The sequence below is a fragment of the Ruegeria profundi genome, from assembly GCF_001507545.1.
In the GTDB taxonomy this organism is placed as follows: domain Bacteria; phylum Pseudomonadota; class Alphaproteobacteria; order Rhodobacterales; family Rhodobacteraceae; genus Ruegeria; species Ruegeria profundi.
This window is the reverse complement of record NZ_LQBP01000010.1, coordinates 57,077-114,747: the sequence shown is the minus strand read 5'-3', so window position 1 is coordinate 114,747 and position 57,671 is coordinate 57,077. Positions and strand designations below refer to the sequence as shown.

The following is a 57,671-nucleotide window of genomic DNA, read 5'->3' as shown; positions in this document are numbered from 1 at the left end:
CAGGGCGATGTGATAGATGGTGAGTTTACGGAGGTAAGGTCGCGCCAGGAACCTTCGAAGCCGTCGAAATGGGTAGAGGGCCCGCACCGGCATTGAGGTGCCGCGCCCAACTTGCTAAGCAGTGGCAAATTACATTTTTGGAGTAGATCCATGGCCGAAGAAAAAGCTGCGGAAAACACTGCAGCCCAAGCTGCCCCCCAGGTTCAGATGCGCGTTCTGGGACAATTCATCCGCGATATGTCCTTTGAAAACGTTATGGCACAAAAGGGTGTGTCCGGTGACGTACAGCCCGAGATTGCGGTTCAGGTCAACCTCGACGCAAAAAAACGATCGGCTGAACATCAGTACGAAGTCGCGATCAAGCTGAACCTCAAGTCGAAAGCCAAGGGATTGGAGGATATCCTCTTTCTTTGCGAAATCGACTATTGCGGTTTGTTCCACGTAGAAGGTGTTGCCGAAGACCAACTCCACCCGTTCCTTCTGATCGAATGCCCCCGCATGTTGTTCCCGTTCCTGCGCCGCATAGTCAGCGACATCACTCGTGACGGTGGCTACCCGCCGGTAAACCTGGACAATATCGATTTTGTTGCGCTGTATCGCAACGAGTTGATGCGCCGTCAGGCCGAAGCACAAAAAACCGAAGCCTGAATGGTTTGACCCGCGTCGCGGAAAGCCTCAGGCGCGGGTCCACAAGGCGTTTTCGCCCAGTTTCTGAACAAAAGCGTCGTGCGCGGCACGTTCTTCTTCGGTGATTTTTGACGCCAAAGGGGTCGGGCGAGGTGTCGGGCGCCATTCCTCTTGACTGCCGGAAATGGACGAAACGGTGGTGGACAGCCCAAAATCCGGTTGTCGTCCGCCGATCAGTTCCAGATACACCTCGGCCAGAATTTCCGAGTCAAGCAGCGCCCCGTGCAGCACCCGGTTCGAATTGTCGATACTGAACCGCCGGCACAATGCATCAAGTGAAGCTGGCGACCCTGGAAATCGTTTGCGCGCAATTGCCAATGTGTCCAGCGCCTGATCCATCGGGATTAGCGGTAGACCCATCCATCTAAGCTCAGCGTTCAGGAACTTCATGTCGAAGGACGCGTTATGGATCACCAGCTTGGCATCACCGACGAAGTCACGGAATCCCTGCCCAACTTTCGCAAAAACTGGCTTATCTTTCAGCGTGACCTCACCTTTTTCCGGCGGGCGCGGATTCTCCAACAGGTCAGGTCCAATGCCGTGCACACCAAACGCCTCTTCGGGCATTGAGCGTTCGGGATTTATGTAGACGTGGTATGTTTCACCCGTCGCCACATGGTTCCAAAGCTCAACCGCGCCGATTTCTACAATCCGGTCACCACTTTCGGGATCGAACCCTGTTGTTTCGGTATCAAGTACGATCTCACGCATCTGCAATTTCCGCCCGTATCTGCCTGACGATATCCTGCACCTGTGCGCGAGCATGGTCCAGTGTATCGGTCACAATCACATAGTCCGCCCGCGCGCATTTTTCATCGTTCGGCATTTGCTTGGCGCGAATCTGTTCGAACTGCGCCTCGGTCATCGTTCCGCGTGCCATAACGCGGCGTTTTTGTTCGTCGGCAGGAATTGAAACACAGGCCACCGCGTCCATCGCCGCGTCTCCGCCCGTTTCAAAGAGAAGGGGAATGTCGAAAACCAATATATCTGCGGCTGCTTGCCTGCGGAAAGCGGCCCGGTCCATGGCCACAAGCGGGTGAACGATGGCCTCAATCGTTTTCAATGCGTCGGGGTTCCGTTCGATAATTCCTTTCAAGGCATCACGGTTTACAGCGCCATCTATAATTGCCTCCGGAAACGCGGCCCTCATGGGCTCAACAGCCGCTCCTCCCATTGAATAGAGCCTGTGTACAGCCGCATCCGCATCCCACAGCGCGCAACCTTCATCTACGAACATCTGGGCTGTTGTGCTTTTGCCCATACCGATCGAACCAGTTAGGCCAAGCGCAAAACTCATCCCAAAACCGCCGCGCGCAGGTCATCCGTCACCTCAGGTCGAGTGCCGAACCAGCGTTCGAAACCGGGTACGGCTTGATACAGCAGCATACCCAACCCGTCGACGGTGGTGCAGCCAGCGTCTTCTGCTGTTTGGAGCAGTTTTGTTTTCAAAGGAGCGTAAACCAAGTCTGTCACAACGGCACCCGGTTGCAGCCCGTCCAAAGGCACCCGAAGTTCCGGCTGCCCTTGCATCCCCAAAGAGGTCGTGTTCACCACCAGCTCGGCCTCTTCAATGACATTGCCGGCCTGAATCCAGTCAACAACAGTTATGCGGTCGCCAAATTCTTCTTTCAGCTGATCAGCTCTGGCCTGGGTACGGTTGGTCAGCATGATCTTAGGCACGCCAGCTTCAAGCAAGCCCTGCAATACCGCGCGCGATGCACCACCAGCCCCAAACACCACCGCAGGGCCATCTGAGGGTGACCAATCCGGCGCACCATCGCGAAGATTCTGCATAAAACCATAGCCGTCGGTATTGTCGGCATAGATCTTGCCGTCTTCCCCAAAAAACAAGGTATTTGCAGCACCGATCAGCTTGGCGCGCTTGGAGACGAAATCCGCCAGGCGCAAAGCCGTCTCTTTATGAGGGACGGTGACATTCGCCCCGACAAACCCAGCTTTTGGCAGGGACCGAAGCACCACACCCAAGTCATCAGGTGCGACATCCATGGGGACATAGTGCCCGGCCAGCCCATATTTCTTAAGCCAGTGCCCATGGAGCTGCGGCGATTTCGAATGCGCAATCGGGTGCCCAATCACCCCGGCCAACGGAATTCTGTGCTGCGTCATTGATCAATCACCCCTTTAACACTCAAATAATTAAGCAGTTCCAATAGGGGCATACCCAAGACATTAAAATAGTCGCCGTCAATGGTTGCGAACAACCGGACGCCTTCCTCTTCCAGTTTGTACCCCCCCACGGCATGCTGGATACTGTCCCAGTTGCGATCAATATAGCCGCGCAGATATGCGTCTGAACTCATCCGCATGCGCAAACGTACCTGCCCCACATGACGCCAAAGCGGCTGACCATCCTGATATATAACTGCGGCCGACAACAGCATATGCCATTTGCCGCGCATCGCCTTAAGCTGAGCCAGCGCGTCTTCGGGCGTTGCCGGTTTCGACAATAACTGTCCTTCGAAATCAAGGACTTGATCACAGCCCAGAACCATCGCTCCGGGGGTTTTTTCGCTGATCTTGCGCGCTTTCATTTCGGCCAATGCATCGGCGATATCGCGGGGCGGTGCCTTTTCCGCCAATAGCGCTCGTTTCACAGTCTCTTCGTCCACGCGTGCAACCTGAACAGAGAACGGCACGCCTGCATTCTCCAGCAGCTTTGCGCGAATAGATGAGCCCGAGGCCAGAATGAAGGGGACAAACATGTGGAAAACCCCGTGTGCAAGTCGTTGAAGCTTCTTGAACGGTTTGTATGGTTTTCAGATTGACACGCAACCCCGGGAATTTCGCGCAAAACTTCCCTGAGTCGCCCGAACGCTGTCCATCTGGGACAAGGATAAGTTTCAAGGCTTGGATTATCGTGTAGTCCCGACTTACCCAAAGAGTTATCCTCAAATCAATACTCATAGAGTGATTTTAACCGATTGTTTTATATGGCTATTTTTTTGAACCCACAGAATCAGCCAGGGAAAACTGAAATCTGTCCACGTGTGGAAAACATATGTGTAAAAAAATAATCCACGGATTTTGTTCAGCCTACAAAACCATCTTCCTTTTTCTTTTCTTATTTTTTGATTAGGGAAAGTTTCCAACAACGGCCGGAGCCGGAATGACTGATCTGCTTTTCACATTTTACCCGTGGGTGAAGGCGTTACACATCATGGCTGTCATCGCCTGGATGGCAGGCTTGTTCTACTTACCCCGGCTGTTTGTTTATCACGTCGAAAAAGCACAGGCCGTCGACGGCGCAGAAACCATTTTCTTTGAAATGGAAGAAAAACTGCTGCGCGTGATCATGAGCCCTGCAATGATCGTTGCCTGGGTTTGCGGGGTGATCATGGTCGTGACACCGGGAATCGTGGGATGGGATTTTGCATGGCCCTGGGTCAAAGGCGCAGCCGTGATTGCGATGACATGGTTTCATCACTGGCTGATCGCGCGGCGCAAGGACTTCTTAGAGGGGCGAAATAAGCTCACTGGGCGGCAGTATCGCATGATGAACGAGGTCCCGACCGTTTTGATGGTTTTCATCGTTCTGGCGGTCATTCTGAAGTTCTAAGCACTTTTCGTTTTAAGCAAGAGAAAAGGATCAAAACGTGTGTTCGACTGAAGGGAGAGGCTGCGTGTTTCGATTCAAGGCAAACGTAAAAGTGCTCTGACAGTCTGTTTGACTCCGATGCCTGTCGCGCATATGTAGGGACCAACACGCCCGTCCGGGCGGCGTATTTTCCGTTCTAAAATTCCACTTCGTGCCGCGCTGTCTGCGGTGAAGGTATGTATCATGACAACTGAAGCCCTGAATCTGGCCGATCTGAAGGCCAAAAGCCCCAAAGACCTTTTGGCTATGGCCGAAGAGCTGGAGATCGAAAACGCCTCGACCATGCGTAAAGGCGAGATGATGTTCCAGATCCTGCGTGAACGCGCGGATGATGGATGGACCGTTGGCGGCGATGGCGTTTTGGAAGTGCTGCAGGATGGCTTCGGCTTTCTGCGCTCGCCCGAGGCGAACTATCTGCCGGGACCCGACGACATTTATGTTTCGCCGGATATGATTCGTCAGCATTCGCTGCGTACCGGCGACACGGTAGAAGGGGACATCAAAGCCCCGGATGAGAACGAACGCTATTTCGCACTGACCAAAGTCACCAAGATCAACTTTGAAGAGCCTGAAAAAGCCAAGCACAAAATCCTGTTCGACAACCTGACGCCTCTGTACCCGGATCAGCGTCTGAAGATGGAGATCGAGGATCCAACCATCAAAGACAAATCGGCCCGTGTGATCGATCTGGTTTCGCCGATTGGTAAAGGCCAGCGGTCTTTGATCGTGGCGCCGCCGCGGACCGGTAAAACCGTGATCCTGCAAAACATCGCGCATTCCATCGAACAGAACCACCCCGAGTGCTATTTGATCGTCCTGCTGATCGACGAACGCCCGGAAGAGGTGACGGACATGCAGCGTTCGGTGAAGGGTGAAGTTGTCTCCTCGACTTTCGACGAACCAGCAACGCGCCACGTCGCAGTATCTGAAATGGTGATCGAAAAAGCCAAGCGTTTGGTCGAACATAAACGAGATGTTGTTATTCTTCTCGATTCTATCACAAGACTTGGTAGGGCTTTTAACACCGTGGTGCCATCCTCGGGTAAAGTTCTGACCGGTGGTGTGGACGCAAACGCACTGCAACGGCCCAAACGGTTCTTTGGTGCTGCGCGGAACATCGAAGAGGGCGGTTCGCTGACCATTATCGCCACCGCGCTGATCGATACCGGCAGCCGGATGGACGAAGTGATCTTCGAAGAATTCAAAGGAACCGGTAACTCGGAAATCGTACTGGACCGCAAGATCGCGGACAAGCGCGTGTTCCCGGCGATCGACATCCTCAAATCCGGCACCCGGAAAGAGGATCTGCTGGTCGACAAGGGCGATCTGGCCAAGACCTTCGTCTTGCGCCGTATCCTTAATCCGATGGGCACCACCGATGCAATCGAGTTCCTGCTGTCCAAGTTGAAACAGACCAAGACAAACGGAGAGTTCTTCGATTCGATGAACACCTGATAAAGGTCTTAACTGACGCGAGGCCTTCGAATGGATACGATATTCGCCTTGGCCAGCGCACAAGGCAAAGCAGGGGTGGCGGTGATCCGCCTCTCTGGCCCTTTGGCGCATTCTGCTGCGGCTAATCTGACCGGAAGCCCGCTACCGCCCCGCGGTATGCGGGTTAGGTCTTTGCATGCAAGTGACGGGTCACGCCTTGATGACGGGTTGGTTTTAACCTTCCAAGGTCCGGCGAGTTTTACTGGTGAGGACGTGGCCGAGCTTCAAATCCATGGCAGCACGGCTACGGTCAATGCGGTGATGCGCTGCCTATCGGATATAAACGGATTGCGTTTGGCTGAACCGGGTGAGTTTACCCGCCGCGCGCTTGAGAACGGCAAGATGGACTTGACGCAGGTCGAAGGTCTTGCTGACCTCATCGACTCTGAAACCGAGGCGCAGCGAAAACAAGCTCAGACCATACTGGCCGGCGAACTGGGCGGTTTGGCTGAACGCTGGCGCCGTGATCTGATTCGCGCCGCATCGTTACTGGAGGCGGTGATTGATTTTGCCGACGAAGAAGTGCCAACGGATGTGTCTCCGGAGGTCCGCACACTGGTGTCTGGCGTAATGCACGACCTTCAACGTGAGGCAGAAGGTGTAAAGATTGCCGAGCGCATCCGGACCGGTTTTGAAGTTGCTATTGTAGGGCTTCCAAATGCGGGCAAGTCGACCTTGCTGAACGCCCTGGCCGGGCGAGAGGCAGCGATTACGTCAGAGTATGCGGGCACGACGCGCGACGTCATCGAAGTGCGTATGGATCTGAGTGGGTTACCTGTTACGCTTTTGGATACAGCCGGACTGCGCGAAACCGAAGATCATGTCGAAAACCTTGGGATCAAGCTTGCTCGGAAAAGAGCGGAAGCTGCAGACTTGAGGGTGTTTCTAACCGAAAACCCGGCCGAACTTGGTGTCGCGATGATAGAAGGTGATATCCAAGTTTTACCAAAATCTGATCTTCGAGAAGATGACGAAGGGGGAATTTCCGGGAAAACGGGTCAAGGGATCGATCAGCTTATTTCCCACATATCGCGTACTTTGTCTGCTAAATCTACTAGCCATGGTATAGCCACCCGAGAGCGTCATAGGGTAGCGCTAAATGATGCAAACTCAGCATTGGCTGATGCTATGACTGTTCTGGAATCAGGACCGGATTTGTATGATATCGCAGCGGAGGAATTGCGAACTGCAATTCGCGCGCTGGAAGCACTGGTTGGAAGAATTGGCGTTGAAGACCTGTTGGATGAGATATTCGCCAGTTTTTGCCTTGGTAAATAGGGAGTGTTTCACGTGAAACATTCGAAGTTCGATGTTGTAGTTATTGGCGCTGGCCATGCTGGCACCGAAGCGGCGCATGCCGCTGCGCGAATGGGTGTCGAAACAGCCTTGGTTACACTGTCTGCTCAAGATATCGGTGTCATGTCCTGCAACCCCGCTGTCGGAGGGCTTGGCAAAGGACACTTGGTGCGCGAGATTGATGCTTTGGACGGTGTCATGGGTCGCGTTGCCGATCAGGCAGGCATTCAATTTCGTCTATTAAACAGACGCAAAGGACCTGCGGTACAGGGGCCAAGAACTCAGGCGGATCGGGCTTTGTACCGCGCTGCTATGCAAAAGGAAACGAGAGCGCAAGCGCATTTATCAATTGTTGTTGGTGAGGTCGTAGATTTCCTGCTGGACGGCCCCAGGGTGACTGGCATCAGATTGGCAGATGAGTCAGAAGTTCACGCCAAAGCCGTTATTCTGACGTCTGGTACATTCCTGCGCGGGGTAATTCATATCGGGGATGTCTCGCGCCCGGGGGGGCGTATGGGTGATCGACCGTCAGTAAAACTTGCTGAAAGGCTGGACAGCTTTGCGCTTCCACTCGGGCGATTAAAAACAGGCACACCACCGAGGCTGGATGGACGTACGATTGATTGGTCAGATCTTGAACGACAGGATGGCGATGAAGTCCCAACGTTATTCTCGTTCTTATCAAAGTCGGTCGTTGCGCCGCAGATATCGTGTGGGATCACACATACGAACGCTCGCACGCATGAAATAATCGAGAAAAACCTATCGCGATCAGCTATGTACGGTGGGCACATTGATGGGGTTGGACCCAGATATTGCCCGTCGATCGAAGATAAAATTGTCCGTTTCGCAGAAAAGGACTCCCACCAGATCTTTCTGGAGCCGGAGGGTGTCAATGATCATACTATTTATCCCAACGGTATTTCGACGTCGTTACCTCAAGACGTACAGGTTGAATATGTCCATTCAATAAAAGGGCTTGAGAAAGCGGAGATATTGCAACCCGGTTATGCGATAGAATATGACTATGTCGATCCAAGGGTTCTCTCATCCTCGTTGTCTTTGCCCGAGGTGCCGGGACTGTATCTGGCTGGCCAAATCAACGGAACAACAGGATATGAAGAAGCAGCAGCGCAAGGTCTGGTCGCAGGCCTGAACGCTGCGCAATACGTCTTGGAGAGAGACCCCATCCATTTCACCCGCGCGGACAGCTACATTGGTGTGATGATTGACGATTTGACAACACGTGGTGTAGCAGAACCTTACCGAATGTTCACGTCACGCGCGGAGTTCCGGTTGTCACTACGCGCAGACAACGCGGATCAACGGTTAACTCCAATAGGTGTGGATCTAGGATGTGTCGGACAGGCGCGTTTGGAGAGTTTCAGTAAAAAAATGGATAGGCTGACGGCAGTTAAATCAAAACTGACTGACCGAACGTTCACCCCGAAAGACGTACGCGCGGTTGGAATTAACATCAATCAAGATGGAAACCGTCGTGACGCAATGGCCCTGCTGGCATTTCCCGATGTTCATTTCGGGGACATAGTCCCCCTTGTACCTGATCTAGAAAGTACTGAAGAAGATATCCGACATCAGGTTGAGAGGGATGCCCTGTACGCAAACTACATTGCGCGACAGAACAAAGATGTTGAAGCTATGAAACGAGATGAGTCTTACGAGATACCAAGAGATTTTGATTATTCTGCTCTTGACGGTCTTTCATCTGAGATCAAGCAAAAGCTGACGGATGCGAAACCCGTGAATATCGCGCAGGCGGGCCGGGTTGAGGGCGTGACACCCGCCGCTTTGACTTTGTTGTTGGCGAAACTTCGACGTGCGCAGAGGGTTCGAAAGGCATGAGCGATAAGATTTTCGACGGTTTGGATGTTTCACGTGAAACATTTGAGCGCCTCGAAACCTATGTACGATTGGTGCAGCACTGGAATCCTAAAATTAACTTGGTCTCGCGAAATAGTTTAACAAGCATTTGGGAGCGTCATATCCTTGATTCTGTGCAAGTTTACCGATTGGCGGCTCAGTTCGAAACCTGGGTGGATATTGGCAGCGGAGGTGGGTTCCCCGGAATGGTTTGCGCAATTATGGCCATCGAAGACGCACCAGGGGCTCAATTCACACTTATAGAAAGTGATCAGCGCAAAGCTGCGTTTCTGCGAAGTGTCGCACGGGAATGCGGGGTAAAATGTGCCGTGATTTCGAAGAGAATTGAAATAGTTGACCCAATGAGTGCTGATATACTATCAGCTCGGGCTTTGTCTGATCTTGGCAGGTTATTGTCCTTTTGCGACAGACATTTAGGAAAAAGCGGAACCGCGCTGTTGCCGAAAGGCGCAAGCTGGAAAAAAGAGGTAGAAGACGCGCGCAAAGAATGGAAATTCACTTATGAGCCAATTACAAGTTTAACAGAGCCCCAAGCAGTTATCCTAAGGATCAAAGGAGTATCGCGTGGTTGATCTGTCTCGTCCCTCAGGGCCTAGGATTATCGCGGTTGCCAATCAAAAGGGCGGGGTGGGAAAAACAACGACAGCAATCAACCTTGCCGCCGGCTTAGCCGAAGCTGGGTGTCGCGTACTGGTGGTTGATCTGGATCCGCAGGGCAATGCCTCAACCGGCCTTGGGGTTGAGGACCGAGACTGGACAACTTACGATCTTTTGCTGGATGACGCGCCACTTGAGGCGGTGATTCAGGAGACGGAAATAGATGGCCTGCTAGTCATACCGGCCACAGTTGATCTGAGTTCAGCCGACATCGAACTGATTTCGAATGAAAAGCGCAGCTACTTGCTCCATGATGCCTTGCGGCAAACACCAATTGACAAGTTCAACCTGGATTTTGTTCTGATCGACTGTCCGCCGTCACTCAATCTACTGACCGTGAACGCAATGGTTGCGGCGCATTCCGTGTTGGTACCACTGCAAAGTGAGTTCTTTGCACTGGAGGGTTTGTCTCAACTCATGCTGACGATCCGAGAGGTCCGTCAAACTGCAAACCCAGAGCTGAGAATCGAAGGTATTGTGTTGACGATGTATGACAACCGCAACAACTTGTCTCGCCAGGTCGAAAAGGATGCGCGTGACAATTTGGGCGAGATGGTGTTTAAAACCAAGATACCCAGGAATGTCAGAGTCAGCGAGGCTCCATCTTTCGCTTTGCCGGTACTTCAATATGATTCGGGATCGTTGGGTGCTATGGCGTACAGGCATCTGGCGCGCGAAATTATTCAAAAGAACAAGAATGTCGCCGCCTAAGCGGCAGTGAGGAGGGGTAAGTGGCTGCCAAAAAAACAAAACCCAGGGGTTTGGGTCGGGGCCTGTCCGCTTTGATGGCCGATGTAACACAAGAAACCGCAGGGTTGGCGCCAAATGAACCGCGCCGACCGGACATGAACGTTCCAATTGAAAAACTGCACGCAAATCCCAACCAGCCGCGCCGAACATTTTCAGCAGAACGATTGGATGAGCTTGCGGCTTCGATCAAGGAAAAGGGTATCATTCAGCCTCTGATCGTCCGCGAGGTCAGCGCGGGTGACTATGAAATTGTCGCTGGCGAAAGGCGTTGGCGTGCGGCCCAGATGGCCCAATTGCATGATATTCCGGTTATCGTGCGTGACTTCGATGATACTGAAGTATTGGAAGTCGCGATTATCGAGAATATCCAGCGCGCTGACCTGAATGCCGTTGAAGAGGCGGCTGGCTATAAACAGCTTATGGATCGCTTTGGCCATACGCAAGAAAAGCTGGCCGAAGCACTGGGAAAAAGCCGCAGTCACATTGCCAATCTTCTGCGCCTGCTGTCACTGCCGCAGGATGTGCAGACCTTGGTGATACAAGGTAAACTTTCTGCGGGTCATGCACGGGCACTGATTACTGCGGAAAACCCATCAGAATTGGCAAAAATTGTCGTACGGGACGAACTGTCGGTGCGCGCAACCGAAGCGCTGGTAAAGAAACAGCAAGCAGGTCCGGAAAAAACTGCGCCGAGGTCCAGAAACTTGGATGCGGGTAAGGATGCGGATACGCGCGCACTGGAAAAAGATCTTTCAGCCATTCTTGCGATGAAAGTAACGATTAATCACAAGGCGGGATCAGAAACTGGGCAGGTGGTTCTAACATATGAAAACCTGGATCAGTTGGATGATCTGTGCGCCAAACTCAGCCGCTAGGACGCGTCCAGATAAAGGCCATTACGGCGCCCAACACGACGGCCTGAATAACAAGAACAAAGACTGGCAAGGATAGCAGAATCGACAGTCCGAATACGGCGGCGATCGAGAAGGTGGCCGCCTTTTTTGCGCGTGGCCTTATGGCGCCAGCGGTCTGCCAGTCCTGGATCAGTGGGCCGAAGGTCTGATGAGTTATTAGCCAATTGTGTAAACGGGAAGACGAGCGCGCAAACAAAAACGCTGCCAAAAGCAGAAAAGGCACCGTTGGCAAAAGGGGAACGATAATACCGACCATCGCAAACGCTACGCAGATCAACCCTAAAGCGGCCCAAAGGTATTGCATCAGCTATCCCAACAATTCCCGGATCACCGCATTTAAGACAGCGCGACCGTTTTTGGTTGCAACCAATCGACGATCAATCTGCTCAATCATTCCAAGTTCAATCAAATCAGACAGTTTGTTCTGTGGTAAAGAATACCCGGCTAACTTACTAAATCGATCCATATATAGACCTTCTGTAGTCCTCAGACACATCATAAGGTATTCGTTCGCCTGATCTTGCCGTGAAAGCGTCGATCGTAGTTTCTCTCCGCTGCCGTTCTCAACGGCAGTCAGCCAGGCGTTTGGCGACAAATAGGTTTCGGTGGCAAGCTTTTCACCGTTTACCGTGATCCGCCCATGTGCTCCGGGACCAACGCCGACATAATCACCATAGTTCCAGTAGATCAGATTATGTTGTGACTCGGCACCGGGCCGCGCGTGGTTAGAAACCTCATAGGCAGGGAGGCCATGTGCCTCGCAGACGTCTTGAGTGACTAGATACATGTCGGCGGCGCTGTCATCCTCTGGCAGGCCGCGAAGTTTTCCGACCGTGTAGCGATCACCAAAGGCAGTGCCTTCCTCAATTGTCAGCTGGTAGAGCGATAGGTGATCAACGGCCATTGACAGGGCTTCGTTCAGCTCAGCGCGCCACATCTCCGGGGTTTGGTGTTGGCGTGCATAGATAAGGTCAAAACTGACCCGATCGAAGCAAGCGCGCGCGATGTCGAATGCAGCGCGCGCCTCAGCGACGGTGTGGATACGCCCCAGACGGCGCAGGTCGTCATCGTTCAACGCCTGTACGCCCATCGAGATACGGTTCACGCCAGCGTCGTGATAGGCCGCGAAACGTCCAGCCTCGACCGAACTTGGGTTGGCCTCCAGCGTGATTTCCATGTCGTTGGCGGGATGCCACAGGGCACGGGCCTGATCAATCACCGCACCAACAGTGTCGGGATCCATCAAAGATGGCGTACCGCCACCAAAGAATATCGTATTCAACACGCGGTCGGGGGTTTCAGCAGCAGAGCGCTTCAGCTCCCTCAGATAAGATTTAAGCCATTGTTTTTGATTGATATTTTTTGAAACATGACTGTTGAAGTCGCAATAGGGGCATTTGGCCTCGCAAAAGGGCCAATGTACATACAGGCCAAAGCCCCCGTTGCGCCAATCATCCGCCAAAGCAGCCTTTCACGAACATCTCCACCGCGCGGCCACGATGGCTGATTTTGTTCTTTTCCCAGCGGTCCATCTCAGCATAGGTAATGTCGTGACCGTCGGGCACAAACATCGGGTCGTAGCCGAACCCGTCCTTGCCACGGATTGGCCAAACCAAATGCCCGGGTGCAACGCCCTCGAACACCTCATCATGGCCATCGGGCCAAGCAAGAACCAGCGTGCAGCGAAACTGTGCCGTACGCGGGTGGGCGGCGTTTTTTTTCTCAAGTTCGGTGTGGGCACGGGTCATGGCGATCATGAAATCGCGACCATCGTCCGTTTCTGCCCAGTCGGCAGTGTAAACTCCGGGTGCACCGTCCAACGCGTCTATCGTGATACCGGAGTCATCCGACAGGGCAGGCAGGCCCGTTGCCTTAGCAGCAGCGTGGGCTTTGATCCGGGCGTTGCCGATGAACGTATCTTCGGTCTCTTCCGGTTCAGGCAGATTCATTTCGCCCGCACCTACAACTGTCACGCCAAAGGGTTCGAGGAGATGCGCCATCTCTTCCAGCTTGCCTTTGTTGTGCGTGGCAACCAGCAGCCTGTCACCGTCGAACTTGCGTGTCATGCGGTGGCGGCCTTTTGTGCAGCGGCCAATTCGCCAACGCCTTTGGAAGCCAGGTCCATCAGCTGATCCATCTGGGCACGGCTAAAGACCGAGCCTTCCGCGCTCATCTGCACTTCGATCAGTTTGCCCGAGCCCGTCATGATAAAGTTACCGTCAACGCCAGCTTCGCTGTCTTCCGGGTAGTCCAGGTCCAGCACCGGCTGACCGGCATAGATTCCACAGGACACAGCCGCGACCGGATCGACCAGTGGATCGGAAATCACATCACCCGCCTTCATCAGCTTGTTGACTGCCAGACGTAGCGCAATCCAACCACCGGTGATCGAGGCGCAGCGGGTACCGCCATCGGCCTGGATCACGTCGCAGTCCACGGTAATCTGACGTTCCCCCAGCGCGACCCGGTCTACACCGGCCCGCAGCGCACGGCCAATCAGGCGCTGGATTTCTACCGTACGGCCCCCTTGTTTGCCGCTTGCCGCCTCACGCCGCATCCGGGTGTTGGTTGCGCGGGGCAACATACCGTATTCGGCGGTGACCCATCCAAGGCCTGAACCCTTGATAAAGGGCGGCACACGATCTTCGATCGTTGCGTTACACAGCACGTGGGTGTCGCCCATTTTGATCAGGCAGGAACCTTCGGCATGTTTGGTGAACCCCGTTTCGATTGAAACGGCGCGCATTTCGCTTAAATCTCGTCCTGAGGGTCGCATCGAAAATCCTTTGTTTGCTGGGTTGGGGATAACGCCCTGCGGCGCTAGGATGCAACCCCGATTGACCTTTCGTGTACCTGCGATTTAATGACCGCCCAGCAGGGGACCGCCGATGAGCGAAGCGAGTAAAATTCTGGATGAGATGAACGACCGGTCACGCGAAGTGTTCCGGCTGATCGTCGAAAGCTATCTGGACAGCGGTGAACCCGTTGGTAGCCGCACTTTGACGCGCACTCTGTCCGAGAAGGTCAGTGCCGCAACCGTGCGCAACGTGATGCAGGATCTTGAATTTCTTGGCCTGCTCGACAGCCCGCATGTCTCTGCCGGACGTATTCCGACGCAGATGGGTTTGCGGATGTTTGTGGACGGCTTGTTGGAAGTTGGCGATCTGGGTGCTGATGACCGGCAAAAATTGGATGAGACTTTAGGCTCTAACAAAGGTGATGTTGGCGGAATGCTTGACCGTGTGGGGTCGGCCTTGTCGCATGTCACACATGGCGCATCGCTGGTTTTGACCCCCAAGCAAGAATCCGAAATCAAGCATATCGAGTTTGTCTCCTTGGCCCATGACCGCGCCTTGGTGGTTCTGGTCTTTGCTGATGGTCATGTTGAAAACCGCCTGTTCACGCCGCCCCCGGGACAAACGCCCAGTTCAATGCGCGAAGCCGCAAATTTCCTGAATGCGCTGATCGAAGGACGCACGTTGCGCGAAGTGCGCCGTCAGATGCAAACTCAGATTGACGCCCGCAAGCAAGAGATCGACGTGCTGGCCCGTGAAATGGTTGAAAGCGGCATGGCGGTCTGGGACGGGGATGGGGGCGACTCAGCACGGTTGATTGTGCGCGGCAGGGCGAATCTGCTGGGCGAACAGGGTGAGGCCGAGGAACTGGAGCGAATTCGTACCCTGTTTGACGATCTGGAGCGCAAGCGGGACATTGCCGAATTCCTCGAATTGACCGAAGAAGGCGAGGGTGTGCGCATTTTTATTGGGTCCGAGAACAAACTTTTCTCACTTTCGGGTTCCTCTTTGGTGGTGTCTCCTTATATGAACGCTGATCGAAAGATAATCGGTGCGGTCGGGGTGATCGGGCCCACGCGTCTGAATTATGGACGGATCGTGCCGATCGTGGATTATACGGCACAACTGGTCGGCAAGCTGATATCCGACCGGAGCTAGAGGGTAAGAAATGGCAGAGCCCAAAGACGAAGACTTCCTGGACAATATCGCAACGGCCGAAGCGGAAGAGCTGGCCGATGAAATTGCCGAGTTCAGCGACGAAGCGCTTGAACTGGATGAACTGCGCGCTGAGCGGGACGATTACAAAGACAAGTTCATGCGTGCGCTTGCGGATGCCGAAAACGCGCGAAAACGTGGCGACAAGGCGCGCCGCGATGCGGAACAGTATGGCGGGTCAAAGCTGGCCCGTGACATGCTGCCGGTGTATGACAACATGAAACGCGCGCTTGAGGCCGCGACCGATGAGCAGAAAGAGGTTGCTGCCGGTCTGTTGGAAGGCGTTGAGCTGACGATGCGCGCGTTGAAGGATGTGTTTCAGAAACACGGGATCGAAGTGATCACGCCTGAGGTCGGTGATCGGTTTGACCCCAATATCCACGAGGCGATGTTTGAGGCACCGGTGCCGGGCACCAAGGCCGGAGACATTATTCAGGTCTCTGCCGAGGGCTTTATGTTGCACGATCGCCTTCTACGTCCTGCGCAGGTTGGTGTGTCTTCGACGCCTGCAAGTTAAGCATTCAGCGCAAATCATAAAATGGGGCGGTCAGGATCTGGCCGCCTCTTTTAGTTTGTATATCAGATCAAGCGCTTCGCGCGGGGTCAGTTCATCGGGCAGCACATCCTTCAGCATGTCCGTGACCGGTGATGCCTCGGGCGCCGAGGGAGGAGGGGGCGGTGCTGCAGAAAACAGTGGCAGGTCGTCGATCAGCGCCTTTTGCTTGCCGCCTTCGCGTTCGGTTTTTTCCAACTGGTTCAGAACCGTACGCGCGCGCGTGACCACCGAAGCAGGCAGCCCGGCAAGCTGTGCAACCTGTACACCATAGGACCGGTCTGCTGCGCCCTTGTGGACTTCGTGCAGGAAGATCACCTCACCGTCCCACTCCTTTACAGCGACGGTGGCATTCTCCACACCCTCAAGCTTTCCGGCCAAAGCTGTCAGTTCATGGTAGTGCGTGGCAAAAAGGGCGCGGCATTTATTGGCTGCGTGCAGGTGTTCCAAGGTGGCCCAGGCGATCGATAAGCCATCATAGGTAGCCGTGCCGCGCCCTATTTCGTCCAAAATCACCAGCGCGCGGTCATCCGCCTGATTGAGGATGGCGGCGGTTTCCACCATTTCCACCATGAAGGTTGATCGCCCTCGGGCCAGATCATCGGATGCGCCGACCCGGCTGAACAATTGGCTGACAATTCCGATATGGGCCTGTTCTGCCGGAACATAGCTGCCCATCTGCGCCAGCAGTGCGATCAATGCGTTCTGCCGCAGAAAGGTTGATTTACCAGCCATATTGGGGCCAGTCAGCAGCCAGATGGCGGCCCCGCCATTGGCGCTCAGGTCGCAATCATTTGCAATGAAGGCGTCGCCGTCTTGCTGACGCAGCGCGTGTTCAACAACCGGGTGGCGGCCCCCTTCTACATTGAAGGCACAGGATGCATCGACCCGCGGGCGGCACCAGTTTTCGCCCCGCGCAAGGTCGGCCAGAGAGGTCGTCAAATCAAGCTCGGCCAACCCACGGGCAGCCTGGTTGAGGCGGGCGGCCATCGCCAATATCTCGTCAGAAAGCCTTTGATAGAGCCGCTTTTCAATCTCAAGCGCCAGATTTCCCGCGTTCAGAATACGGGTTTCGATTTCCGAAAGCTCCACGGTTGTGAAGCGCACCTGATTGGCAGTGGTTTGACGGTGGATAAAGGTCTCGCTCAGTGGTGGGTTCAACATTTTCTCGGCATGGGTTGCCGTAGTTTCGATGAAATACCCCAGAACGTTATTGTGCTTGATCTTGAGCGAGGAGATACCGGTGTGGTCCGCGTATTTCTTCTGAAATCCTGCAATAACAGATCGCCCTTCATCGCGCAGGGTGCGGGCCTCATCCAGTTCACTATCGAATCCCGGCGCAATGAAACCGCCGTCGCGGGCCAGCAGGGGTGGTTCCGCAACCAGTGCCGCGTCCAGCAGGGCCAAAAGGTCGTCGAACCCAACCAGATTTTGGACGGCGGTTGCCAGCAAAACGGGAAGCTCTTGATTGTCACAAAGCGCTGCAATTGCCGCTGCCTGTGCCAGACCGTTCCGAATTGCGGCCAGATCGCGCGGTCCACCCCGTTCCAGAGACAGGCGGGATAGGGCGCGATCCAGATCGGGGGTTTTGCGCAACGCGTCGCGCAGGTCTGAGGCGGTTAGGCTGTCCTCAACCGCAAAAGCCACCGCATCCAATCTTGCATGGATGACATCTAAAGCTCGCGATGGGCTGGACAGGCGTTGCTCAAGCAATCGCGCACCACCCGGGGTCACCGTCCGGTCGACCACCGACAACAAGGATCCAGCCCGACCGCCAGACAGGGACCGCGTCAGTTCCAGATTGCGCCGGGTGGCGGCATCTATTTGAACCACGCGGTCCTCGGAATCCTTCATGGGTGTTTGCAGCAGGGGCAGTTTGCCCTTTTGCGTAATCTCCAGATAGTCGATCAGCGCACCCATGGCGGAAACTTCGGCCCGCCCAAAGCTGCCGAACGCATCCAGCGCACCCACGTGAAACAAGCCGCAGATGCGTTTTTCCGCCGCGGTGCTGTCAAAACTGGCCCGGCTGACCGGGGTGAGTGAGATGCCCAGATCACGGGTCGTTTCGTGCAATGTTTGCTCGGACCCGTCGGCCACGATCAACTCAGACGGGGCCAGTCGCGCCAACTCTGGGCTGAGCCGCACCGAGGTTAACGGCATCACGTGAAACGCCCCGGTTGAGATATCGGCCCAGGCCAAAGCGGCCTCATCCCGTATCTCTGCATAGGCAGCAAGAAAATTGTGGCGGCGTGCCTCTAACAGGGCGTCTTCGGTTAGCGTTCCGGGTGTCACAAGCCGGACAACATCGCGCTTTACGACTGATTTAGAGCCTCTTTTCTTCGCTTCAGCCGGGCTTTCCATTTGCTCGCATACAGCGACGCGAAAGCCTTTTCTGATTAAGGTTAGCAGATAGCCCTCCGCCGAATGCACCGGAACGCCACACATCGGGATATCGTCGCCATTGTGCTTGCCACGTTTGGTCAGGGCGATATCAAGCGCCACGGCCGCGTTGACCGCATCATCAAAGAACATCTCGTAGAAATCGCCCATGCGGTAAAACAGCAACGCGTCGGCATGCGCCTCTTTAATCTCGAGATATTGCGCCATCATCGGCGTGACTGTGGACAAGGCGGACCCTTTCTGGCGTGTTCCGGGCGCGACCTTACAAATCCCCCCCGCATGACGAAAGGCGAAAACGCAATCTCGTTGAGAACGCGCAACCGCTGAGGTATGAGGCAGGCGCACCCAACAAAAAAGAAACGACGTCCGCCATGCCCAAAACCAAGATCACCGACGAAGAGGCGCTTGCCTTTCACCTGGAACCCACCCCCGGAAAGTGGGAGGTGCAGGCCACCGTTCCCATGACCACCCAACGCGACTTGTCGCTGGCCTATAGCCCCGGTGTTGCAGTTCCGTGTGAAGCGATCGCGGAAAATCCGGAAACGGCCTATGACTATACCAACAAGGGCAATCTGGTTGCTGTGATCTCAAACGGTACTGCTGTATTGGGCCTTGGAAATCTGGGCGCGCTTGGGTCCAAGCCGGTGATGGAGGGCAAATCTGTTCTGTTCAAGCGGTTCGCCGACGTGAACTCGATCGATATCGAACTGGACACCGAAGATACCGATGCTTTCGTCAACGCGGTCAAACTGATGGGGCCGACTTTTGGCGGCATTAATTTGGAGGACATTAAAGCGCCCGAGTGTTTCATCATCGAACAGCGCCTGAAGGAAGAGATGGATATCCCGGTCTTCCACGACGATCAGCACGGCACGGCGGTTATCTGCGCGGCGGGCCTGCTGAATGCGCTGCATATTTCGGGCAAGAAGATCGAGGATGTAAAGATCGTTCTGAACGGAGCAGGTGCGGCGGGCATCGCCTGTATCGAATTGCTCAAGTCGATGGGTGCGCGGCATGAGAATTGCATCGTGTGCGACACCAAAGGTGTGATCTATCAGGGTCGGACCGAAGGAATGAACCAGTGGAAATCGGCCCACGCGATCACCACTGACCTGCGCACGTTGGAAGATGCCATGAAAGGCGCCGACGTATTCCTGGGCGTGTCAGTCAAAGGTGCGGTCACGCAGGATATGGTCGCTTCGATGGCGGACAACCCGGTTATCTTTGCCATGGCGAACCCGCATCCAGAGATTACGCCGGAAGAGGCGCATGAGGTTCGTGTTGACGCCATTGTCGCCACTGGCCGCAGCGATTATCCCAATCAGGTCAATAACGTACTGGGTTTCCCCTATCTGTTCCGCGGCGCGCTGGATATCCATGCCCGCGCCATCAATGACGAGATGAAGATTGCCTGTGCACATGCGCTGGCGCGGCTTGCGCGTGAGGATGTGCCGGATGAGGTTGCGATGGCCTATGGCAAATCACTGACCTTTGGCCGCGACTATATTATTCCAACGCCGTTCGATCCCCGCCTGATTCACCGTATTCCGCCAGCCGTGGCCAAGGCTGGAATGGATACTGGCGCGGCGCGGCGTCCGATCATCGACATGGACGCTTATGAGTTGAGCCTGAAATCTCGCATGGATCCGACCGCCAGCATTCTACGCGGTCTGAATGCCCGTGCGCGGCAGGCGCAAAGCCGGATGATCTTTGCCGAGGGCGACGACCCTCGCGTGTTGCGCGCGGCGGTGATGTATCAGCGGTCTGGATTTGGCAAAGCACTGGTTGTTGGACGCCAGGATGATGTGAAAACGAAACTCGAAGAGGCCGGTCTGGGCGACGCCGTGCGAGAGCTTGAGGTGGTGAATGCCGCCAATACCACGCATCTCGAAACCTATTCGAACTTCCTTTATGACCGCCTGCAGCGCAAAGGGTTTGACCGAAAGGATATTCACCGTTTGGCGGCGCGGGATCGGCATGTGTTTTCATCCCTGATGTTGGCGCATGGGCATGGCGATGGTCTTGTGACCGGGGCAACGCGGAAATCGGCGCATGTGCTGGATCGGATAAACCACGTTTTCGACGCTGATGCGGCCCACGGTGCCGCCGGTGTTACCGCGCTGCTGCACAAAGGGCGGATCGTTCTGATTGGTGATACTCTCGTGCATGAATGGCCTGACGAGGATGACCTCGCCAATATCGCCGAACGCGCGGCTGCCGTGGCCCGCCACATGGGGCTTGAGCCGCGCGTTGCTTTCGTCAGCTTCTCAACCTTCGGCTATCCGGTTTCAGAGCGGGCCGAAAAGATGCACCGAGCCCCCGCGGTTCTGGACCAGCGCAAGGTTGATTTCGAGTACGAAGGCGAAATGACAGTGGATGTAGCACTGAACGTGGATCAGCAGGCGGCTTATCCGTTCCAACGCCTGACCGGCCCGGCTAACATCCTGATCGTTCCGGCCCGGCACTCGGCTTCGATTTCGACCAAGCTGATACAGGAAATGGCAGGTGCTACCGTAATCGGCCCGATCCTCTCTGGCATCGACAAGCCGATCCAGATCTGTTCCACCGTATCGACGGCGAATGACATTCTGAACATGGCCATTCTGGCCTCTTGCGATATCTCGGGGAAACCATGACGATCTGGAACCTTGGCTCGATCAATGCGGATATGATCTATGACGTGCCGCATCTGCCCGCTCCGGGAGAGACGCTTGCGGCCAATCGGCTGGATCGGTTCCTTGGCGGAAAAGGCGCGAATATGTCCGTGGCAGCAGCACGGGCCGGGGCGCGCGTGGCGCATATCGGCGCTGTTGGACCGGATGGGCGCTGGGCTTTGGAACGTCTGACAGAATATGGTGTTGATACACGCTATATTGCCGGGGTCCAGGAACCCACCGGCCACGCCATCATTGCCGTGGATACGAAAGGTGAAAACAACATCATTCTGTTCCCCGGTTCAAACCACGCCATTTCGCGGGATCAACTGGGGCAGGCGCTGTCTTCGGCATCGCAAGGCGATCTTCTGGTGATGCAGAATGAAACCAACCTTCAGGTCGAAGCCGCGCGGATGGGGCACGAGCTGGGCCTGACGGTCTGTTATGCTGCTGCGCCATTTCAGGCCGATGCTGTTGAGGCAGTTCTCCCCTACCTTGATTTCCTGATCCTGAATGAGATTGAGGCCGAGCAATTGCAACAGGCGTCGGGGCAATCCGTGACCGATCTTGAGATAGAGCATGTGATTGTCACTTTGGGATCCAAAGGCGCGCGCTACTATCATCGCGGTGCGCCTTCTGACTTTCCGGCGCTGAAGGTAGAGGCCGTGGACACCACGGGTGCTGGGGATACGTTCACCGGGTACGTTCTGGCGGGAATGGATCGCGGTATGCCGATGGCACAGGCAATTTCGCAGGCAAATCGCGCCGCGGCCCTGATGGTTACGCGGCACGGTACGGCGGATGTTATTCCTGACCTGAAAGAGGTTCACGAGGCGCAGTTTGACTAGGACCCGGCGAACAAGGCTTCGCTGCCCCAAAGCTGCTTGACCCTTGCATCCCGACCGCATGCGTTTCGATAAGCCTTGTATGCACTGTGCTGGCGCTTGGGTCCGAAGCGGGTCAGTATGAGCTTGGTGCCCTTGTAGTAATCCTGATGATAGGCCTCAGCCGGGTAGAATGTCTCTTGCGACAGGATCGGGGTAACAATGCTCTGACCCAAAGCTGTCTGTGCGTCAGCTTTCGCTTGCTCGGCCAAAGCTTTTTCCCCTGTGTCAGAGACGAATATCGCCGTCCGATAGCTGTCGCCGCGATCACAGAATTGACCTCCGGCATCGGTTGGATCAATCGAGCGGAAAAACATGTTCAGCAGGGATTCACGGGAAATATTGGCCGGATCAAAGGTGATCTGAACTGCTTCGTAATGACCGGTGCCGCCGCGGGTGACCTGATCATAGGTGGGATTTGCCGTGGTGCCGCCAGTATAGCCCGACACCACGCCGATAACGCCCGGGACGGACTCGAAATCGGCTTCGACACACCAGAAACATCCACCGGCGACCGTCAAGGTGTCTGTCTCCGCAGCCGCTGCTGGCGCGGCGCGCAGTAAAAGGGCCAGCACAATCAGTGCGGACAAAAGCACTGGTTTCAAAAATCCTAGATTGGCAGTCCGAGTCATGGCAGGTCTCCCTTCAAGACAAGGCTGCCCTGACAATGCTACCAGTGCAATCCGCTGACATCATTAGTCACGCGCTGGTGAGGCGAGTTTATCAGTGACCGCCAACTACCCAAGCAATTGCCCCAGCTTCATAGCCACACCCATATTGCCCGAAATCTTAAGCTTGCCCAAGGCCACACCGGTCATCGGGTTCAGCTTACCGGTCAGCAATTTGGTCAGGTTCTCACGTGAGATGCGGATGGTGCAGTCGGTATCCCGATCATCGGTTGAGGCGATGTTATCGGCCAGAACAATCACGCCATCGTCACCGCAATCAAACTTCAATGAGCCTTCAAAGCTTTTGCCATTCAAACCCTTTTGAATCCCGTCGGCGATGTCTTGCAGCATAGAATGTCCTTTCACAGTCAAAGACTGCGTAAAGACTAAACGGTATTTCAGGCAAGGATGACCAAACTGGAACTTGAAGAGTTAACCCTGGTTCAGAATCTCTTGGGTTCGTTTACAGACGCTGCCGCCGTAAAAACTATCAAGGACATCCCGACACTCAGCAGGTGCATTTGGAACGGCTGCGAACAGCGTCATCGACGACCGAAGCTTCTTGGCATCAATTTTGCCCAATATGCTTTCTGGGTCACTGCCGTTGTGAACTAGAAGCAATTGGCACACTTGGATCAGGCGGCGACGCAATTCTGGGTGGTTCAGATAGGCAGTCGCCTCTTCCAGATCCTCGATCCCATAGAGTTGGGCCATGTGTGACTGGCCAAGTTCGGCCAGTTGCGGAAACACAAACCACATCCAATGACTGGTTTTCTGCCCCAATTCCAATTCGCGCAGGACATCGGGCCAAACTGTGTCCTGCGCTTCGATGAACAAATCAAGTTCGTCGTTTATGCCGTCGTCCTCGGTCACTTGGACAGCCGCTTATCGCGCGCCGCCAGCAGCTTGAGGCGCAGTGCGTTGAGCTGAATAAACCCGGCTGCATCCTTCTGGTCATAGGCACCGGCGTCTTCCTCAAAGGTTACATGCGCCTCGGAATACAGCGAGTGATCCGACCAGCGGCCAACGGTCGAGGCCAGACCTTTGTACAACTTCACCCGAACCGTGCCGGTGACGTGCTCTTGCGACTTGTCGATCGCGGCTTGCAGCATCTCGCGCTCGGGGCTGTACCAGAACCCGTTGTAAATCAGCTCGGCATATTGCGGCATCAACTGATCTTTCAGGTGCATTGCGCCGCGGTCCATGGTGATCGACTCGATCCCGCGATGCGCCTCCAGCAGGATTGTGCCGCCGGGCGTTTCATAGATTCCGCGCGATTTCATGCCCACGAACCGGCCCTCGACCAGGTCGAGACGGCCAATGCCGTGCTTGCCGCCATATTCGTTCAGCTTGGTCAGGATGGTGGCCGGGCTCATCGCCTCACCATTGATGCTGACCGCATCGCCTTTCTCAAAGCCGATCTCGATGAATTCGGGCTGATCGGGCGCGTCCTCGGGGTGGACGGTGCGCTGATAAACATAATCGGGCGCCATGTCGGCTGGGTCTTCCAGAACCTTGCCCTCGGATGAGGTGTGCAACAGGTTGGCGTCGACCGAGAACGGAGCCTCTCCACGTTTGTCCTTTGCAATCGGAATCTGATGTGCCTCGGCCCATTCGATCAGACGTGTCCGGCTGGTCAGGTCCCACTCGCGCCATGGGGCGATGACCTTGATGTCGGGGTTCAGCGCATAGGCCGCCAGTTCAAACCGCACCTGATCGTTGCCCTTGCCGGTCGCGCCATGGGCCACGGCGTCCGCACCGGTTGCCTGCGCAATCTCGACCAGACGTTTTGAGATCAGCGGCCGCGCGATTGAGGTGCCCAGCAGATACAGGCCTTCGTACTGTGCGTTTGCACGGAACATCGGGAAAACGAAATCGCGGACGAATTCCTCGCGGATGTCCTCGATATAGATGTTCTCGGGTTTGATCCCCAGCAGCTCGGCCTTTTGGCGCGCGGGCTCCAGTTCCTCGCCCTGGCCCAGATCGGCGGTGAAGGTTACGACCTCACAACCGTACTCGGTCTGCAGCCATTTCAGGATGATCGAGGTATCAAGGCCACCGGAATAGGCCAGAACAACTTTCTTGGGCGCGGACATCTGACTTCCCTTTATGCGTAGAACGACTGGCCCCTAGCGGGTTTTGCGCGCGGGGGCAAGTTGTCTGCGTTAACGCAAGGAGGGAAAGCAACTGAATTAATCAGATAGAGAACAAGAATTGGTTGAAATGGGGGCTGATGCTGGAATGGGTGATTTCTGGCCGTGCTTGGAGTAGGGTTCTTTTTTGCAACCGGATCTGTGGGAGCGACTTCACCTGTGCTAAGCCACTCACTCAACGCCATCAATCCATGGATGGTTGCAACTGTTGGTTTAAGTATTCTGATGACGGTGTAAGGATTTTGCGTCGAAAATCGCCAACTCTCCTAACTCGCGTACACATATGTATTCCTTGCCCTTCCTGCATTGATGCGGCAGTGAAATCGCTATGACTGATTTCATGACCCGCGCCCGCGCTGCCGAACAAGCTATGCGTACTGTGTTTCCGCCAACCACTCTGCAGCGGAATGCCCATCTGTCCGACCGCTATGGGGCGGATATCTGGCTTAAGCGCGAGGATCTCAGCCCGGTGCGGTCATACAAAATCCGGGGTGCGTTCAACGCTATGCGCAAACAGAAGGGGCAAGAGCTGTTCGTCTGCGCCAGCGCGGGCAATCATGCGCAGGGCGTGGCCTATATGTGCAAGCATCTGGGTGTGAAGGGTGTGATCTTCATGCCGGTGACCACGCCGCAGCAGAAAATCCAAAAGACGCGTATCTTTGGCGGCGACAGTATCGAGATTCATCTGAGCGGCGACTATTTCGATGACACATTGGGCGCTGCGCAGGCGTGGTGCGCGCAGCAAGGCGGCTATTTTCTGTCACCGTTTGACGATGAAGATGTGATTGAAGGTCAGGCCTCACTCGCGGTTGAGATTGAAGAGCAACTGGGCGGTGTGCCTGACCACGTGATCCTGCCGGTGGGCGGGGGCGGCATGTCTTCGGGTGTGGCGACGTGGTTCGGGGACCGAGCTCACTGCTTGTTTGTCGAACCCAAAGGGGGCGCCTGTCTGCACGCGGCCATGGCGGCAGGGCATCCGGTGGCGCTGGGCCGGGTGGATAATTTCGTCGATGGCGCAGCGGTTGGCACAATCGGGACAAAGCCGTTTGAGCTGTTGAAAGATCGCCACCTGTCCGACGTGCTTGTTCTGTCCGAAGATCGCATCTGCACCACTATGATCGAGATGCTGAATGTAGAAGGCATCGTTCTTGAACCGGCCGGAGCGTTGGCGATCGAGGCGATTGCCGATGTGCAAAGCTTTATCCGAGGCAAGACGGTTGTCTGCGTCACTTCAGGCGGCAACTTCGATTTTGAACGTTTGCCAGAGGTCAAGGAAAGGGCGCAGCGTTATTCTGGCGTCAAAAAGTACTTTATCCTGCGCCTGCCGCAGCGCCCCGGCGCACTGAAAGAGTTTCTCGGGATTCTGGGTCCAGAAGACGATATCGCGCGCTTTGAATATTTGAAGAAATCAGCACGCAATTTCGGCTCGGTCCTTATTGGCATAGAAACGGGTAAACCCGAAAACTTCGCCCGTCTGTTTGCCCATCTGGATGATGCCGGATTCACCTATACCGACATCACCGAAGACGAGACGCTGGCGCAGTTCGTAATCTAGGTGAGGTTTACGTCTTTCTCTGAAAAGAATTTGGCACGGGACTCTTCATACACTTTCAAGATAGCAGGTAGATCAACGTCACCGGCTTTTCCTACCGCGGCGATGCGTTCTCCATCCTGGCAGAGTTTCGAGAAGCAATCGAACCCAAGGTTGAGGGCGCTGCCTTTCAGGAAATGCATGTTCTGCTCGAACTCGATACGATTGGTGTCCTTTTGCAGACGGTCGATGGTTTCCTGCACTTCGTCCAGAAAGACTTGCACTACCTCGTCAAATTCGCCGATGCCCAACTCATCCCGCAGCAGCCTGACCCTGGACCAGTTGATCATCTTTGGCACCTCCACATAATTCGTGACCTGACTTGGGTAACCCGCGCAAAGTAAATTCCCGGTAAATCGATCTGAAAATTTGTGTTCACGTGTTGTTAAGCCCGCGTGGGCTAGCGTCGCGGTGTTCCGTAAGGGTCACAGCTTAGAGGTTTCAGGTGGCAGAAGGGAGACAGGCAGAGGCGAGGGTTGAGTTGAAATTTGGTGCGATCCAGAAGGTGCTGGTCGTCGACGACAGCCGTCTGCAACGACGGATTTTGAAGGCCTCGTTGAAGAAGTGGGGCTTTGAAGTGCTTGAAGCCGACAGCGGTGACGCAGCCATCGAAATCTGCGCCGATGATCCACCGGATCTTGTCCTCAGCGATTGGGTTATGCCGGGGATGAGCGGGCTGGATTTCTGCCGGGCGTTCCGGGCGCTGGACAATGATCAGTACAGCTATTTTATCCTTCTGACGTCAAAAAGTGAAAAGCAAGAAGTCGCGCGCGGTCTGGATGCCGGTGCAGATGATTTTCTAATAAAACCACTTGGGGCCGAAGAGCTGCGCGCGCGTATCTCGGCCGGGGCGCGTATTCTGGATATGCAGCGTGAACTGTCCGAGAAAAACAGGATCATCGAATCCGCCCTGAAGAACCTTCGCGTGGCACATGACGCCATCGATAAGGACCTGATCCAAGCTCGCAAAATGCAGGAATCGCTGGTCCCTGAATTGACCGGCGAGTTTGGTAAATCGAAAATCAGCATGTTGCTCAAGCCCTGCGGCCATATTGGCGGTGATCTGGTTGGGATGTTTTCGCCCGGGGCCAACCGGCTGGGGTTTTACAGCATTGATGTGTCGGGCCACGGCATCACCTCGGCGATGATGACGGCGCGACTAGGAGGGTACCTTTCCAGTAACCATTTTGAGCGGAACGTGGCATTGCAAAAGGACGGCGACAAATTCTACGCCCTGCTTCCGCCGGAACAGGTGGCCGAAAAGCTCAATTCCCTCCTTATGTCGGACACCGCCGTCGAAGAGTACTTCACCATGGCTTATGCGACCATCGACCTGCGCAACGGGCTTTTACAGGTGGTGCAGGCAGGACATCCGCACCCGCTTGTGTTGCGCCGCGATGGCAGCACCGAGTTTTTGGGCCAGGGCGGGCTGCCAATTGGATTGCTGGCGGATGCCTCGTTTCAAAAGGTTGAGACATATCTGCAACCGGGCGACAAACTGCTGCTTTATTCAGACGGTTTTACCGAGTGCAGCCTGGCGGACGGTAGTCTGCTTGATGAAGACGGACTAAGACGAATGGCGCTTGATTGTGCCCACGGTCGAAGCGGTAGCGAATTTCTGGATGACATGTTCTGGCGTTTGACGCAGGAGATGGCGCCTGGGGGCGGTATGGATGACGACGTATCGGCCGTGTTCTTCGAATACAACTGACTCTAAAGCCGGTTCAGATGTTTGCTGGCAAAGTAGCGATCCCCGTCGTTTCCCAGCATCTGGACCGCAGCGGTGGTTTCGATCCAAAGCGCTTCGTGGTAAGTTTCCCCGGGTGGTCCAATTCTGCGCACAGGACGGGCGCTGTAGATCATACAGATTTTCTCGGCCCACAGGTCATATTCGGGCATGTATGTGAAACGCCGAAATGCACCGATCCGACGCGGGGCCGCAATGAGCCAGCCGGTTTCCTCATAAACCTCGCGGTGCAGCGCCGTGATCGGGGATTCGCCAGAATCAATACCGCCGCCTGGTAACTGCAACTCTGGGTTCAGACCATCGTCATACCATGTCACCAAAAGGTCTTTTCCTTGCGGTAAAAGGGCATAAACGCCGGGTCTGCGTGTGTATGTACGCCCCGTTTCCGGGGTTTCGCCGAACCGCCTGATCATGTATGGCCCCTTAAAACCCAATCTATTCGACCTATATGGTCCCGGTATGCCAACCTGTGGCGTGTAAGGAAACCCCATGTCTCTTGGAGCCAAAATCGCGTGGGACGATACCGTCTTGCCCTTTCAACTCGATGTATCTGATATGCGCGGCCGCGTGGCGCGCCTTGACGGTGTGCTGGACGGCATCCTCAAACAGCATGACTATCCCGAAAGCGTCGAGGCGCTGGTGGCTGAGATGGCCCTGCTGACCGCGCTGATTGGTCAAACCGTTTCGTTGCGTTGGAAGCTGTCTTTGCAGGTTCAGTCAAAGGGCGCGGTGCGTATGATTGCAACCGATTACTTTGCCCCGAAGGAAGAGGGCGAACCGGCGAGGATTCGCGCTTATGCCAGTTTCGACCGCGATCGACTGACCGAAGGCGCAGCGTTTGACCAGGTTGGTGAAGGGTATTTCGCCATTATGATCGATCAGGGTAAAGGCACGCAGCCCTATCAGGGCATAACGCCACTGGCTGGTGAGTCCATCAGCGCGTGCGCTGAGGCGTATTTTGCGCAGTCCGAGCAGCTGCCAACGCGGTTCTCGCTGAGTTTCGGGAAATCAACCGAGCCTGGCGTGGACGAGCACTGGCGCGCTGGCGGGGTCATGCTGCAGCACATGCCCAAAGCCTCGCCCTTCGCGGCGTCCGGGGAAGGTTCTGGCGATATTCTGACCGCCGCCGATCTGGTTGACGGCGAAGAGGGTGAAAACTGGAGCCGCGTGAATATCCTGCTGGACACGGTCGAAGATCTTGAGCTGATCGGGCCGTCAGTGGCACCGACCGATCTGTTGATCCGCCTGTTTCACGAGGAACAGCCTCGGGTCTATGATGCGCAGGCCGTGCAATTCGGTTGTACGTGTTCGGAAGACCGCGTGCGGCAAAGCCTGTCAATTTATTCTTCCAAGGACATCGAAAAGATGACGACATCTGATGGCAAAGTGACCGCTGATTGCCAGTTCTGCGGTGCTCATTATGTGTTGGACCCTGCCACGGTCGGCTTTGATGCGGACAACACCTGATCCAATAGAAAGACTGCGGGTGGCGCTGAGTCACCCCGGCCCTGGGTCGAGCGATTTTGACCTGAACCCGGATACCGTCCTGCCAGAAGGGCGCAAGTTGCGCCCGGCGGGCGTTTTGGTTCCAATCACGCTGGCGGCGGGCACGCCGCGGCTGATACTGACCAAACGCTCATCCGCTTTGAAACATCATCCGGGGCAGATCGCCTTTCCCGGCGGCAAGCAGGATGAGGGCGACGTGGATGTCACCGCCACGGCCCTGCGTGAAGCGCAAGAGGAAATCGGCCTGCCGGCACAGCTGCCCGAAATATTGGGCCATCTTCCGTCCCATGAAACGGTCACCTCGTTCAGTGTCACACCGGTTGTGGCCGTCTTGCGCGACCCGTTCCAATCCATCCCCGAACCGGGCGAAGTGGATGAGGTATTTTCGGTTCCGCTTGAACATGTGCTCGACCCTGCGAATTATATCGTTGAATCGCGCCGCTGGCGTGGACAGAAACGGTATTATTTCACGGTGCCGTTCGGCCCCTATTACATCTGGGGGGCGACGGCTCGGATATTGCGGGGATTGGCCGCGCGGGTGAATGAATGACACAGATTACCGAGGCTTGGGTTTCTGATCCCACAACACAGAAGGTATGTGCGGCGCTGACGGACGCCAACGCACAGGCGCTGTTCGTGGGGGGATGTGTCCGGAACGCGCTGCTGGGTGCACCGGTTTCGGATATCGACATCGCCACAGACGCGTTGCCCGAACAGGTGATGAAACTGGCGCGGGCTGCGGGTCTCAAAGCTATCCCTACCGGTATCGACCACGGCACCATCACCGTGGTCAGCGGCGGTAACCCGCATGAGATCACGACCTTTCGCCGCGATGTCGAAACGGATGGCCGCAGAGCTGTCGTGGCCTTTTCGGACAGGGTGGAGGAGGATGCCGCGCGGCGTGACTTCACCATGAACGCGATCTACGCGCAGCCCGATGGTAGCATACTTGACCCTTTGAACGGGTTGCCCGACCTGCAAGCTCGGCGTGTGCGGTTCATCGGAACTGCCGAAAACCGGATTCGAGAAGATTATTTGCGCTCCCTGCGCTATTTCCGGTTCCACGCCTGGTACGGCGACGCCGAAGCGGGGTTTGATCCTGACGCTTTGGCGGCAATCGCCGCCAATCTGGATGGCTTGGCTGGCCTGTCCCGCGAACGGGTGGGGGCCGAGCTGCTGAAACTGCTGGCGGCGGATGACCCCGCGCCCTCGGTCGCTGTGATGCGTCAGACGGGCGTTTTGACTCACTTGTTACCGGGGGCGAACGACAAGGCCCTTGCCCCTTTGATCGCGCTGGAACAGCAGGCCGGGGCTGAACCTGAACCGATCCGCCGTTTGGCCGCACTTGTTGCGCCCGAAATCGCCAAGACCCTACGCCTCAGCAAGGCGCAGTTGCAGCGGTTGACCCGCATGCGCCATGAGGCATCCGGCAGCGCGAGCGTTGCCGAACTTGGGTTCCGCTATGGCGCGGAGGGCGGGTTGCACGAAACCTTACTGCGGTGCGCGTTTCTGGAAGAACCCTGGACCGATGACTTGCGAAACGCCCTGAACTTAGGGGCTGCTGCCGAATTTCCCATTAGGGCCGCTGACCTGATCCCCGATTTCACCGGCCCGGCGCTGGGCAAAAAGCTGGCCGAGCTTGAGGCCCACTGGATCGCGTCGGGCTTCACCTTGACGCGCGAAGACCTTCTGACCAGTTGAAATGAAGTCCTAAAAGGGGTGACAAATCAACTTTGTTGTGATTACGTGCGCCCATTATTGGAGTGGAGGGGTGCGAATGTATTACGGGATCTGGTTCGGCTAAAGCCGGAACACCTTGACCCGTAGGGGTGGTGTTCAGGCGCCATCTTTCTTCGCATGACCTAATTTCTGCTCAACCGGAGCACTCTCCATGTTTCGCTATTTCGAAAACCTCGTTGATCCTTTTGTTGCCTACAAGGAAACCGACACACCACCCACACGCTTGTGGCCGTTCATGTTGGACTATTCCCGCCCGTTCAAGCGGGTGTTCTTTTGGGCTGCGCTGATCTCGGTCATCGTCGCGGCAGTCGAAGTTGGGCTGATCTACTACATGGGGCGCGTCGTTGATCTGCTGTCCGGTCCGCCCGCCGAGGTCTGGCAGGCCCACGGTACTGAACTGATCCTGGTAGCCATCTTCGTGTTGCTTTTGCGCCCGATGCTGCACGTGATCGACGTTCTGTTGCTGAACAATACGATTCTGCCAAATTTTGGTACGCTGATCCGCTGGCGCGCGCATAAGCACGTGTTGCGGCAATCGGTCGGCTGGTTCGAAAATGATTTCGCGGGCCGTATCGCCAACCGGATCATGCAAACCCCGCCCGCTGCGGGCGAAGCCGTGTTTCAGGTTTTTGACGCTATTTCTTTTTCTCTGGCTTACCTGCTTGGTGCTGCGATCCTGCTGATGGCGGCTGATCCTCGTCTGCTGTTACCTTTGTTGATTTGGTTTGCGCTATATGCGCTCTTGGTGCGTTGGACGGTGGCCAGGGTTGGTCCGGCCTCTCAGGCCGCGTCCGATGCACGCTCGGCCGTGACGGGCAGAGTGGTGGACAGCTATACCAACATCCATTCCGTCAAAATGTTTGCCCATGATGCGCAAGAGCTGGACTATGCCCGGGAAGCCATCGAAGAAACCCGTCGGACCTTCCAGATCGAGATGCGGATCTTCACTATCATGGACGCGGTTCTGGTTACGTTGAACGGTTTACTGATCGTGGGCGTTGTCGGTTGGGCGATTGCTTTGTGGATGCAGGGCAGCGCGTCTGTAGGCGTTGTTGCTGCGGCAACCGCCCTGACCCTGCGGCTGAACGCGATGACGGGCTGGATCATGTGGGCGCTCACCAGTTTCTTCCGTCAGCTTGGTGTTGTGGCCGAAGGGATGGAGACGATTGCACAGCCCATTGATCTTCTGGACGAACCGGATGCGAAACCGCTGAAACTGACCAAAGGTCAGATCGACATTCGCGACCTGTCGCACCACTACGGCCGCAAAGCCGGCGGGCTGGATCATATCAATCTGACCATTCATCCCGGCGAAAAGATCGGGTTGATCGGACGCTCTGGCGCCGGGAAATCGACCCTCGTTAAACTGCTTTTGCGGTTCTATGACGTGGAACAGGGCGCGATCCTGATTGATGATCAAAATATCGCGCAGGTGAAGCAAGACAGTCTGCGCAGCCATATTGGCATGGTTCAACAGGACAGCGCCTTGCTGCACCGGTCGGTGCGTGACAACATCCTGTACGGTCGCCCGGACGCCACCGAGGAACAGATGATCGCCGCTGCCAAACAGGCGGAGGCGCATGATTTTATCCTTGATCTGCAGGATCCGCAGGGGCGTTCCGGCTATGACGCGCATGTGGGTGAGCGCGGTGTGAAACTCAGCGGTGGTCAACGGCAACGGGTAACGCTGGCGCGGGTCATCCTGAAGGACGCGCCGATCTTGTTGTTGGACGAGGCGACATCCGCCCTAGATTCCGAGGTTGAAGCTTCGATCCAGGAAACTCTTTACGGAATGATGCAAGGTAAAACCGTGATCGCCATTGCACACCGGCTCAGCACCATTGCCCAGATGGACCGGATTCTTGTCATGGATGGCGGCCGGATCGTTGAACAGGGCGGGCATTCCGAGCTCTTGTCCCAAGGCGGGCTTTATGCGCAGTTCTGGGCGCGGCAGTCCGGTGGCTTCTTAAATCCGGAGGCCGCGGAATGAAGGTTGCCGACCTGATCAATCCGTTCAGGACCATTGAAACGCCCCCGCCGCAAACACTCGGGGCGTTTATACGCTGGTGCCTTTCCGGCGCTTGGCCAATGATCTTTGTTGCTGCCGGTTTCTCGGCCTTGGCGGGGGCGATGGAGGCCGGGACCGCCTGGATGTTGGGACTGGTGATTGATCTAGCGACGGAAAGCGGCCCTGAAAACTTTCTGAGTGCGCAAAACCTGTGGATGATCCTTGGCGTGGTGGCATTCTTTATGCTGCTGCGTCCCGCGGTTTTCGGGCTGTCTTCGGTGACGAACAATTACATCGTCATGCCGAACATCCCGCCGCTGGTTCTGGCCAAGCTGAACCGTTGGACGCTGGGACAGTCGGTGACCTACTTCGATGATGACTTCGCCGGGCGGATTGCGCAGAAGCAAATGCAAACCTCGAACGCGCTGGCTTCGGTCGTGTCGGAAACGATCAGCGCAATTGTCTTTGCATTGGCGTCGCTTGTGGGTTCACTGTTTTTGTTAGGGTCTATTCATCCGCTGGTAATGCTGCCTTTCGTGGCCTGGATGGCAGTCTATTTTCTGTTGATCCGCTGGTACCTGCCACGTATTCGCGTGCGCTCGGCTGCTCGGGCCGGAGCGCGAGCAATGGTATCAGGGCAGGTGGTTGATACGATTACCAATATCAAAACCGTCAAACTGTTTGCGCATTCCGATTTCGAAGATCAAGCCGCCCGCAACTCGATGATCGATCTGCGTGAAAAAATGCTGGCTTTTGGCGCCCTGTCGGCGAGTTTCCGTTTTATCCTGATGGTACTGGCCGGGGTTTTGCCTGTGTTGCTGCTGGGCGCGACGCTGCTGCTGTGGCAGAGCGGCGGCGCAACCGCGGGGGATATCGTCGCTGCAGGTGCGATTTCGATTCGGATTGCGCAGATGACAGGATGGGTCAGTTTCACTCTGATGGGGTTGTACGCCAATGTTGGCGAGATCGAAAACGGCATGAAGACGCTTTCGAAACCCGACCGGGTCGAAGATGTGGCCGGTGCACCCGCGCTGTCCGTGGAGAAAGGGCAAATTGATTTTGACAACGTAAGTTTCTCATACGGTCGCGACATAGGGGGCGTGTCCGATGTAACCATGACCGTGCATCCGGGCGAAAAGCTGGGGATCGTCGGCGCATCAGGGGCTGGCAAGTCCACCTTGGTCTCGCTGCTTCTCAGGCTTTATGACGGGGAGGAAGGCAGGATTCGTATTGACGGGCAGGACATCTCGCAAGTGACGCAGGACAGTTTGCGCCGTCATATCGGGATGGTTACGCAGGAAACGGCGATGTTCAACCGCTCTGCGCGCGAGAACATCTTGTATGGCCGCCCCGACGCATCCGAGGAAGAGATGATCGCCGCTGCCAAAAAGGCTGAAGCGCATGACTTTATTCTAAGCCTTCAGGATGCCCGGGACCGCAGAGGTTATGACGCGCATCTGGGAGAACGCGGCGTAAAGCTCAGCGGTGGTCAGCGACAGCGGATTGCACTGGCTCGCGCAATTCTGAAGGATTCGCCGATACTGGTTCTGGATGAGGCGACGTCGGCGCTGGATTCCGAGGTTGAAGCCTCGATCCAGACGGCGTTGCATCGTGTCATGCAAGGCAAGACCGTTCTGGCGATTGCCCATCGATTGTCGACGCTAAGCGAGATGGATCGGATCATTGTGCTGGATCAGGGCCGGATCGTAGAGACAGGAACGCACGACGCGTTGTTGGACAAAGGCGGACTTTATGCCCGCTTCTGGCATCGCCAATCGGGTGGTTTTATCCAGGCCGAAGCCGCTGAATAGCGGGCCAAGCGCGCAACGGGGTTTCGTTGGGGTTTAAGCCCCGCTATCAGGCATCCTATGACGCAGCAATTCACAATAACCCGACTGGGCCATCAGGGCGACGGCATTGCCGAAGGTCCTGTTTATGCGCCCCGCACCTTACCGGGTGAGGTGGTCAGCGGCACGTTAGTAGGGCAAAACCTGACCGATATCCGGGTTGAAACGCCATCGGATCAACGGGTCAAGGCACCGTGTCGCCATTACAAAGTCTGCGGGGGGTGCCAGTTGCAGCATGCTTCGGACGCGTTTGTTGCCAACTGGAAGGTCGAGGTGGTGCGAAATGCGCTGGCCGCGCAAGGATTACAGGCAGACATGCGCCCGATCCACACCTCTCCTCCAAACTCCCGCCGCCGCGCAACGATCGCTGTCAGGCGGACCAAAAAGGGTACGCTTGCCGGGTTCCACGGCCGCGCCTCGGACACGATCACCGAAATTACCGATTGTCACCTGCTGGATCCGGCCCTGATCGCCGCCATTCCAGTAGCCGAAGCACTGGCCGTTCTGGGGGGCAGCCGCAAGGGCCTGTTGGCCGTGACACTGACCTTGTCCGAAGGCGGGCTGGATGTCGCTGTCAAAGGTGGCAAACCTTTGGATGGCCCATTGGAATTGGCTTTGGCACAAGCGACCGAGAAACACGGGCTGGCCCGGCTTAGCTGGGATGGTGAGGTGATTGCGATGCGCCAGCCCCCGGTACAGCGATTTGGCTTGGCCGGGGTTGTCCCGCCACCCGGTGCGTTTCTGCAAGCCACAAAAGACGGCGAACAGGCTCTGTTACAGGCTGTTTTGCATGCAACGAAGGGCGCTCGGCGTGTGGTAGATCTGTTCGCAGGAAGTGGCACATTCTCGTTGCCCCTAGCCGAGACAGCCGAAGTGCATGCCATTGAAGGCGAAGCCGCGATGACAGATGCCTTGGATCAGGGTTGGCGTCGCACTCAGGGATTGAAGCGTGTCACGGTTGAAGCACGCGATCTTTTTCGCCGCCCGCTGATGCCCGATGAGTTGACGTCCTTTGACGCTGTGGTCATCGACCCGCCCCGCGCGGGTGCCGAAGCGCAGGTCGCGGAGCTTGCGCAGGCGCAGCGGCCTGTGATCGCCTACGTCTCATGCAACCCCGTGACCTTTGCGCGGGATGCAAAAATGCTGGTTCACGCAGGCTATACCCTTGAATGGGTGCAGGTGGTCGACCAATTTCGATGGTCATCACATACTGAACTTGCAGCACGATTCATACACAAACGCGCATCATGACCAGACAGGAGACAGCCACAATGGGATTTAATCAGCGCCTGCTGAAGGTCATTGATAGTCCCAATTTTAGCCGGTTCATTACCGCAGTCATCATCTTTAACGCCGTCCTGTTAGGGATGGAAACGTCGCCAACTCTGATGGGGGCCGCTGGCCCCCTGATTTTGACGCTCGACGGAATCTGCCTCGCGATTTTTGTGGCTGAAATCGCCATGAAACTTGTTGCCACCGGACGGCGGTTCTTCACCAACGGCTGGAACATTTTCGATTTTGTTGTCGTGGGCATTGCCTTGGTTCCAACTGCGGGCGGGCTGTCGGTTCTGCGGGCGCTGCGGATCTTGCGGGTTCTTCGTGTTATCTCGGTCGCGCCGCGCCTGCGTCGCGTGGTCGAGGGCTTCATCTCGGCCTTGCCGGGTATGGCCAGCGTATTCCTTCTGATGGCAATTTTGTTCTATATCGGTGCGGTGATCTCAACCAAGCTGTTCTCGGCGTCGTTTCCCGGCTGGTTCGGTGATCTGGGTCTGTCGGCCTACACGCTGTTCCAGATCATGACGCTGGAAAGCTGGTCCATGGGAATTGTCCGCCCCGTGATGGAGGTCTATCCCTATGCCTGGATGTTCTTTGTGCCGTTTATCATGGTCACGACCTTTGCGGTGGTGAACCTGTTGGTTGGCCTGATCGTGAACTCGATGCAAGATGCGCACCATGCCGAGGATGAGGTGAAAACCGACGCCTATCGTGATGAGGTGCTGGAACGGCTGGAAAGCATCGAACGTCGCCTGACCGAGCAGCAGAACGCTAAAAAGTGATTTTAAGTTTTTCGCGATTCTGGCATAATGCCGAAAAAAGTGAGCAGGCAGTGTAACATGGATCGTCGAGCATTTGGAATGGGCGCTATGGCAACTTTGGGTCTTTCGGCCTGTGCCTCGGCTGGCCCGAGATTTCTGACCTATGATGGCCCTCAGGTGACCTCGTTGGTCATAAACAAGGGCGCGCGGAAGCTGTATCTTCTGCACAATGAAAGTGTTCTAACGGAATACAAAGTTGATCTTGGCTTTGCGCCGACCGGCACCAAAACCCGGCGCGGCGATGGGCGCACACCTGAAGGCAGCTATTTGATCGACCGTCGCAACCCCAACAGTCGCTATCACCTGTCCCTGGGTATTTCGTATCCAAACTCAGAGGATATTGCACAGGCCGAAGCTGCCGGCGTTGATCCGGGTGGTGATATTTTCATTCACGGCCAGCCCGAAAAGCGGTCCGAACTGAAACGTGCAAGAAAAACACCGGACTGGACTGCGGGTTGCATCGCCGTCAAGAACGATGAGATCGAAGAGATTTATGCGATGGTCAGCGAAGGCACGTTGATCACGCTGCGCGCGTAATCGGTTTCCAATTTTCGAATCCGAATTGCATATAGTCGCGCTGGTAGGCTTCGGTCGCCAGCGCCTCTAACTTGTCGTCATAGATATCCGCCAGCAGGAACGGAACATCCGCCGCAACAGGGTTGGGTTCTGGTGGGTTTTCATGTCCCATGCGTCTGGCCAGATCCGGCAGGGCGGTCGCGATCTCATCCTCGCGCAGGATCAGGTCAGGCGACGCGAAAGAGGCCATCCCAGCCAGCGCCTGAGACTGGCTGCACCACATCGCATCCACCGGTACGGGCGTCTGACCGGCCAGGTTGTGGCGCAGAAAGGCAAGAAAGGCTGCGAAGGCCTCGTAATGCTGATCTACCGGATAGTTCCCGTCGCGAAGCTGGCCGGGGATCGGGATTTTGAAACGGTTGCGCAATTGGTTGCGCCGCTGAAGATCCGTTCCCGGGCCAGTGCTGAGGACATTCGAACAAAAGGTGAAATGTGCCCGTGCCAAAGGGTGCTGCAGCACGGTAAACTTCCGATGGCCGGGATTGGCCAACAACCATTGGTGCATTTCCTTCTGGCTCTGATTGCTGATCAGGCTATCGACGTCGACCGCGTCAAGATCGGCCAGCCATTGAATAACCGGCTGCGCTAGCCCACCACGCAGCGGCATGTACATCAACGGGGTATCGAAGGCAGCAACGTAATTGCTGACGTTTGGCCCCTGCCGGGGTTCGAAATTTGGTGTGCGAAACAGGTTGAAACTGTCGACCCGGGTGAGGGCGCGTTCAGTTTCCTCGGGATTGGTGACTTTGGATAGGGGTGGTTCGGGATTCTGCGGCTTGATCGTGTCGTCAATCGCAGACAGCCGCGCTGAAACACCCAGCCAATCCGCCAGACCGTTCAGAACATCCAGGTCAGTCAGGTCGTCATACGTGATATAAAACCCGCTTTGCCCGGTTCTCTGGAGGGTATTTAGAGTTTGCGCCTGAAATGCCTGCTGCTGATTCAGATATGCCTGAAACTCCTGTGAGTCGAATTCAACCTTCGCCTCACGGCGGCGCTTGATATTCTTGAGCTGCCATTGCTTGGTTTCCCGCGCGATTTTCAACGAGATATAACTGTCCAGCGGATTGCGCGTCAGAATGATCTTGGCACATCGGGGGTCAATCAGGACAGACTCTAATACGCGCGTATCGTGCCCCTGAAAGAACCGAAAGCCGTTCAACACGCCCGGAGCATCCTTGATCGCTTGCACCAGTTTCATCGGGTCCGTGTCGCGGTCCTCCAGCGTTACACCCAGCAGGTTTTCTGATTTAAGCCGACCAATGAAATGCGGGTTGAACGCCTCTCCGTGGCAGGTAACGCCATCCAGTGCATTCAGGTTGAACTCCAGCAGGTTGGACCCGGTGCGCATGGCCGCAAGGATCATGAAATAGTCGAACCTTTGCGACATGGCGGGCTATTGCACCAGATAGGGTTTCTTGAACGGCCGAACCTGCGCGCCGAACACGTCATCCGTCGGAAAATCCCCCATCAGATACGGGTGCATTCCTTGGTTCTTGAGGTTTTGCAGGAATTTCCCAAAACCGGACAGATCTACCATTTTCGGCGCTTCGGACAGATGAGTGGGGCGCGGGGTGCCAATCTCTTCGATCACGCTCTGCATGGGTTCCATCGGGGACTCGACGAACTCTGCCAGTGTCCACGTTCGAACCCGCGCCTTGGTCCAGACCGAGCCTAAAACTTCAAGCTGCTTGGTCTCGATCTGTTGCAGGCGTGCGGCTTCGCAACGAATGTCGGCGAAGTTCATGTTCGACCGGAAAAGTGGAATCGCCCAAGCCCCTGTAATAACTGAAATCTGTGCGTTCTTGTCCCGTGCCAGAAACCAGTTGATCTTTTGGGTGTCTCGGGGACCAAACTGAAAACACTGCCGCTCGCCCCGCGTGTTCCAGATCAGATTCGAGACAAAGGCCGTAGGATTATAGTCGCGTAGCACGGCGCAATTGCTGAGCGCGCCGTTCACAATCTTGGCCCCGCCCGAGAATTCGACCCGTTCGGGGTCGAACAGATGTCCGTGCACTCTGGCGCCCGTGGCCTCGGCCAGCCAGGGTTCAAAGTCCTCGAACAGCTCGGTAAAGCCCTGAAACACCGAGTACGGGAACGATGTCAGTCCGTTCTCGCTTCCGTGGCGGGGAAAGCGGCTTTGCATGTAAAGCCCGTCGCGTCCGCGGGTTCTCCGTTCGACTGCCTTGGAAAACACCCGGTCTATCTTGCTTGGATTGGGTTCGGTCGGTCGCATGGCACCGTTCTGATCGGTCAGGAAGGCCTGATACAAACGATCAGCCTGCGGCCAGATCTTTCTGGCCACGAAGCAATCTGACCGGCGCAAAAGCTGTAGATGGTCGTCGTAGAAAATATGGGGTCGTCCCTGATAGTCGAACTTCGACAGCGTCAGCGAGCGGCTTTCGATATGGGTTGAATACAAGCGCGCCAATGTCTGGAAATAACTCTCATCCGGGATCCAGACATGTCGGAAATAGCGATCATAGATCTGCCGTTTCGGATCCTGCAAGATGGCTGAAAAGGTCTGTCGCGTCAGGCACCACCATTGGCTTCCCATATGCGGCACGAGGCCCTCGGGAATCTTGCGGCGCATGCCAAGTGTGCGCTGCAACTTAACGTGAAGGTCGAACAATTTGCGGTGGTTGCGCCATGAGAACGGAAATCTAAGCGTGAACCGTTCTTGGTCCAGCCCGCCGATCGTCCAACTGACATCAGCGGTTGTGGCACTTTCTATAAAATCCACCCGCGGCCGGTCCGCAAGATAATCAGCCAATTCCTGCACTGGTCGTAACGGAAGGCACGCACCCGAAGACAGATAGACGTGGTGCACCTCTGGGAACGTTTCCAGCATCATTTCCGCCGCAGTTTGTGAGGCCGCCACGATCCCCCAGCGTCCCCATTCGCAGATGTGACGCTCGGAAAACCGGATCAACGGGTTATCGGCGCACGAGGCTGCGAACTCGGAATAAACCCGCTCGGGCACTTTGCCGTCCACATGGATCACCACGGGACAACCCGATGCCGTCCAGTGACGTGCCACTTGCTCGGCCCTGTGCAGGGCCGTGTGAACCAACATGACAATTCCCAGCCTGCTCATGCCCAGTTCCCCTTGGACATAAGGCCGAGGATCTCAAGCTGACGCCAGTTGATGTATTTCTCAGACTGATCACACCAGAAAACCGGTTTTTCATCCAGCCCTTCGGCATAGGCGCGGTATTCGCCCGAGCGGCGATAGTGTTGACCTCGCTGCATCTCTTCACGGGCTTTCTCACCTAACGTGCTGATCAACTTTGCGTGCAGCAGCGCGCCGCTGGTTTTTTCGCCCCCCCATTCGTCATAGACTTGGTTCAATCCGCGCGGCAGCAGCGAATGGGTCGAGCTGACATAGACATAGCGCCGATCCCACTTGACCAGAGGGATTTTGTTCAGCGCCGGTGCCTTGCCGGGGTTATCGCGGAAAAACACCCGCGCGCGTGGTCCGCCCTGAATCCACAGGTTCTTATAATCTGGATTCTTGGTGATCATGTAATTGCCTGCATCGAACCAGCGCGCAATTTCAAACGGGTCCTGGCCTTCGCTATAGGGGTATTGGTCCACCGGCCCTTGTGGGTACATGTCGATCAACATGGTGCCAAAACTGCGCACCGCACAGCCGTCCAGCCAATCGGTCAAGGCCCGGACCGGGCGGGTGTCGCAAAACGGGTAGATGAAGAATTCATCCGGGTCGACCGTCAGAACCCAATGCCCGTGTGCATATTCCCGCAGCAGGCAATTCGACCAATCCAGACCAAACGATGCCTTTTTGTAACTGGCCTTTGCGCGCCACACCGAGGTATCAGGCTGGCTGGCAAGGTAGTCGCCCGAGCCGTCCGCGCTGTCATTATCAACGAACAGGAAATGATCAACGCCCAGCTTGCGGTAGTATTCCAGAAAATAGGGCAGACGGATTTTCTCGTTCCGAAGCACGCTCATCAACAATATATCGCCGCGCTGGATATCAGACGTCTTGTCAGAGATCGGCTGCAACTGGTGCCGTTTCAGCAGGCAGCGCACAAGACGGCGCTTGCGCCGCAATCTCATCCGGTATGAATCCAACAGGCTCACGCGTCTGCTCAGCCTTTTTTTGTTTACGCGAGCATGCCCGGGGCTGGACGATCCAGAGTGGTGCCGGGCCATTGACGTTTTATGCCATCGTTGCGTGTTTCAAAGCAACTTTTTTAAGGCCGTTCGTTGCATATGCAGCTTTTCAGCGCACTTTCCCCATCAACCCGATGCGCTGAAGCTGCGACCACCCTGCATAACGCACTGACTGCGGTGTCCACATGTCAGGGCTGCTGCAAATGGCATCATAATACGCCTCGAACTGGTCGGGATCGTGAAAGTGCTGACGCCGTGTTTTCTCAGACTCTGACTTTGCGACCACTTCGGGCAAAAATTTCGTGTGCAGCAGAACGCCCGAAGGAGCGTCGGCGCCCGGCCCGTCATAGGCCGCGTTCAAGTGCCGGGGCAGGGCAGAGTGGGTTGAGTTTACATAGGCATAGCGCCGCGACCATCGAACCAGTGGTATCTTGTTCAACGTTGGCGACTTTCGGGGCTGCCCGGTGAAGAACATGCGCTCTCGCACTCCGCCCCGAACCCATAGGTTTCCCATCGGGCTTTGCCGCTGCGCGCGGTAGGGCCCGGAATCAAACCAGTCCAGAACTTTTGTCGGGTCCGTCCCGGGTTTGTAAGATTGAGCGCCAAGCGGGCCTTTGGGATACAGGTCCAGCATCAGCGCGCCAAGTGCCATCTGGCCGCGCCGCTCCAAAGCTGCGGTTAGGTCGCGTAGGGGGTTTTGGTCATGATCGGGGTAGATCAGCAGCTCATCCGCGTCTACCATCAGGGTCCAGTGGCCGTGCCCATAGCGCATTTGCAACCAAGTCAGCCAATCAAGCCCATACCGTGCTGCGCGATAGCTGGCAGACGTTTGCCAAAGTGAAACATCAGGTTGTTCCAGCAGAAACTCGACACAACCATCGTCGCTGCCATTGTCCACCACCAGAAAATGATCCACCCCTAGCGCGCGATAGTGGCGAAAGAACCAAGGAAGCCGCGTGATTTCATTGCGCAGGGTCGTGAAGGCCAGAACGTCGCCGGGCCTGATCCGCTTGGTCTGATCCTTGAGGCATGTCAGTTGGTGGCGGCTGCGGAAAGATCGCCAGAGCAACCGTCGTCTTTTCAGACGCAACCGGTACTTCTGGACCCAACTGATGTGTGGAAGGGTATCGGTTGCGTAACCCGTCACATGCGGCTCATTTTTCGTAGTTGCCGGTTTGATGCCAGCGCCATGCGTCGCTGATCATCGTCTCTAACGTTGATCTTCTTGGTGTCCAACCCAGTTCTTCATGCGCACGGTGTGAACCTGACACCAGTTTGGTGCAATCCCCCGCGCGCCGTGGCCCGATGGAGTAGGGCACCATGCGATTGGTTACAGCTTTGGAATGGCTGATCACTTCCATCACTGAAAACCCGGTGCCGGTGCCAAGGTTGAACACCCGGCTGCCTTTGCTGTCTTCAAGCCAGTTCAGCCCCAGCACATGCGCATCCACCAGATCGCAGACATGCACGTAGTCTCGGATGCAGGTGCCGTCAGGCGTATCGTAATCGGTGCCGAACACGGTCAGCCCGTCACGCTTCCCATCGATTGCGTCCAGCATTAGCGGTACGAGATGAGTTTCGGGGCGGTGGAACTCTCCGACCTCGCCATCCGGATCGGCCCCGGCCACATTGAAATAGCGAAAGATCACGTGGTTCAGCCCATGCGCGGCCTCGAAATCACGCAGGATATCTTCAATGGCACGTTTCGACGCGCCATAGGCGTTGAGCGGCATTTGCGGCGTGTCTTCGTCTAATACAACGTTGTCATGCTCGCCATAGGTTGCGCATGTCGATGAGAATACAAAGTTCATACATCCCGCGGCTACGGCAGCCTCGATCAAGGAAAGTGAGCCGGTAACGTTGTTTGTCCAGTATTTGCCGGGTTGTGACATCGCCTCACCCACTTGGCTAAGGGCGGCAAAATGCATGATGGCGGCGGGCCGGTACTTGGCGAAAACCTTGTCCAACCTGGCGCGATCCAGCAGATCACCCTGTTCGAATGGTCCGAATTTTACCGCATCCTGCCAGCCTGTTACCAGGTTGTCATAGGTTACTGGCGTATAACCCGATTGCGCCAGTGCCTTGCAGGCATGAGAACCGATATATCCGGCTCCGCCGGTGACAAGGATATTGGTCATCTAACCTTCCAGAAGAAACACATTGCACTTAGCACGCCTGCTACGTGCCCGGGGGTTAGGGGACGTGGCATCAATCCACCCCCATCGCCGCCATCATTTCCTCAAGCTTGGGAACGTCTTGCGGGTTGTTCAACTCCCAGAACTGGCGCCCCTTGGATTCGACTTCGACGCACAGAACCTTGCGGCCGTTCTCCATAAATCGCAGTTGTTCCAGCCCTTCCAGTTGCTCAAGCGGGCCAACCGGCCATGTGGGGTAGGCGGCCAACGCATCGGGACGATAGGCGTAGACACCAACATGGTGAAACACCGGCGTCGGCTCAGCGCCCCCGTAGGTTTCGGCGGTGTAAGGCACGACCTCTTTCGAGAAATACAGGGCGCTGTGGTCAGCTGCGAATACTGCTGTGGTGCCACCGACACGCCCATGTTTGCGATCGTTCAGCAGGCTGTTCAGTGCGTCGCCGTCGCACCGCAACACGGGCGTGGCCACCTCGGCCTGAGGTGCGGCTCGCAGGCTAGCGATCAGGTTTTCGACAAACCAATGCGGCGTCAGCGGCGCGTCCCCTTGCAGGTTCACGACGATGTCGTAACCCTTGCCCAACGCACCATGCGTTTCGGCACAGCGCTCAGTGCCATTCTGGCAGCTTTCCGAAGTCATCACCACTTCGGCACCAAAGCCTTCGGCCACTTCGCGAATGCGGTCATCATCAGTGGCGACGACCACTTTGTCGACACCTGAAACCGAACAAGCCGCCCGCCACGACCGCTCAATCAGTGTCATGGTAGTGCCATTTGCGCCCGTCAGCGGCACAAGGGGTTTTCCCGGATATCGGGTCGAGGCATACCGGGCGGGAATTGCGATCAGAACGGACATCAGGCTTCTTTCAGGTCAACACCCGGAGCGTATGCGATAAAGAACGGGTTTGCATAGCCGTCCTTGCCATAAGTCAGCGGAGTATGGTCATCAAAGCGCACGACCTTGCCGCCCGCTCCGCTCAATACGGCATGACCTGCGGCCGTGTCCCACTCCATCGTTCGGCCAACACGGGGATACAGATCGGCTTCGCCTGTGGCCACCAGGCAGAATTTCAGGGACGAGCCCGCGCTTTTACTGTCCTGTACCTGGTACTTGTTGATGTAATCTTCGGTCGCCTGGTCCCGGTGAGACTTTGATGCGACAATCATCAACGCCGAATTGTCTGGATTAGAGACGGAAATTGGCCGGATATCCCCAGCTTTGGCCTTATCCAACGCGCCGGTTTCTTCAACCGACTGGCCATCTGGCAAGGTATAGAACATGCGTCCCCTGGCCGGGGCATAAACGACGCCGCGGGTTGGAACGCCGTGTTCAACCAGCGCAATGTTCACCGTGAAATCACCGCGACGGTTGATGAACTCCTTAGTGCCATCCAGCGGGTCAACGATCAGGAATGTTTCCCCCTTTTTTGTATGCGAGGCCGCTTGCTCTTCGGTCACCAGCAGAATGTCGGGGAATGCCTCGCGCAGGCCCGCCGAGATCAGGGCATCTGCGGCCTCATCCGCTTCGGTCACGGGGCTGGCATCCGATTTCACTTTGACGTCGAAATCATCAGCCTCATAAAACTCCATGATCTTGTCGCCAGCTTCCAAAGCCAGACGTCGGATAACGGGAATGAGGGCGTCATGGGTCACAAAAATGCTCCGTTCCTGTGATTTGTTGATCGAATAACCTGTCGGCCTTATGATGTGCTGGTTACGGAACGGCAAGAATTTCGTATCAAATTGCAGGTGAAAAAAGAGAAAGACGCGTCGAGTGTTTTATTTCAGGCGAAACCGTACATTACTGGGCAGTGCGTTCACAACGGCTGAACTAATCTTCCACGCTGTTGTGCGCAGTGTGCGATCGCAGCATCACAACGCCGTTCTGGCCATTATAATCAACATCATTCAGGTTCTGGCCCTGGTTGCCGTGTTCTATCTGATCATGTCTTTCATGGGTCCGCGTATCGCAAAAATCCGGGGGGAGTTCATTTTATTCCTGCTGTCTGGTGTGTTCCTGTTCATTACCCATATTAAATCCATCAGCTCCATTGCTGCTCTGAATACCGGTAACAACCCGATGATGCTGCATTCGCCTATGAACATGATGGTGATGCTGCTGGCGACTGCCTTCGGGATGCTTTACACCCAGCTGATGACGATTATCGTGATCCTCTTCCTATACAGCGTAGCGGTTTCACCGATTGAGCTTCAGGACCCCGGCGGTGCATTTGCCATGCTGATCATGGCCTGGTTCACCGGTTGCGCGGCCGGAGTGGTTTTCATGGCGTTGAGGCCGTGGTTCCCCACCACGGTTTCCATCCTATCCAATGTCTACCGGCGGATGAACATGATCTTTTCTGGCAAGATGTTTGTGGCCAACGCGCTGGGCGGGGCCACGTTGGCCATGTTTGCCTGGAACCCGCTGTTTCACATCATCGACCAGTGCCGCGGCTTTGTTTTTCGCAACTATTTTCCGCGTAACACAAGCTGGGAATATGCGCTTTGGGTCGGCTTGGCCCTTCTCTTGATTGGTTTGCTGGGGATATTCTTCACTCGGCAGCACGTGTCGCAAAGCTGGGATGCGCGGCGTTAACGGGCAACACGAAGGGTCAGGTTGATGCGTCCACCCTTGGGCAGCAATTTTGATGAGCCGAAACGAATGCGGTCTATGCCGTGATAGGTCAAACGGGCCGGGCCGCCCATGACAACGACATCGCCCGAGTTCAGCCAGATCGACTCGGTCCTGCCGCCCCTCGTCGGATTCCCAATACGAAACAGGGCATCATCGCCCAATGAGATCGACAGGACCGGCCACGAAAAATCAGCCTCGTCCTTATCCTGATGCAGCCCCATGCGGGCGCCTTCGCCATAATAGTTGATCAGGCAGCAATCAGGGTCGCGGTCTGGGCTGCCGAGTTGACGCCAGATATCCATGATCTGATCCGGAATTGCGGGCCAGACCGTGCCTTTGGGGTGTTGTGACTGGTATCTATAACCCGCCTTGTCGGTGACCCAACCCAGCGACCCGGCCGAAGTCATGCGCACCGACATATCCTTGCCCGAGGGCGTTACTGGCCGGAACAGCGGCGCAGATTTCAGAACCGGGCGTAAGCATTCAATCATCCGCGTTTGCGCTGGTCCGTCCAGCCACGCTTTTCTGATATCAAATCCGCGCACACGCAGCCGTGCCATCCAAGATTCCCCAATCCTTGCCAAAACCTTGCCGAAAAAGGCCACAGATTCCCGAAAACCTGCGTTTTACAATGCTTGCAGGCCATTCGTCCCGCCCTTATATACGCCGGGACGCGCAATGGTGTAGAGCCACAGTGCAAAACAGATGGGGCCGGGTGCCATAACGGGTCCGGACCTCGGACATCGCCTTGAAGAGAAAGGGATTGAACACATGGGAAAAGTAATCGGGATTGACCTTGGAACCACGAACTCGTGCGTGGCGATCATGGACGGCTCGCAGCCGAAGGTCATCGAAAACGCAGAAGGTGCGCGGACCACGCCCTCGATCGTCGCTTTTACCGAAGATGAGCGACTGGTCGGTCAGCCTGCAAAACGTCAGGCGGTCACCAACCCGGACAACACGATCTTTGGCGTCAAACGTCTGATCGGTCGTCGCGTGGACGATGCGGAAGTCGAAAAAGACAAGAAAATGGTACCCTACGCCATCGTTGATGGCGGCAATGGCGACGCGTGGGTGGAAGCCCGCGGTGAAAAGTACTCCCCAAGCCAGATCTCGGCCTTTACTCTGGGCAAGATGAAGGAAACCGCCGAGAGCTATTTGGGTGAGGAAGTCACACAAGCCGTTATCACGGTTCCCGCATACTTCAACGACGCGCAGCGTCAGGCCACCAAAGACGCCGGTAAAATCGCCGGACTGGAAGTGCTGCGAATCATCAACGAGCCGACAGCAGCCGCGCTGGCCTATGGTCTGGACAAGGAAGAGACGCACACCATCGCAGTCTATGACCTTGGTGGCGGTACTTTCGACGTGACCATCCTTGAAATCGACGATGGTCTGTTCGAGGTCAAATCGACCAATGGCGACACCTTCCTGGGTGGTGAAGACTTTGACATGCGCATCGTCAACTACCTGGCGGATGAGTTCAAAAAGGAACACGGTGTCGATCTGTCAGCCGACAAGATGGCCCTGCAGCGTCTGAAAGAAGCCGCTGAGAAAGCCAAGATTGAGCTGTCCTCGACCTCACAAACCGAGATTAACCAGCCGTTCATCTCGATGGGGTCGAACGGTCAGCCGCTGCACATGGTCATGAAACTGACCCGTGCCAAGCTGGAATCGCTGGTCGCGGACCTGATCAAAAAGTCGATGAAGCCTTGCCAGGCTGCTCTGAAAGACGCCGGTCTGTCGGCTGCTGACGTGGACGAAGTTGTTCTGGTCGGTGGTATGACCCGGATGCCGAAAGTGATCGAAGAGGTCACCAAGTTCTTCGGTAAAGAGCCGCACAAGGGTGTGAACCCGGACGAAGTGGTTGCCATGGGCGCCGCCATTCAGGCCGGTGTTCTGCAGGGCGACGTCAAAGACGTTGTTTTGCTGGACGTGACCCCTCTGTCGCTGGGCATCGAGACGCTGGGTGGCGTATTCACCCGTCTGATCGACCGCAATACCACGATCCCGACGAAGAAGTCTCAGGTGTTCTCGACCGCCGAGGACAACCAGAACGCCGTGACCATCCGCGTGTTCCAGGGTGAGCGTGAAATGGCGTCGGACAACAAGATCCTGGGTCAATTCAACCTTGAAGACATCCCGCCGGCACCACGTGGCATGCCTCAGATCGAGGTGACCTTCGATATTGACGCCAACGGCATTGTCTCGGTTTCGGCCAAGGACAAAGGCACCGGCAAAGAGCAGAAGATCACCATCCAGGCCTCGGGCGGTCTGTCCGACGAGGACATCGAAAAGATGGTCAAAGACGCCGAAGAGAACGCGGAAGCCGACAAGGAACGCCGCGAGCTGGTCGACGCCAAGAACCAGGCGGAAAGCCTCATCCACTCGACCGAAAAGTCGATGGAAGAGCATGCCGACAAGGTCGACCCGACCACCATCGAAGCCATTGAGCTGGCCATTGCCGCGCTGAAGGACGAGCTGGAAACTGAAAATGCCGACAAGATCAAGTCCGGTATCCAGAATGTCACCGAAGCCGCAATGAAACTGGGTGAGGCCATTTACAAGGCGCAGTCCGAAGAGGCCGAAGATGAGCCTGCGGCGGCAGATGCTGCTCAGGCGGGTGATGACGATATCGTCGATGCCGAGTTCGAAGATCTTGACGACGACAAGCGTAACTAACGGGTAACCGGGCCAATGCGGGCCGGTCCGGATGCCGGGCCGGCCCGATTACGTTGAGGCAGAAGGAAACACTGATGTCAAAACGCGACTACTACGATGTGCTCGGCGTATCCAAGGGCGCATCGGCGGACGAGATCAAAAAAGGTTTTCGCAGAAAAGCGAAAGAGCTGCATCCCGACCGTAACACAGACAACCCGGACGCCGAGGCGCAGTTCAAAGAAGCGAACGAAGCCTATGACGTGTTGCGCGATGCAGAAAAAAAGGCTGCATATGACCGGTTTGGCCATGCTGCGTTTGAAAACGGCATGGGCGGCGCGGGCGCGCGCCCCGGCGGTGGATTCGGTCAGGGTGATTTCTCCAGCGCTTTTTCGGATGTGTTCGATGACCTTTTTGGTGATTTTATGGGAGGCCAGCGTGGCGGCGGTGGCGGGCGTCGCGCTGCGCGCGGGTCCGACCTGCGCTATAACCTGCGCGTGACGCTGGAAGAGGCGTTCTCGGGCCTCCAGAAAACCATCAGCGTACCAGCTGCCGTGGCCTGTTCGGCCTGTGATGGTACGGGGGCGGAAGGCGGGGTGGAACCAACCACCTGTCCGACCTGTTCGGGTATGGGCAAAGTCCGCGCGCAACAGGGTTTCTTCACCGTGGAACGCACCTGCCCAACCTGTTCCGGGCTGGGTCAGATCATCAAGAATCCCTGTAAGGTCTGCGGTGGCGCAGGCCGCGTTGAAAAAGAACGCGCATTGTCTGTAAATATTCCCGCCGGTGTCGAAACAGGAACCCGCATCCGTTTGGCGGGCGAGGGTGAGGCCGGCATGCGCGGTGGCCCTCCGGGTGATTTGTACATCTTTGTGGAAGTATCCGATCACAAGCTGTTCGAACGCGATAGCGTGAACCTCTATTGCCGTGTACCGGTCAGCATGGCCAAGGCCGCACTTGGCGGTTCGATTGAGGTTCCCACCATCGACGGCGGGCGCGGTCGCGTACAGATCCCGGCCGGTAGCCAATCGGGCCGTCAAATGCGGCTTCGCGGCAAGGGCATGCCTGCCCTTCGCGGTGGTGGCATCGGTGATATGTTCATAGAACTGGCCGTGGAAACCCCGGTCAACCTGACCAGCCGTCAGAAAGAACTTCTGAAAGAGTTCGATGATCTGGGTGAGGATAACCACCCGGAATCAAAAAGCTTTTTCTCGTCTGTGAAGTCTTTCTGGGACGGTATGAAGGGTTAGTTTCATATCCCTTTGTCAAATAAACTGAGCCGATCCTTACGGACTGGCTCAGTTTTATTTCAAACGCAGGGCAACGGTCCCTTCAATAGTACCCGATCATTGGGTTCTGTAGAAACGTCCGAATGGGAAGTCCGTATCATGCCCATCGACCAATGAAGGCGTGATCTGGCGCACAGCAAAAGTCAGGCGCGTTAACCTTTCAGAAACCGATTCTGCGCCAATCTTAGCGCATGACAAAGGACGCCTTCGCCGAAGCCCCCTCATTGTTCGAAAGCGACGAAGCCCCGGTGGCGCCGCTGCCTTCTGGGCGGTTGCCGTCATACATCAAAGACCACCGCAAACGCCTGCGCGAAAGGTTCATGTCCGGCGGGTCTGCCGCGATGCCGGATTACGAGCTGCTCGAGCTTGTGTTGTTTCGATCTATCCCCCGCCAGGATGTAAAACCGCTGGCACGGGCTTTGATGGACACGTTTGGCGACTTCAACCGTGTTCTGACTGCGCCCGAAGAACGGTTGCGCCAGATCAAGGGCGTCGGTGATACGGTGATCACCGATCTGAAAATCCTCGAAGCCTGTGCCCATCGCATGGCCCGTGCAAGGGTGATGCAGCGGCATGTGATCTCGGGTTGGGATGCGCTGCTGGACTATTGCCATACGACGATGGCCCATCGCGAGACCGAGCAGTTCCGCGTCTTCTATCTGGATCGCAAGAACGTGTTGATCGCGGATGAGGAGCAAGCCAAGGGCACCGTTGATCACGTCCCGGTCTATCCGCGCGAGGTGGCAAAACGTGCGCTGGAACTAAATGCCTCGGCGCTTATTCTCGTGCACAATCACCCGTCCGGTGATCCGACGCCGTCACAATCGGATATCGACATGACCAACCGGATACAAGACGCTTGTCTTGCGCTGGGGCTAACGTTGCACGACCATCTGATAATCGGCAAATCGACCGAGCTGAGCTTTCGCTCGCAGGGGTATCTGTAATCGCTATCTTACCCAAACCTCGACCCGGCGATTTACTTTGCGGCCCCAACTTGTGTCGTCGCATGCCATTGGCATCGCCTCTCCAAAGGCGTCGACCTCAAGGCTTACACGCTCGGGGATCGCGGTTTCCACGGCTGCCAGTACCGCGTTGCGTACTGTTTTCGCGCGCAGCAAAGCAATTCTGTTATTGGCAGCAGCCGCACCGTCGCCGTCGCTGAAGCCGACGAAGACCAGTTGCCGTACGTCCAGTGTGCCGGCTTCGAGCAGCTGCGCAAGTTGCTGGATATTTGATCGCGATTGCGCATCGGGACGGGAAGAACCGGCCTCGAACCGGAAAGAAAGGGATAGACGGGACATCGGTCTGAGAGTGTTGATCATACGCTGCAACTCTTCCAGCCCGACCCCGGAACCGCCGGATGCCACGGCATTGGCCAAACGATGTCCTTGAGGGCCGATACCCAGTCTTTCGGGGGCTTGATCCACAAATCCCGCGCTGCGGATAACCATCTGAGCATCGGTGCTTTGGGTATAGGCCAAAAATTGTCGCGCGATCCGGGGCAAGCGACGCTCGGGCAGGTAAAGAAACATGGGAAATGTTAGCGGGTAATCTTCGGTCTTTATCGCCTGCCGCGTGGCCCTCAGAACATGGCCGCATCCACCGGTCAAGGGCAACGCGCGAGCTGCGTCAGCTTCGGCCTGGCTGGCAATACCAAGGGCAAACGGGTCGTTGGCAACAGCGAGAACCAGATCGCTGCTGCGATCATACCGCTGAGCATGCTCAGGCGGTTCGTCAGTTGCCGTCGATAGCAAATGATCCTCTATACCCTGAGCCAAACCTGACTGTGCATCGGGGAGGTGCAGCGCAATGGGTGCGTCCGGCCCGCCCAGAGCAGACCAATTGTCGATAGCGCCAGACAGCACAAGCGCCAAATCTGCCGGCGAAATATGGGGTACCGGATTGTCAGGCGCGACAATGGGCACCAAGGCGTTTAAAGCCACGACGCGCGACCGTCGTGTGCGGGTCAGATCACCCAACCCGGCCTGCTCGGCTGCCTCTTGTTCGCCGGGGCGAATTTCGCGCAACGCCATCACGATATCGGCCCTATCTGCGGTGAAATCAGTAAAGCCCTTGCTCGTGTTCCCGATATTGAAGAAGAAGCGCCCAAGTGGTGTATCGCGCCCGTCCCGGTACAGTTCATAGGTCAGAGTACCCGGCGCAGAGTCACCAGGCTTCATCGACAAACCTTCCTGATCTGCAAATCCTATCAGCAGGGCTGGCATAACTTTCTCTGCCATGACCGATGACCCTGAGAACCGCAATTCGGCCACGAAATCTGTAAGATTGGGGCAGCCGGGACCATCGCATGTAACGCCGGACCCATCGACCGTAAGCTCACCAAACTGGGTGTCGATACGATAGAATTCCCCGTCAAAGCCCAGCAGGGTGCCGGTCACTTCGATTTTGCCGTCATGCGACGTCAGCGCAATGTCCTGAGCGTGAACGGCTGTGGTGATTGTCGCCGAAAAAAGTGCGGCTGCCACCACACGAAGAAATGTCATCTGAAGTTCAAGCCTGCCTGCGGATTTAGTTTGCCGCAATTGTCAGGTTTTGGAACAAATTATTCAACACCAGAAACTCACCAGTTCTGGAACAGTCCGGGAAATTCAGCATCAGATCACGCGACTGCAAGCTTTGCCCGTCTCGCAAGTCCAGCAATTGAATATTCAGATCCCTGCCGCAACTTTCCGGAGTAACTTCGGCCTCGACCGTCAATTCTATCGAACCGGAGCGGTCTGTCTGTGCCGCAGGAAAGGAATAAATTTCGACATTGCGGGCATCGGCAAACGCGGGCTGAGCCATATGTACGACGTTCCCTGTGCCCTGCGCATCAGCGTCCGATGACACATGACCGACGTCGCCATAGCTTGCACCGAATTCCAACGCATGTATTTGCAAGTCGGCCTCGCCCTGCCATTGCACGGCAACGCGTGAATATTGCCCAAGGTCAGGGACATGCGTGGTCGCTACGGTTCCTTTCTGATCCTCAAATGAGATCAGGAAAATCGCGTATTCCGACAGGGCCGGAACCGTCAGAGTCAGTGCTCCATGTTCGTCTGTCAGCTGAGTTACCGTCAAACCGCTATGATGCACTTCGACCCGCTGATTGCCGTGGCAGGGCGCCTTGACGCGCAACTGCGCGGCTGCGCCAGGTACGGCATACGCCCGGGCGCTGACGCTGCAATCTACACGGTCCGAGGGGGTCGACCGATTGGGTTGCAGCGTCCGTGGTACAGAAGTGGTATGGGCGCGTGTTCCGTAGGCAGGGGTCGAGGAGGTCAGCACAATACCCTCAAGCCCGGAAACATCTGCGTTCTGATTGATGGCAACGTGATCGGAACCCTGCGCGGGATCAGACCACACAGGAAGTCCATTCTGCATCAGGTAACCGATAGCCAGCGCACAAACGACAGTACCGCCGGTTGTCACGTAATTCTTTATTACAAACAAAACACCCTCCCCAGTTGAAGGAGCGAGTCGCATGTTGATACCCAATCACGGCCAATGTGTGGCCGTGAGGGGGACTCAATGTGTCGCGAATGTTTGAATGTCAGGTCAGTCGCCCGTGGCAGTGTTTGAATTTCTTGCCCGATCCGCAGGGGCATGGATCGTTGCGCGATGGGTTACCCCAGGTTGAAGGGTCATCTTCGACAAAGCCGGGCCGCGCATCACCCGAGGCCTTGGCCTCAGCCACGGCTTCGGCTTTGACAGCCGCCTGATCAACGGCTTTCTGGGCCTGCGCCTGTTGGGCTGCCATCTCGGCCAGCATCTCGCGCTGTTCTTCTTCTGTAAGAGGACGCACGCGAGACAATTGCTGAGTTACGGTTTCCCGCAAGGAATCCAGCATGCTTTCGAAAAGCTGGAAGCTTTCATTCTTGTATTCGTTAAGCGGGTCGCGTTGTGCATAGCCACGGAAGCCAACGACCGAACGCAGATGTTCCAGCGTCAGTAAGTGTTCGCGCCATTTGCTGTCGATGGTTTGCAGCAAGACCTGCTTTTCGATGTTGCGCATGTTTTCCGGGCCAAAGGCCACGGCCTTTTGCGCCATCATCTCGTCAGCGGCTTTGACCAGACGCTCGCGCACCTGTTCGTCATCCACGCCCTCTTCGGCAGCCCAATCCTGAACCGGGGCATCGATGGTCAGCTTTTCCTTGATCGCCTCGTGCAGACCGTCAGTGTCCCATTGGTCGGCATAGGATTTTGGCGGCATATATTCGTCGATCAGATCGTCGATCACCTGTTCACGCATGTCCGAGACGATCTCGGACAGGTCATCCGAAGACATGATCTCGCGCCGCTGGCTGAACACGACCTTTCGCTGGTCGTTCATCACGTCGTCGAATTTCAAAACGTTCTTGCGCATGTCGAAGTTGCGGCCTTCGACCTTGGATTGCGCGCGTTCCAGCGACTTGTTCACCCAAGGGTGGACGATCGCCTCGCCTTCTTTCATGCCCAGCGTGGTCAGCACCTTATCGAGCCGTTCCGAACCGAAGATACGCATCAGATCGTCTTCGAGGCTGAGGTAGAAAGCCGTCCGCCCCGGATCGCCCTGGCGACCCGAACGGCCCCGCAGCTGATTGTCGATCCTGCGACTTTCGTGGCGCTCAGATGCCATCACGTACAGGCCGCCGGCGGCCAGAACCTTTTCTTTTTCTTCGGCGTGGCGTGCCTCTTCCGCTGCGCGCAGTTCGGCCGGATCGGCTTCGGGGTTTTCGGCCAGCGCCTGTAGAACCTTCATCTCGACATTGCCGCCCAACTGAATGTCGGTGCCGCGCCCTGCCATGTTGGTGGCAATCGTGACCGCACCAAGACGACCCGCATCGGCGACGATTTGCGCCTCTTGCTCATGCTGGCGGGCATTCAGAACATTGTGCGCAATGCCTTCTTTTTGCAGCATCTGGCTCAGCAGCTCGGATTTTTCGATCGAAGTGGTGCCGAGCAAAACAGGCTGGCCCTTGGCTTGCGCCTCTTTGGTTTCCGCGATCATCGCAGTGTATTTCTCGGCGGCCGTGCGATAAACCTGATCGTCTTCGTCCACACGGGCAATCGGTTTATTGGTCGGAACCTCGACCACGCCCAGACCGTAGATTTCTTGAAATTCCTCTGCCTCGGTCAGCGCCGTGCCGGTCATACCGCCCAGCTTGTCATATAGGCGGAAGTAATTCTGGAACGTCACGCTGGCCAGTGTCACGTTTTCCGGTTGGATTGCCACGCCTTCTTTGGCTTCGATGGCCTGGTGCAGACCTTCGGACAGACGGCGACCCGGCATCATGCGGCCAGTGAACTCGTCGATCAGAACAACGTTTCCATCGCGAACGATGTAATCCTTGTCGCGCGTGAACAGCTTGTGCGCGCGCAGACCCTGGTTGACGTGGTGCACGACCGTGGTGCTTTCGGGATCGTAAAGCGAGTACCCTTCGGGGATCAGCCCGGCGGCAATCAGTTGCTCTTCCAGAAACTCATTGCCCTCATCCGTGAAGGTCACATTGCGGGACTTCTCATCCAGGGTGAAGTGATCATCGCTCAGCGACGGGATCAGGCCGTCAATCGCAGTATACAAGTCCGAGCGATCCTGCGACGGGCCCGAGATGATCAGCGGTGTCCGCGCCTCGTCGATCAGGATCGAATCAACTTCGTCCACGATCGCGAAGTTATGGTATTTCTGGTAGATCTCGGCCAGATCGGCCTTCATGTTGTCGCGCAGGTAGTCAAAACCCAGCTCATTATTCGTGGCATAGGTAATGTCACAGGCGTAGGCGGCCTTTTTCTCGGCATCGGGCTGGCCCGACCAGATCACGCCGGTCGTCATTCCAACAGCGGCAAAGACCTTACCCATCCATTCCGAGTCGCGCTTGGCCAGGTATTCGTTCACCGTGACCACATGCACACCCTTGCCGGTCAGCGCGTTCAGGTAGGCGGGGAAGGTGGCAACCAGTGTCTTGCCCTCACCCGTTTTCATTTCCGAGATATTGCCCTGATGCAGAAATGCACCGCCCATCAGCTGTACGTCAAAGGCCCGCAGACCCAACGCACGCTTGGCGCCTTCGCGGACGTTGGCAAATGCTTCTGGCAGCAGATCATCAAGGCTTTCACCGTCCAGCGCGCGCTGGCGCAGCTCTTCGGTTTTTTCCTTCAGGCCGTCATCTGACAGTTTCTCGAACTCGGGCTCCAGCGCGTTAATCTTTTCGATCAGCGGGCGGGTCGCCTTGATCTTTCGGTCATTCGGTGTTCCGAACACCTTTTTGGCGAGCGTTCCGAGTCCCAGCATGTTCACTCCAGCGGATCAATTCTTGTCTTGGTTGCGACAGGCTTGCCCACCTTGCGCGCAACCCATAGATACGGGGGGTGAAAGGCGGCCCTGTCCAAGGCTTCAAAGCGATGTAAGCGGCAGGTTCCAGAGTGTCAACGCTGTGCCCTGTCGCGGCCAAGAAATAGGATGATTCCATGCCCAAACGCCTCACTTTTCTGCCCTCGGTGGCGCTTGCCACCGTGATGGCCCTGCCGCTGGCCGCTGAAACAAAACCTGACGCAAGCACCGTGATCGCGCGTGTAAATGGTGATGAGATCACATTGGGTCACGTCATCGCGACCGCTGCCGTTCTGCCCGAGCAGTATCAGCAGATCGAGGATGACGTTCTGTATGAACTGATCATCGACCAGCTTATTCAGCAGCAATTGCTTGGCCAGCAGCAGGAAGCGCTTACCAAGCTGAATACCTTGGCGCTTGAGAATGAGGCGCGCTCACTACGTGCCGTGCAGACAGTGAATGCGCTGATTGAGGAAAACCTGACCGATGAGGCGATTCAGGAAGCGTATGACGCGAAATACGCGGATTTCGAGGGTTTAGACGAATTCAATGCCAGCCATATCCTTGTCGAAACCGAAGAAAAAGCCACTGAGCTTAAGGAACAACTGGATGGCGGGGCCGATTTTGCGGAACTGGCCAAAGAACATTCCACTGGTCCGTCCGGGCCAAACGGCGGGGAATTGGGCTGGTTCGGGCCCGGTCAGATGGTGCCTGAGTTTGAGGCCGCGGTGATTGCG

Annotated in this window: 54 protein-coding genes (2 of these 54 running past the window's edge); 28 read left to right on the top strand and 26 right to left on the bottom strand. The window is 56.2% G+C overall.

The genetic code is table 11. The features are described 5' to 3' along the window. On the top strand, positions 1 to 96 hold the end of the coding sequence (locus AVO44_RS17625) for an FxsA family protein (RefSeq protein ID WP_068339886.1). Its footprint begins 405 nt before the window's first position; 96 of the gene's 501 nt are visible here — the last part of the coding sequence; the start codon falls outside the window, past its left edge; it ends in the stop codon at positions 94 to 96. 54 nt (positions 97 to 150) lie between these two features. Beyond that, on the top strand, positions 151 to 648 hold the full coding sequence (gene secB, locus AVO44_RS17620; RefSeq protein ID WP_068339883.1) for a protein-export chaperone SecB: 498 nt from the start codon (positions 151 to 153) through the stop codon (positions 646 to 648). A gap of 27 nt (positions 649 to 675) precedes the next feature. On the opposite strand, the gene dnaQ is transcribed toward secB, so the two are convergent. Genes dnaQ through AVO44_RS17600 form a run of 4 tightly spaced genes read right to left on the bottom strand, consistent with a single transcriptional unit; the run spans position 676 to position 3,410 of the window. Then, positions 676 to 1,398, bottom strand: coding sequence for a DNA polymerase III subunit epsilon (gene dnaQ / locus AVO44_RS17615; protein WP_068339880.1), 723 nt, complete (start codon positions 1,396 to 1,398; stop codon positions 676 to 678). Continuing rightward, the gene (gene coaE / locus AVO44_RS17610; protein ID WP_068339877.1) at positions 1,391 to 1,984 is read right to left on the bottom strand and encodes a dephospho-CoA kinase; all 594 of its coding nucleotides are present in this window, start codon (positions 1,982 to 1,984) and stop codon (positions 1,391 to 1,393) included. Before coaE ends, dnaQ begins: the two co-directional genes overlap by 8 nt. Beyond that, complete coding sequence (locus tag AVO44_RS17605) at positions 1,981 to 2,814, bottom strand: shikimate dehydrogenase (protein WP_068339874.1); 834 nt, start codon at positions 2,812 to 2,814, stop codon at positions 1,981 to 1,983. The genes coaE and AVO44_RS17605 overlap by 4 nt, the downstream gene beginning before the upstream one ends. Then, positions 2,811 to 3,410, bottom strand: a complete 600-nt coding sequence (locus tag AVO44_RS17600; RefSeq protein WP_068339871.1) for a Maf family protein — start codon at positions 3,408 to 3,410, stop codon at positions 2,811 to 2,813. The genes AVO44_RS17605 and AVO44_RS17600 overlap by 4 nt, the downstream gene beginning before the upstream one ends. 404 nt (positions 3,411 to 3,814) lie before the next feature. On the opposite strand from AVO44_RS17600, the gene AVO44_RS17595 reads away from it, so the two are divergent. The 7 genes from AVO44_RS17595 to AVO44_RS17565 all read left to right on the top strand — a co-directional run bounded on the left by AVO44_RS17595 (position 3,815) and on the right by AVO44_RS17565 (position 11,277). Continuing rightward, positions 3,815 to 4,264, top strand: a complete 450-nt coding sequence (locus AVO44_RS17595; protein WP_068339867.1) for a CopD family protein — start codon at positions 3,815 to 3,817, stop codon at positions 4,262 to 4,264. Positions 4,265 to 4,486: 222 nt separating this feature from the next. Next, positions 4,487 to 5,758, top strand: a complete 1,272-nt coding sequence (gene rho, locus AVO44_RS17590; RefSeq protein ID WP_068339864.1) for a transcription termination factor Rho — start codon at positions 4,487 to 4,489, stop codon at positions 5,756 to 5,758. Positions 5,759 to 5,788: 30 nt separating this feature from the next. After that, on the top strand, positions 5,789 to 7,075 hold the full coding sequence (mnmE, locus tag AVO44_RS17585) for a tRNA uridine-5-carboxymethylaminomethyl(34) synthesis GTPase MnmE (protein WP_068339861.1): 1,287 nt from the start codon (positions 5,789 to 5,791) through the stop codon (positions 7,073 to 7,075). A 12-nt stretch (positions 7,076 to 7,087) separates the two neighbouring features. Then, complete coding sequence (gene mnmG / locus AVO44_RS17580) at positions 7,088 to 8,956, top strand: tRNA uridine-5-carboxymethylaminomethyl(34) synthesis enzyme MnmG (RefSeq protein WP_068339968.1); 1,869 nt, start codon at positions 7,088 to 7,090, stop codon at positions 8,954 to 8,956. Then, positions 8,953 to 9,567, top strand: a complete 615-nt coding sequence (gene rsmG / locus AVO44_RS17575; RefSeq protein ID WP_068339858.1) for a 16S rRNA (guanine(527)-N(7))-methyltransferase RsmG — start codon at positions 8,953 to 8,955, stop codon at positions 9,565 to 9,567. The genes mnmG and rsmG overlap by 4 nt, the downstream gene beginning before the upstream one ends. After that, positions 9,560 to 10,363, top strand: coding sequence for a ParA family protein (locus tag AVO44_RS17570; protein WP_068339855.1), 804 nt, complete (start codon positions 9,560 to 9,562; stop codon positions 10,361 to 10,363). Before rsmG ends, AVO44_RS17570 begins: the two co-directional genes overlap by 8 nt. 20 nt (positions 10,364 to 10,383) lie before the next feature. Then, positions 10,384 to 11,277, top strand: a complete 894-nt coding sequence (locus tag AVO44_RS17565; protein ID WP_068339852.1) for a ParB/RepB/Spo0J family partition protein — start codon at positions 10,384 to 10,386, stop codon at positions 11,275 to 11,277. Here AVO44_RS17565 and AVO44_RS17560 read toward each other — a convergent pair. The 4 genes from AVO44_RS17560 to rph are packed head-to-tail and all read right to left on the bottom strand — an operon-like array spanning position 11,267 to position 14,092. Continuing rightward, the gene (locus AVO44_RS17560) at positions 11,267 to 11,620 is read right to left on the bottom strand and encodes a YbaN family protein (protein ID WP_068339849.1); all 354 of its coding nucleotides are present in this window, start codon (positions 11,618 to 11,620) and stop codon (positions 11,267 to 11,269) included. The genes AVO44_RS17565 and AVO44_RS17560 overlap by 11 nt on opposite strands. Before the next feature lie 3 nt (positions 11,621 to 11,623). Beyond that, the gene (gene hemW / locus AVO44_RS17555) at positions 11,624 to 12,778 is read right to left on the bottom strand and encodes a radical SAM family heme chaperone HemW (protein WP_068339846.1); all 1,155 of its coding nucleotides are present in this window, start codon (positions 12,776 to 12,778) and stop codon (positions 11,624 to 11,626) included. Continuing rightward, on the bottom strand, positions 12,768 to 13,382 hold the full coding sequence (gene rdgB, locus AVO44_RS17550) for an RdgB/HAM1 family non-canonical purine NTP pyrophosphatase (protein WP_068339843.1): 615 nt from the start codon (positions 13,380 to 13,382) through the stop codon (positions 12,768 to 12,770). Before rdgB ends, hemW begins: the two co-directional genes overlap by 11 nt. Next, a complete protein-coding gene (gene rph / locus AVO44_RS17545; protein ID WP_068339840.1) occupies positions 13,379 to 14,092 on the bottom strand; it encodes a ribonuclease PH in 714 nt (237 codons plus the stop codon). The genes rdgB and rph overlap by 4 nt, the downstream gene beginning before the upstream one ends. A gap of 112 nt (positions 14,093 to 14,204) precedes the next feature. Between rph and hrcA the strand changes: the two genes are divergently transcribed. After that, positions 14,205 to 15,269 (top strand): heat-inducible transcriptional repressor HrcA, encoded by a 1,065-nt coding sequence (hrcA, locus tag AVO44_RS17540; protein WP_068339837.1) that lies wholly within the window; start codon positions 14,205 to 14,207, stop codon positions 15,267 to 15,269. Between the two features lie 10 nt (positions 15,270 to 15,279). Further along, positions 15,280 to 15,843 carry a nucleotide exchange factor GrpE gene (locus tag AVO44_RS17535; RefSeq protein ID WP_068339835.1) on the top strand — a complete coding sequence of 188 codons (564 nt, stop codon included), beginning with the start codon at positions 15,280 to 15,282 and terminating at the stop codon, positions 15,841 to 15,843. Between the two features lie 30 nt (positions 15,844 to 15,873). Here AVO44_RS17535 and mutS read toward each other — a convergent pair whose 3' ends face one another. Then, the gene (gene mutS / locus AVO44_RS17530) at positions 15,874 to 18,489 is read right to left on the bottom strand and encodes a DNA mismatch repair protein MutS (protein ID WP_068339832.1); all 2,616 of its coding nucleotides are present in this window, start codon (positions 18,487 to 18,489) and stop codon (positions 15,874 to 15,876) included. Positions 18,490 to 18,650: 161 nt separating this feature from the next. Here mutS and AVO44_RS17525 point away from each other — a divergent pair, with 161 nt between their 5' ends. Beyond that, positions 18,651 to 20,915, top strand: coding sequence for an NADP-dependent malic enzyme (locus tag AVO44_RS17525; RefSeq protein WP_068339963.1), 2,265 nt, complete (start codon positions 18,651 to 18,653; stop codon positions 20,913 to 20,915). Further along, entirely contained in the window at positions 20,912 to 21,781 is an 870-nt protein-coding gene (locus AVO44_RS17520) for a ribokinase (RefSeq protein WP_068339829.1), read from the top strand. Before AVO44_RS17525 ends, AVO44_RS17520 begins: the two co-directional genes overlap by 4 nt. On the opposite strand, the gene msrA is transcribed toward AVO44_RS17520, so the two are convergent. From msrA to AVO44_RS17500, 4 genes are all read right to left on the bottom strand, one after another. Further along, positions 21,778 to 22,449 (bottom strand): peptide-methionine (S)-S-oxide reductase MsrA, encoded by a 672-nt coding sequence (msrA, locus tag AVO44_RS17515; protein WP_068339826.1) that lies wholly within the window; start codon positions 22,447 to 22,449, stop codon positions 21,778 to 21,780. The two genes, AVO44_RS17520 and msrA, sit on opposite strands and share 4 nt — an antisense overlap. Before the next feature lie 105 nt (positions 22,450 to 22,554). Further along, positions 22,555 to 22,836, bottom strand: a complete 282-nt coding sequence (locus AVO44_RS17510; RefSeq protein WP_068339822.1) for an SCP2 sterol-binding domain-containing protein — start codon at positions 22,834 to 22,836, stop codon at positions 22,555 to 22,557. Positions 22,837 to 22,917: 81 nt separating this feature from the next. After that, a complete protein-coding gene (locus AVO44_RS17505; protein WP_068339819.1) occupies positions 22,918 to 23,358 on the bottom strand; it encodes a DUF1810 domain-containing protein in 441 nt (146 codons plus the stop codon). Continuing rightward, entirely contained in the window at positions 23,355 to 24,581 is a 1,227-nt protein-coding gene (locus AVO44_RS17500; RefSeq protein WP_068339817.1) for an argininosuccinate synthase, read from the bottom strand. Before AVO44_RS17500 ends, AVO44_RS17505 begins: the two co-directional genes overlap by 4 nt. Before the next feature lie 385 nt (positions 24,582 to 24,966). Between AVO44_RS17500 and ilvA the strand changes: the two genes are divergently transcribed. Beyond that, positions 24,967 to 26,193 carry a threonine ammonia-lyase IlvA gene (gene ilvA, locus AVO44_RS17495; RefSeq protein ID WP_068339814.1) on the top strand — a complete coding sequence of 409 codons (1,227 nt, stop codon included), beginning with the start codon at positions 24,967 to 24,969 and terminating at the stop codon, positions 26,191 to 26,193. Here the strand turns inward: ilvA and AVO44_RS17490 are convergent. Then, the gene (locus tag AVO44_RS17490) at positions 26,190 to 26,519 is read right to left on the bottom strand and encodes an Hpt domain-containing protein (RefSeq protein ID WP_068339811.1); all 330 of its coding nucleotides are present in this window, start codon (positions 26,517 to 26,519) and stop codon (positions 26,190 to 26,192) included. The two genes, ilvA and AVO44_RS17490, sit on opposite strands and share 4 nt — an antisense overlap. 155 nt (positions 26,520 to 26,674) lie before the next feature. On the opposite strand from AVO44_RS17490, the gene AVO44_RS17485 reads away from it, so the two are divergent. Next, complete coding sequence (locus AVO44_RS17485) at positions 26,675 to 27,940, top strand: PP2C family protein-serine/threonine phosphatase (protein ID WP_068339807.1); 1,266 nt, start codon at positions 26,675 to 26,677, stop codon at positions 27,938 to 27,940. A gap of 2 nt (positions 27,941 to 27,942) precedes the next feature. On the opposite strand, the gene AVO44_RS17480 is transcribed toward AVO44_RS17485, so the two are convergent. Beyond that, complete coding sequence (locus tag AVO44_RS17480) at positions 27,943 to 28,389, bottom strand: NUDIX domain-containing protein (protein ID WP_068339804.1); 447 nt, start codon at positions 28,387 to 28,389, stop codon at positions 27,943 to 27,945. 76 nt (positions 28,390 to 28,465) lie between these two features. Here AVO44_RS17480 and hslO point away from each other — a divergent pair, with 76 nt between their 5' ends. From hslO to AVO44_RS17440, 8 genes are all read left to right on the top strand, one after another. Continuing rightward, entirely contained in the window at positions 28,466 to 29,443 is a 978-nt protein-coding gene (gene hslO, locus AVO44_RS17475; protein WP_068339801.1) for an Hsp33 family molecular chaperone HslO, read from the top strand. After that, the gene (locus AVO44_RS17470; RefSeq protein ID WP_068339798.1) at positions 29,427 to 30,032 is read left to right on the top strand and encodes a CoA pyrophosphatase; all 606 of its coding nucleotides are present in this window, start codon (positions 29,427 to 29,429) and stop codon (positions 30,030 to 30,032) included. The genes hslO and AVO44_RS17470 overlap by 17 nt, the downstream gene beginning before the upstream one ends. Then, positions 30,029 to 31,183, top strand: coding sequence for a CCA tRNA nucleotidyltransferase (locus tag AVO44_RS17465; RefSeq protein WP_068339795.1), 1,155 nt, complete (start codon positions 30,029 to 30,031; stop codon positions 31,181 to 31,183). The genes AVO44_RS17470 and AVO44_RS17465 overlap by 4 nt, the downstream gene beginning before the upstream one ends. A 190-nt stretch (positions 31,184 to 31,373) precedes the next feature. Then, positions 31,374 to 33,212: an ABC transporter ATP-binding protein gene (locus tag AVO44_RS17460; RefSeq protein ID WP_068339791.1), complete on the top strand. Its 1,839-nt coding sequence runs from the start codon at positions 31,374 to 31,376 to the stop codon at positions 33,210 to 33,212. After that, positions 33,209 to 35,041, top strand: coding sequence for an ABC transporter ATP-binding protein (locus AVO44_RS17455; RefSeq protein ID WP_068339789.1), 1,833 nt, complete (start codon positions 33,209 to 33,211; stop codon positions 35,039 to 35,041). Before AVO44_RS17460 ends, AVO44_RS17455 begins: the two co-directional genes overlap by 4 nt. Positions 35,042 to 35,098: 57 nt before the next feature. Beyond that, positions 35,099 to 36,328, top strand: coding sequence for a class I SAM-dependent RNA methyltransferase (locus tag AVO44_RS17450; RefSeq protein WP_068339786.1), 1,230 nt, complete (start codon positions 35,099 to 35,101; stop codon positions 36,326 to 36,328). A 20-nt stretch (positions 36,329 to 36,348) separates the two neighbouring features. Then, complete coding sequence (locus AVO44_RS17445; protein WP_068339783.1) at positions 36,349 to 37,134, top strand: ion transporter; 786 nt, start codon at positions 36,349 to 36,351, stop codon at positions 37,132 to 37,134. Between the two features lie 57 nt (positions 37,135 to 37,191). Next, a complete protein-coding gene (locus AVO44_RS17440; RefSeq protein WP_068339780.1) occupies positions 37,192 to 37,710 on the top strand; it encodes a L,D-transpeptidase family protein in 519 nt (172 codons plus the stop codon). Here the strand turns inward: AVO44_RS17440 and AVO44_RS17435 are convergent. The 7 genes from AVO44_RS17435 to cysQ form a co-directional block, all read right to left on the bottom strand. Continuing rightward, the gene (locus tag AVO44_RS17435) at positions 37,694 to 39,139 is read right to left on the bottom strand and encodes a nodulation protein NodH (protein WP_068339777.1); all 1,446 of its coding nucleotides are present in this window, start codon (positions 39,137 to 39,139) and stop codon (positions 37,694 to 37,696) included. The genes AVO44_RS17440 and AVO44_RS17435 overlap by 17 nt on opposite strands. Before the next feature lie 6 nt (positions 39,140 to 39,145). Next, positions 39,146 to 40,846, bottom strand: coding sequence for a DUF5927 domain-containing protein (locus AVO44_RS17430; protein ID WP_068339774.1), 1,701 nt, complete (start codon positions 40,844 to 40,846; stop codon positions 39,146 to 39,148). Further along, entirely contained in the window at positions 40,843 to 41,829 is a 987-nt protein-coding gene (locus tag AVO44_RS17425) for a glycosyltransferase family 2 protein (RefSeq protein ID WP_068339771.1), read from the bottom strand. Before AVO44_RS17425 ends, AVO44_RS17430 begins: the two co-directional genes overlap by 4 nt. Before the next feature lie 166 nt (positions 41,830 to 41,995). Further along, positions 41,996 to 43,033, bottom strand: coding sequence for a glycosyltransferase family 2 protein (locus AVO44_RS17420; RefSeq protein ID WP_068339768.1), 1,038 nt, complete (start codon positions 43,031 to 43,033; stop codon positions 41,996 to 41,998). A 7-nt stretch (positions 43,034 to 43,040) separates the two neighbouring features. After that, on the bottom strand, positions 43,041 to 44,024 hold the full coding sequence (galE, locus tag AVO44_RS17415) for a UDP-glucose 4-epimerase GalE (protein ID WP_068339765.1): 984 nt from the start codon (positions 44,022 to 44,024) through the stop codon (positions 43,041 to 43,043). A gap of 70 nt (positions 44,025 to 44,094) precedes the next feature. Further along, entirely contained in the window at positions 44,095 to 44,895 is an 801-nt protein-coding gene (locus tag AVO44_RS17410) for a 3-deoxy-manno-octulosonate cytidylyltransferase (RefSeq protein WP_068339762.1), read from the bottom strand. After that, a complete protein-coding gene (gene cysQ / locus AVO44_RS17405; RefSeq protein WP_068339759.1) occupies positions 44,895 to 45,692 on the bottom strand; it encodes a 3'(2'),5'-bisphosphate nucleotidase CysQ in 798 nt (265 codons plus the stop codon). Before cysQ ends, AVO44_RS17410 begins: the two co-directional genes overlap by 1 nt. A 205-nt stretch (positions 45,693 to 45,897) precedes the next feature. Here cysQ and AVO44_RS17400 point away from each other — a divergent pair, with 205 nt between their 5' ends. After that, the gene (locus AVO44_RS17400; RefSeq protein WP_420865723.1) at positions 45,898 to 46,635 is read left to right on the top strand and encodes an ABC transporter permease; all 738 of its coding nucleotides are present in this window, start codon (positions 45,898 to 45,900) and stop codon (positions 46,633 to 46,635) included. Here the strand turns inward: AVO44_RS17400 and AVO44_RS17395 are convergent. Further along, complete coding sequence (locus AVO44_RS17395) at positions 46,632 to 47,234, bottom strand: alpha-ketoglutarate-dependent dioxygenase AlkB family protein (protein ID WP_068339960.1); 603 nt, start codon at positions 47,232 to 47,234, stop codon at positions 46,632 to 46,634. The two genes, AVO44_RS17400 and AVO44_RS17395, sit on opposite strands and share 4 nt — an antisense overlap. A gap of 211 nt (positions 47,235 to 47,445) precedes the next feature. On the opposite strand from AVO44_RS17395, the gene dnaK reads away from it, so the two are divergent. The 3 genes from dnaK (at position 47,446) to radC (ending at position 51,568) form a co-directional block, all read left to right on the top strand. Next, complete coding sequence (gene dnaK / locus AVO44_RS17390) at positions 47,446 to 49,356, top strand: molecular chaperone DnaK (RefSeq protein ID WP_068339957.1); 1,911 nt, start codon at positions 47,446 to 47,448, stop codon at positions 49,354 to 49,356. Positions 49,357 to 49,430: 74 nt separating this feature from the next. Continuing rightward, the gene (gene dnaJ, locus AVO44_RS17385) at positions 49,431 to 50,582 is read left to right on the top strand and encodes a molecular chaperone DnaJ (protein WP_068339750.1); all 1,152 of its coding nucleotides are present in this window, start codon (positions 49,431 to 49,433) and stop codon (positions 50,580 to 50,582) included. 230 nt (positions 50,583 to 50,812) lie between these two features. Further along, positions 50,813 to 51,568, top strand: coding sequence for a RadC family protein (radC, locus tag AVO44_RS17380; protein ID WP_068339746.1), 756 nt, complete (start codon positions 50,813 to 50,815; stop codon positions 51,566 to 51,568). Between the two features lie 3 nt (positions 51,569 to 51,571). On the opposite strand, the gene AVO44_RS17375 is transcribed toward radC, so the two are convergent. The 3 genes from AVO44_RS17375 to secA form a co-directional block, all read right to left on the bottom strand. Next, complete coding sequence (locus AVO44_RS17375; protein WP_068339743.1) at positions 51,572 to 53,128, bottom strand: phosphate ABC transporter substrate-binding/OmpA family protein; 1,557 nt, start codon at positions 53,126 to 53,128, stop codon at positions 51,572 to 51,574. 25 nt (positions 53,129 to 53,153) lie between these two features. Beyond that, positions 53,154 to 54,077: a hypothetical protein gene (locus AVO44_RS17370; RefSeq protein WP_068339740.1), complete on the bottom strand. Its 924-nt coding sequence runs from the start codon at positions 54,075 to 54,077 to the stop codon at positions 53,154 to 53,156. Positions 54,078 to 54,177: 100 nt separating this feature from the next. Then, positions 54,178 to 56,895 (bottom strand): preprotein translocase subunit SecA, encoded by a 2,718-nt coding sequence (secA, locus tag AVO44_RS17365; RefSeq protein WP_068339737.1) that lies wholly within the window; start codon positions 56,893 to 56,895, stop codon positions 54,178 to 54,180. 176 nt (positions 56,896 to 57,071) lie between these two features. Between secA and AVO44_RS17360 the strand changes: the two genes are divergently transcribed. Further along, a protein-coding gene (locus tag AVO44_RS17360; RefSeq protein WP_068339734.1) for a peptidylprolyl isomerase crosses the window boundary here: on the top strand, positions 57,072 to 57,671 show its 5' portion. Its footprint extends 249 nt past the window's final position; only the first 600 of its 849 coding nucleotides appear in the window; its start codon is at positions 57,072 to 57,074; its stop codon lies off the right edge, out of view.

Bases quoted from the DNA above. Each gene is read 5' to 3' on its own strand.
- secB (WP_068339883.1), top strand. From the start codon at position 151: ATGGCCGAAGAAAAAGCTGCGGAAAACACTGCAGCCCAAGCTGCCCCC.
- dnaQ (WP_068339880.1), bottom strand. From the start codon at position 1,398: ATGCGTGAGATCGTACTTGATACCGAAACAACAGGGTTCGATCCCGAA.
- coaE (WP_068339877.1), bottom strand. From the start codon at position 1,984: ATGAGTTTTGCGCTTGGCCTAACTGGTTCGATCGGTATGGGCAAAAGC.
- AVO44_RS17605 (WP_068339874.1), bottom strand. From the start codon at position 2,814: ATGACGCAGCACAGAATTCCGTTGGCCGGGGTGATTGGGCACCCGATT.
- AVO44_RS17600 (WP_068339871.1), bottom strand. From the start codon at position 3,410: ATGTTTGTCCCCTTCATTCTGGCCTCGGGCTCATCTATTCGCGCAAAG.
- AVO44_RS17595 (WP_068339867.1), top strand. From the start codon at position 3,815: ATGACTGATCTGCTTTTCACATTTTACCCGTGGGTGAAGGCGTTACAC.
- rho (WP_068339864.1), top strand. From the start codon at position 4,487: ATGACAACTGAAGCCCTGAATCTGGCCGATCTGAAGGCCAAAAGCCCC.
- mnmE (WP_068339861.1), top strand. From the start codon at position 5,789: ATGGATACGATATTCGCCTTGGCCAGCGCACAAGGCAAAGCAGGGGTG.
- rsmG (WP_068339858.1), top strand. From the start codon at position 8,953: ATGAGCGATAAGATTTTCGACGGTTTGGATGTTTCACGTGAAACATTT.
- AVO44_RS17560 (WP_068339849.1), bottom strand. From the start codon at position 11,620: ATGCAATACCTTTGGGCCGCTTTAGGGTTGATCTGCGTAGCGTTTGCG.
- rdgB (WP_068339843.1), bottom strand. From the start codon at position 13,382: ATGACACGCAAGTTCGACGGTGACAGGCTGCTGGTTGCCACGCACAAC.
- rph (WP_068339840.1), bottom strand. From the start codon at position 14,092: ATGCGACCCTCAGGACGAGATTTAAGCGAAATGCGCGCCGTTTCAATC.
- hrcA (WP_068339837.1), top strand. From the start codon at position 14,205: ATGAGCGAAGCGAGTAAAATTCTGGATGAGATGAACGACCGGTCACGC.
- AVO44_RS17535 (WP_068339835.1), top strand. From the start codon at position 15,280: ATGGCAGAGCCCAAAGACGAAGACTTCCTGGACAATATCGCAACGGCC.
- mutS (WP_068339832.1), bottom strand. From the start codon at position 18,489: ATGATGGCGCAATATCTCGAGATTAAAGAGGCGCATGCCGACGCGTTG.
- AVO44_RS17525 (WP_068339963.1), top strand. From the start codon at position 18,651: ATGCCCAAAACCAAGATCACCGACGAAGAGGCGCTTGCCTTTCACCTG.
- AVO44_RS17520 (WP_068339829.1), top strand. From the start codon at position 20,912: ATGACGATCTGGAACCTTGGCTCGATCAATGCGGATATGATCTATGAC.
- msrA (WP_068339826.1), bottom strand. From the start codon at position 22,449: ATGACTCGGACTGCCAATCTAGGATTTTTGAAACCAGTGCTTTTGTCC.
- AVO44_RS17510 (WP_068339822.1), bottom strand. From the start codon at position 22,836: ATGCTGCAAGACATCGCCGACGGGATTCAAAAGGGTTTGAATGGCAAA.
- AVO44_RS17500 (WP_068339817.1), bottom strand. From the start codon at position 24,581: ATGTCCGCGCCCAAGAAAGTTGTTCTGGCCTATTCCGGTGGCCTTGAT.
- ilvA (WP_068339814.1), top strand. From the start codon at position 24,967: ATGACTGATTTCATGACCCGCGCCCGCGCTGCCGAACAAGCTATGCGT.
- AVO44_RS17490 (WP_068339811.1), bottom strand. From the start codon at position 26,519: ATGATCAACTGGTCCAGGGTCAGGCTGCTGCGGGATGAGTTGGGCATC.
- AVO44_RS17480 (WP_068339804.1), bottom strand. From the start codon at position 28,389: ATGATCAGGCGGTTCGGCGAAACCCCGGAAACGGGGCGTACATACACA.
- hslO (WP_068339801.1), top strand. From the start codon at position 28,466: ATGTCTCTTGGAGCCAAAATCGCGTGGGACGATACCGTCTTGCCCTTT.
- AVO44_RS17470 (WP_068339798.1), top strand. From the start codon at position 29,427: ATGCGGACAACACCTGATCCAATAGAAAGACTGCGGGTGGCGCTGAGT.
- AVO44_RS17465 (WP_068339795.1), top strand. From the start codon at position 30,029: ATGACACAGATTACCGAGGCTTGGGTTTCTGATCCCACAACACAGAAG.
- AVO44_RS17460 (WP_068339791.1), top strand. From the start codon at position 31,374: ATGTTTCGCTATTTCGAAAACCTCGTTGATCCTTTTGTTGCCTACAAG.
- AVO44_RS17455 (WP_068339789.1), top strand. From the start codon at position 33,209: ATGAAGGTTGCCGACCTGATCAATCCGTTCAGGACCATTGAAACGCCC.
- AVO44_RS17450 (WP_068339786.1), top strand. From the start codon at position 35,099: ATGACGCAGCAATTCACAATAACCCGACTGGGCCATCAGGGCGACGGC.
- AVO44_RS17445 (WP_068339783.1), top strand. From the start codon at position 36,349: ATGGGATTTAATCAGCGCCTGCTGAAGGTCATTGATAGTCCCAATTTT.
- AVO44_RS17440 (WP_068339780.1), top strand. From the start codon at position 37,192: ATGGATCGTCGAGCATTTGGAATGGGCGCTATGGCAACTTTGGGTCTT.
- AVO44_RS17435 (WP_068339777.1), bottom strand. From the start codon at position 39,139: ATGTCGCAAAGGTTCGACTATTTCATGATCCTTGCGGCCATGCGCACC.
- AVO44_RS17430 (WP_068339774.1), bottom strand. From the start codon at position 40,846: ATGAGCAGGCTGGGAATTGTCATGTTGGTTCACACGGCCCTGCACAGG.
- AVO44_RS17425 (WP_068339771.1), bottom strand. From the start codon at position 41,829: ATGAGATTGCGGCGCAAGCGCCGTCTTGTGCGCTGCCTGCTGAAACGG.
- galE (WP_068339765.1), bottom strand. From the start codon at position 44,024: ATGACCAATATCCTTGTCACCGGCGGAGCCGGATATATCGGTTCTCAT.
- AVO44_RS17410 (WP_068339762.1), bottom strand. From the start codon at position 44,895: ATGTCCGTTCTGATCGCAATTCCCGCCCGGTATGCCTCGACCCGATAT.
- AVO44_RS17395 (WP_068339960.1), bottom strand. From the start codon at position 47,234: ATGGCACGGCTGCGTGTGCGCGGATTTGATATCAGAAAAGCGTGGCTG.
- dnaK (WP_068339957.1), top strand. From the start codon at position 47,446: ATGGGAAAAGTAATCGGGATTGACCTTGGAACCACGAACTCGTGCGTG.
- dnaJ (WP_068339750.1), top strand. From the start codon at position 49,431: ATGTCAAAACGCGACTACTACGATGTGCTCGGCGTATCCAAGGGCGCA.
- radC (WP_068339746.1), top strand. From the start codon at position 50,813: ATGACAAAGGACGCCTTCGCCGAAGCCCCCTCATTGTTCGAAAGCGAC.
- AVO44_RS17375 (WP_068339743.1), bottom strand. From the start codon at position 53,128: ATGACATTTCTTCGTGTGGTGGCAGCCGCACTTTTTTCGGCGACAATC.
- secA (WP_068339737.1), bottom strand. From the start codon at position 56,895: ATGCTGGGACTCGGAACGCTCGCCAAAAAGGTGTTCGGAACACCGAAT.